The sequence below is a fragment of the Streptomyces sp. NPDC090445 genome, from assembly GCF_044769385.1.
GTDB lineage: Bacteria > Actinomycetota > Actinomycetes > Streptomycetales > Streptomycetaceae > Streptomyces.
Genome location: NZ_JBIVXV010000009.1, coordinates 41614 through 98264 on the forward strand (window position 1 = coordinate 41614; position 56651 = coordinate 98264).

Consider the following 56651-nt stretch of genomic DNA (forward strand, 5'->3'; position numbering starts at 1 on the left):
CCTGCGGGCCGGTGCGGGCTGATCGCGCAGTTCCCCGCGCCCCTGACCGCGGGCCGGTGCGGGCTGATCGCGCAGTTCCCCGCGCCCCTGACCGCGGGCCGGTGCGGGCTGATCGCGCAGTTCCCCGCGCCCCTGACCGCGGGGTGGTTCGTTCAGTGGGGTCTGCGGTGGTGGGCGGCTCGGGCCGTGAACTCCGCGTCGCGCAGCACCCGTTGGGCGTTGCCCCAGGTCAGCAGGGACAGGTCGGACTCCGGCCAGCCCCGGTCCAGGAGTTCCGCGACCAGCCGCGGGTAGCCGGAGGGGTCGGTCAGTCCGGTCGGGCGCGGGGTGCCGTGCTCGGTGCCGAAGGAGGCGCCGAGTCCCACGCAGTGCGGGCCGGCGACGGCCCGGAGGTGCTCCAGGTGGTCGGCGACCGCGTGCAGGGAGTCCCCGGTCTGCGCGGAGTCGAAGGTGACCATCGCGAGGCCGCCCGCCGCGCGGAGCGCGAGCAGCACCTCGTCGGTGACGTTGCCCGGGTGGTCGTTCAGGGCGGCCGCCGCGGTGTGGGAGACGATGACGGGGGCCTTGGAGGCGCCCGCGATCCGGCAGGCCACCATCGGCGGGCAGCCGGTCAGGTCCAGCAGCATCGCGAGCCGGTTCGCCTCCCTGACCACCTCGTGGCCGAAGGCGGTCAGGCCCTCCTGCGCCCAGGGCGCTCCCGCCGGTGCGAGCATCCGTACGCCCAGCGCGTGGAAGGCGTGCAGCACGCCGAGCGAGTCGGTGAGCGTGCGGCCCGGTACGGGCCCCAGGAACGAGGCGATGCGGCCGCGGTTGCGGGCGTCGGCCATGTCGTCGGCGGTCAGCGCCAGGCAGAGGCTGTCGGGGTAGCGGCCCACGAAGGCGCGGGCGGCGTCGATCTGTTCGAGGGTGTCGGACACCACCTGGTCGGGGACCGCGGCCTCGCTCGGCATCATCAGCGACCAGAACTGGGCGCCGACCCCGCCTGCGCGCAGCCGGGGGATGTCGGTGTCGACGCCCGGGTCGGTGGTGTCGATGTCGTGGTACGGGCTCTGGCGCAGGGTCCAGACGAGGGTGTTGTGCCCATCGGCCACGGGGTGGACGGACAGCAGCGCGGCGGCCCGTTCGAGGGAGGCGGCGGGCACCACGGCGGGCAGGTCCTCGGCCCCGACGGAGCCGGGGCCCGCGGGGGCCGTGTCGAGCGTGTACGCGGGATTCCCGGCGTGCGGTTCGTCCTGCAGGTCGGCCATGGATTCGCTCCGGTCTCGGCGGCGGCAGCAGGGAGAGCTGCTGCCACCGTGACACGCCGGGCGCCCCGGTCGCCCGGCGGATGTGGCGTTCGGGTGTATGCCGCGGGTCAACCCGCAGGTCACAGCCCCGCCGTCGCCCTGCCGAGCGGCCCGCCGCCGTGCTGCCGGGCGGGTCGGCGCCGTGCTGCCGGGCGAGTCGGCGGCCGCGGCCCGGCATTCTGTGGGCTCCGTCCCCGACCCTGCGTCGGCGAGGCTGGAGCTTTCGGGGCTCCGCCCGCGAACCCCGCGCCTCAAATGCCGGCGAGGCTGGATGGTGCCGGCGCGCCGGATTGTGGCAGCGCGCCGGATTGTGTCGGCAGGGCTGGATGGTGCCGGCGCGCTGGGTTGTGTCGGCGGGGCTGGGAATGCCGTGCAGCGGAAAAATCCAGCCGCGCTGGGGGCACCTCCCAGCGGTGGCCGGGGGAGTTTGAGCGCACCGGGCGCGAAGCGCCCGGAACAGGTTCGGGCGGAGCCCGGTCGGCGCCCGCAGCCCCGCGCCCCGCTCCCGCGGTCGGGCGGCGGGTGCCGCGGTTACGGGGCCGGGTGCAGCACCGCGTTGGAGGGGCCCCGGGACGCCGACAGCTCCCGCGACACCGCTTCCGCGTCGCGCAGCGCCCGTACCGCGTTGGACCAGGTCAGCTTGGCCAGGTCGGCCCGGGACCAGCCGCGGTGGAGGAGCTCGGCGATGAGGTTCGGGTAGCCGGCGACGTCGTCCAGCCCGGCCGGGGTGAAGGCCGTGCCGTCGTAGTCGCCGCCGATGCCGATGTGGTCGACGCCGGCGGCCTCGCGCATGTGGTCGAGGTGGTCGGCGACCGTGGCGGCGGTGGCCACCGGGCGGGGGTGCCCGGCCTCGAAGGCCCGGTGCAGGGCCATCGCCTCGGGGGTGGTGTCGAGGTGGTGGAAGCCGTGCGCGCGGAGGTTCTCGTCGGCGGCGAGGGTCCACTCGACCGCCGCGGGGAGGATGAACTTCGGCACGAACGTGGCCATCGCCACGCCGCCGTTGGCGGGCAGCCGCTCCAGGACGTCGTCGGGGACGTTGCGCGGGTGGTCGCAGACGGCCCGGGCCGAGGAGTGCGAGAAGATCACCGGCGCGGTGGAGGCCTCGATGGCGTCCCGCATCGTCGTCGTCGCGACGTGCGAGAGGTCGACGAGCATGCCGATGCGGTTCATCTCGCGGACGACCTCGCGGCCGAAGTCCGTCAGGCCGCCGTGGCGGGCCTCGTCGGTCGCCGAGTCGGCCCAGTCGATGGTGTCGTTGTGGGTGAGCGTCATGTACCGCACGCCCAGCAGGTGCAGGGCGCGCAGGGTGGCCAGCGAGTTGTTGATGGAGTGGCCGCCCTCGGCTCCCATCAGGGAGGCGATCCGGCCGTCGGCGCGGGCCGCCTCCATGTCGTCCGCCGTCAGCGCCCGCACCAGGTCGGCCGGGTAACGGTCGATCAGCTGGGCGACGGCGTCGATCTGCTCCAGGGTGGCGCTGACCGCCTGGTCGCCCGTGTAGTCCGAGCGGACGTAGACGGACCAGAACTGGGCGCCGACCCCGCCGGCGCGCAGCCGGGGGATGTCGGTGTGCAGGTGGTCGGACTGGTCGCCGGCGAGGTCGCGGCGCGCCAGGTCGTAGCGCACCTGCTGGCGCAGGGCCCAGGGCAGGTCGTTGTGGCCGTCGACGACGGGGTGCTCGGCGAGCAGGGCGCGGGCCTGGGCGAGCCGGTCCGCGGCCGCGGCGCTCACCTGGGCCGCGGCGCTCACTTGCCGAATCCGAAGGACTCCGCGCCGGCGACCTTGGCCCGCAGCCGCTTGCCCTTCTCGGTGGCCTGGTCGTTCAGCTCCTGCTGGAAGTCGCGCATCCGGCCGAGCAGCTCGGGGTCGTGGGCGGCGAGCATCCGTACGGCGAGGAGGCCGGCGTTGCGGGCCCCGGCGACGGAGACGGTGGCGACGGGAACCCCGGCGGGCATCTGGACGATCGACAGCAGGGAGTCCATGCCGTCGAGGTACTTCAGCGGGACGGGCACGCCGATGACGGGCAGCGGCGTGACGGAGGCGAGCATGCCGGGCAGGTGGGCGGCGCCGCCCGCGCCGGCGATGATCGCCTTCAGGCCGCGGTCGGCGGCCTGCTCGCCGTACTCGACCATCTCGCGGGGCATGCGGTGCGCGGAGACGACGTCGACCTCGTAGGGGATCTCGAACTCGTCGAGCGCCTGGGCGGCGGCCTCCATGACGGGCCAGTCGGAGTCCGAGCCCATGACGATGCCGATGACGGGGGTGGGGGCGGTGCCCTCGGTGCTGGGGGTGCTCATGCGGTGATCGTCCCTCGGAGGTAGCCGGCAGCGTGGCGTGCGCGCTCCAGCACATCGTCCAGGTCGTCGCCGTAGGTGTTGACGTGGCCGACCTTGCGGCCGTGTTTCACGTCCTTGCCGTACATGTGGATCTTGACCTGCGGGTCGTGGGCCATGCAGTGCAGGTATGCCGCGTACATGTCCGGGTAGTCGCCGCCGAGGACGTTGGCCATGACCGTCCAGCGGGCGCGGGGGCGCGGGTCGCCGAGGGGGAGGTCCAGGACCGCGCGGACGTGGTTGGCGAACTGGGAGGTGACGGCGCCGTCCTGGGTCCAGTGGCCGCTGTTGTGCGGGCGCATGGCCAGTTCGTTGACGAGGATGCGGCCGTCGGCGGTCTCGAAGAGCTCCACGGCCAGGTGGCCGGTCACGCCGAGCTCCTTGGCGATGCGCAGGGCCAGGGCCTGGGCCTCGCCGGCGAGCTCCTCGGAGAGGTTCGGGGCGGGGGCGATGACCGTGTCGCACACGCCGTTCACCTGGATGGACTCGACCACGGGGTAGGCCACGGCCTGGCCGTGCGGGGAGCGGACGATGTTCGCCGCGAGCTCGCGGACGTACTCGACCTTCTCCTCCGCCAGGACCGGCACGCCCGCCAGGAAGGGGGCCTCCGCCTCCTCCTCGCCGTGCACGAACCACACGCCCTTGCCGTCGTAGCCGCCGCGCACGGTCTTGAGGATGACCGGGAAACCGTCGCCCTCCGCCGCGAACGCCGCCACGTCCGCCGGATCGCGCACGATCCGGTGGCGGGGCATGGGCGCGCCGATCTCGTCGAGCTTGGCGCGCATCACCCCCTTGTCCTGGGCGTGCACCAGCGCATCGGGGCCCGGCCGGACGGGGATGCCGTCCGCTTCCAGGGCCCGCAGGTGCTCGGTGGGCACGTGCTCGTGGTCGAAGGTGATCACGTCGCAGCCGCGGGCGAAGGCGCGCAGCGTCTCCAGGTCGCGGTAGTCGCCGATGACGACGTCGCTCACGACCTGGGCCGCCGAGTCCTGCGGAGTGTCACTGAGGATCTTGAACTTGATGCCGAGGGGGATGCCCGCCTCGTGGGTCATACGGGCGAGCTGACCGCCGCCGACCATGCCGACTACCGGGAACGTCACCCCTCCAGACTATCGGCCGGTTTTCCGCGATCCGGACGCGGGGCCGCTCCGTACTCGTAGCAACATCCTGTGCGCCCTGCGTCGTGGGGCTGGAGGAACCCACAGTGCCGGAGGGCACAGACGACCCGATGGGGTGACACTTAGCATGGGTGGGCCGACCGAGAAGCGAGTGACGCTCCCGCGCGGGGGCGGCGACGGACAGGACCGACCATTAGATGAGCACGCCGGAGCAGGTATCCGCTCTCGAACGCGTACGCGGGCTCGCGCGCGAGATCGCCAAGTTCGGGGCCGTCGGAGGCCTGGGCGTGCTGGTCAACCTGGGTGTCTTCAACCTGATCCGGCACACGACGGACCTGCAGGTGGTGCGGGCCAGCGTGATAGCCACCGCCGTGGCGATCCTCACCAACTACATGGGCTTCCGGTATTTCACCTATCGGGACCGCGCCCATTCGAGGAACTCGCGCGAACTCCCGCTGTTCCTGGCGTTCAGCCTGATCGGGCTCGTGATCGAGAACGGCGTGCTCTACGCCGCGACGTACGGGCTCGGCTGGGACGGCCGGCTCGCGACGAACCTGTTCAAGTTCATCGGCATCGGCACCGCCACCGTCTTCCGGTTCTGGTCGTACCGGACCTGGGTCTTCAAGGCCCTCCCGGCGCACGCGCCCGAAGCCGCCCGCGGTGACGGCCGCGCCCGCCCCGCCGCCGCCGCGGCCGAACCGGCGCCGGAGCCCGCGGGCAAGTAACGGCGGGAGCGGGATTCCCTGCGGTGGCCCCTGCGGCAGCCCCGGCGGCCCGGCGGCAGCCCCGGCGGCCCGGGCCCGCCGGCACGCTCAGCGGACCGTCTTCTCCGGCTCCTTGCGCCCCGGCTCCGTCCGGCTCAGGAACAGCGCGAACACCGGCGGCTGCGCCTGGAGCAGCTCCAGCCGGCCCCCGTCGGCCTCCGCGAGGTCCCGCGCCACCGCCAGGCCGATGCCGGTGGAGTTGCGGCCGCTGATGGCCCGCTCGAAGATCCGGTTGCCGAGGTCGGGCGGGACGCCGGGCCCCTCGTCCGTGACCTCCAGCACCGCCTGGTTGCCGACGACCCGGGTCCGCAGGGCGACCGTGCCGCCGCCGTGCATGAGGGCGTTCTCCACGAGCGTCGCCAGGACCTGCGAGACCGCGCCGGGCGTGCCGACCGCCCGGACGCCCGTCTTCCCGGAGCGCACGATGGCCCGGCCGGCGCTGCGGTAGGCCGGCCGCCACTCCTCCACCTGCTGTTTGACGACCTCGTCCAGGTCGAAGGGGACGGCCGAGCCGGTCCGCGGGTCGCGCGAGTTCGTCAGCAGCCGCTGCACCACGTCCGTGAGCCGCTCCACCTGCGTGAGGGCGATGGTCGCCTCCTCGCGGACGGTCTCCAGGTCGTCGGTGACCGTGATCTCCTCCAGCCGCATCGACAGCGCGGTGAGAGGGGTGCGCAGCTGGTGGGAGGCGTCTGCAGCGAGCCGCCGCTCGGCGGTCAGCATCCGGCCGATCCGCTCGGCGCTGGAGTCCAGTACGTCGGCGACGCGGTCCAACTCGGGTACCCCGTACCGGCGGTGCCGGGGCCGGGGGTCGCCCGATCCCAGCCGTTCTGCGGTCTCGGCGAGGTCGGTGAGCGGGGAGGCCAGCCGGTTGGCCTGGCGTACGGCGAGCAGGACGGCGGCGACGACGGCCAGCAGGGCGACGGCGCCGACCACCGCCAGCGTCCGCACGACCTCCTGGGTGACCGTGGCCCGGGACTCCTCGACGACCACGACCTCGCCCTGCTCGCCCTTGGCGGTGCCGCGGATCACGTCGTCGGGGATGCGTTCGCCGACCTCGACGGCCGGCTGCCCGGGAACGGTGATCCGGGCGTACCGGCCGGGGTCGAGCTGCTCGGCGAGCGCGTCGGAGTCGACGGGGCGGCGCTCCAGGACGTTCGCCTCGACGATGCCCACCAGGCGAAGCGCCTCGGACTCGATGCGGTCCTGGGCGCTGCTGGTGATCGTGCGGGTCTCCACGATGACGAGGGAGACCCCGAAGACGGCGATCACGACGAGCACGACGGCGAGCGTGGAGTTGATCAGACGGCGGCGCATGGCTGGGGGAGGTCGCTCAGCTCTTCTCGAAGCGGAAGCCGACGCCGCGGACGGTGGCGATGTAGCGCGGGTTCGCGGCGTCGTCGCCCAGCTTCTTGCGGAGCCAGGAGATGTGCATGTCGAGGGTCTTGGTGGAGGACCACCAGGTGGTGTCCCAGACCTCGCGCATCAGCTGGTCGCGGGTGACGACGCGGCCGGCGTCGCGGACCAGGACCCGCAGCAGGTCGAACTCCTTGGCCGTGAGCTGGAGCTCCTCCTCCCCCATCCAGGCGCGGTGCGACTCGACGTCGATGCGCACGCCGTGCGTGGCGGGCGGCTGGGCCGTCTCGTTGGCGCCGCGCCGGAGCAGGGCCCGGACCCGGGCCAGCAGTTCGGCGAGGCGGAAGGGCTTGGTCACGTAGTCGTCGGCGCCGGCGTCCAGGCCGACCACGGTGTCGACCTCGTCCGCGCGGGCGGTGAGTACGAGGATGGGGAAGCCGTGGCCCTCGGCGCGCAGTCGGCGGGCGACCTCCAGGCCGTCCATTCCCGGCAGGCCCAGATCCAGGACGACGAGGTCCACGCCGCCCTGCAGTCCCGCGTCCAGGGCCGTGGGGCCGTCTTCCCGGACCTCGACCTCGTACCCCTCCCGGCGCAGGGCGCGGGCCAGCGGCTCGGAAATGGATGCGTCGTCCTCGGCGAGCAGTACACGCGTCATGTGGGTGATGGTAGTCCGCGGCGGCGATCCGCAGGGGCGGGCCCGCACACCCCTTTCCAACTGGACTTATGCGTGAAGGCTGTCTTCGAAAATGCCGAAACGGTTCCCGATCCTCCTGTGATCCATCTCTCAAGTCCTTTCATATGCTGCACGGTCGTGTCGTATGGTGGCGAGACGCCTGATGCACCACCTCCGGGACCTTTGCGCCGAAATCCGAGCCAAAGGTCTCAATTCTGTCCGGATTGGTCAGGGGGTCTTGACGACTTCCCCGATCGGCTTCGGTGACAGTGGACGACCTGTGGGCCGGGCCCCGTACGCGAACGATGCGAGCGAGGGCGTGGATCCCGGTTGCGGAAGTTCCCTCGCCCCCCCGCCCTCCGCGGCAGGTGCGAGACCCCGGGGCGTGGGGCCGGAACACCGCCGCCGGTTCCGGCCAACCCCCACCGGGCGCCGACCGGCTCACGAAGCCAGGCGTCCCGAGCAAGCAAGGATCGACATGGCTTCCAGCCTGACGCAGGCCTCGCCGAGCGCAGCTCACGAGAGGACCTTCCTCGGCCACCCCATCGGCCTGGCCACGCTGTTCATGACCGAGATGTGGGAGCGCTTCTCCTACTACGGCATGCGTGCGCTCCTCGTCCTGTACTTGGTCTCCGGCGGTGTGGACGCCGCGACCGGCAGCCAGGGCGGAGGCCTCGGCTTCACGGCGGCGACGGCCACGGCCATCTACTCCGTGTACGTGGCCATGGTCTACCTCATGGCCATGCCGGGCGGCTGGTTCGGCGACCGCGTCTGGGGCGCCCGCAAGACGGTCACCGTCGCCGGCGTCGTGATCATGGTGGGCCACGTGTCGCTGGCCCTGCCCGGCCAGATCGCGTTCTTCGTCGGCCTGCTGCTGGTCGCGGTCGGCTCGGGTCTGCTGAAGGCCAACATCTCCACGATGGTCGGCCACCTGTACAAGGGGGCGGACGACCCGCGCCGTGACAGTGGCTTCACGATCTTCTACATCGGCATCAACGCGGGTGCCCTCCTCGCGCCGCTCGGCATCGGCATGGTCGGCGAGCTCGTCAACTGGCACCTCGGCTTCCTGCTCGCCGCCATCGGCATGGGCCTGGGCCTGGGCATGTTCCTCGCGTTCGGCCGCACCCTGAACCCGAAGAGCAGCCTCGTCCCGAACCCGCTGACCCCGGCCGAGCGCACCGCCGTGCTCATCAAGGTCGCCGTCGTCGCGGCCGTCATCGCCGTCTTCTACGGCGCCGTGGTCGCAGCGGACATGTTCACGATCAAGTGGGCGCTGTACCCGATCACGATCGCCGGTCTGATCATCCCGGTCGCCGTCCTCGTGCGCATCAAGCGCGACAAGGACCTGTCCGCCGGCGAGCAGACCAAGATGAGCGCCTACATCTGGTTCTTCGTGGCCGCCGCCGTGTTCTGGATGATCTACGACCAGGGCGGTTCGACCCTCTCGCTGTTCGGTGACAAGAACTCCGAGCGCAGCCTGTTCGGCTGGGAAGTCCCGACCGTTCTGTTCCAGTCGCTGAACCCGCTCTTCGTGGTGGCCCTGGCCCCGATCTTCGCCGCCGCGTGGGTGGCCATGGCCCGCCGCAACCGCGAGCCCAGCACCATCGTGAAGTTCTCGGTGGCCCTGGTCATCGTCGGCGCCTCGTTCTTCGTGTTCGCCATTCCGCTGAGCCAGGTCGCCGGCAGCGACACCAAGGCCACCATGTGGTGGCTGGTGCTCATCTTCCTGATGCACACCCTCGCCGAGCTGTGCCTGTCCCCGGTCGGTCTGTCGGTCACGACCAAGATGGCGCCGCAGAAGTACGCCTCCCAGATGATGGGCGTGTGGTTCCTCGCCGTCACCGCCGGTGACTGCATCACCGGTCTGCTCGGCCTCGCCGAGGTGAAGCTGGACGGCGTCGGTGTGATCGTCTTCCAGGCGGCCGCCGCCGTGCTCGCCGGTCTGGCGATCTACATGTACCGCAAGAAGGTCAACGCGCTCATGGGCGACGTGAACTGACGCGTCCCCGCCCGTCGGGTGGAACGGCCCGGCACACCGGAAGGTGTGCCGGGCCGTTCGCGTTGCTGCGGGGCGCCGTCAGCGGGGGCTGCGGAGGCGGCGCCAGGGGGTGAAGGTGAAGACGGCGGCGCCGAGGAGGATGACCGTGCCGGCGACCAGGGCCAGGGCCCGGATGCCGCCCTCGTCCCCGGCGCCGGTGTCGGCGAGGCCGCCGGAGGTGCCGGAGCCCGCGGTGCCGGAGCCGCCGGTGGTCGGGGAGCCCGAGCCGCCGGGCTGGGCGCTGGTGTCCAGCTCCAGGGAGACGGCGCTGCTGACCGCCTTGCACGGCACGTTGATCGGCGTGGAGCCCGGAGTCATCGTGACGTCGATGGTCAGCTGGTCCGGGCTCAGCGTCACCTTGCCGGTCTTGCCCGGCTTGTAGGTGCCGGTCATGTCGCTCAGGCTGACCGGGGCCTTGTCCGGGATGGGCTCCGCGTTGGCCGGGCCGGTGACCTTGACCGTGCCGCTGTCGGCGCCGCCGAGCTTGATGTTCATGGACGGCTTGAGGGCGCCGGCCGGGAGGGCCATGGGGCTGGCCATGGCGCCCTTCGCGGTCTTGACCGTGAGGTCGAAGCTGCCGCCGTTCTTCTTGGCGTTGATGGTGACCGGGGTCTTGATGCCGCCGGGGACGACCGCGCCGCAGTCGAAGGCGACCTCGACGGGCTTGCCCGGGAAGTCGGTCTGGCCTCCTCCGCCGCCGCTGCCGCTGCCGCCGCCCCCGGTGCTGCTGCTGCCGCTGCCGCCGCTGGTCGAGCCGCCACTCGTGCTTCCACCGCTGGTGGAGCCGCCGCTGGTGGAGCCGCCGGTCGTGGAGCCGCCGGTCGTGCTGCTGCCGTCGGTGACCTTGATGGTGGCGGCGGTGCCGGCCGCCTCCTTGGGCGAGCAGTGCGTGACGAAGCCGCTGAAGTCGACGTCGTACTTGCCGGGGCTGATCGTCACGTCCCCCGCCTTCGTCAGCTTGACCTTCCCCTTCATGTCGGACATGACCATGGGCGCGTTCTTCGGGATGGGCGGGTTCTTCCGCTCTCCCTCCAGCTTCACCTCCGCGCCGAGCGCACCGGCGAGCTTCACCCAGCCGGTCGGCTTGACGGTGTCCTTGCCCAGGTCCATCAGGTCGGTGTTGTTCGAGGCGGGCTTGACGGTCTTCCACACCACCTCGACCTCGTCGCCGACCTTCGCCGTGGCCGGCGCGGTGATCGACACCGTGGTCGTGCCCTGGACCGGGCCGCCGCCTCCCGCCGGCGGGATGCACTCCACCTTGTACGAGACCTCGGCCGCCTGGGCGGGGCCGGCCGCCAGCAGGATGCCCGCGCCGCCGAACAGCAGCGCGACCGCGGCCGCACTCACCCTCCGTTGGGTCTTCACGTGTGTCCTTTCGTCGTCGGACTGTGCTCAGACGGTGCGGACGCCTGTGGTGCGGTGAACCACGGCAGGGCCGCCGTGGTGGTCGTGGTGGCCGTCCCGGCAGGGGTGGCCGGTGCCGGTGCCGGTGCCGGTGCCGGTCCGGCCGGTGGGCGGTACGGGCGGACCCGGCCCACGACGGCCATCCCCGCGCGGAACAGCCCGGCCGGGACCACCAGCAGGAGCAGGCCCCAGAACAGCAGCACCCCGTACGGCCGGGACACCCGCCACGGCTGCGTGGCCACGACCGTGTCGCCGTACTTGAGGGAGACCGTGTGGTCGCCGTGGGCGCCGGCGGCCAGGGTGACGGCGAGCCGGACCTCGGCCCTGCCGCCCGGCGGGATGGTGCCCTTCCAGCGGACCTCCTCCCACAGCGGTGCGAGCACGCCGTGCGCGGTGCCCAGTTGGAAGACGGGGTCCTTGACGGGGGCGGGCCCGAGGTTTCCGACGGTGACGGTGAACGTACGGGCGGGCGGGGCGCCGAACCAGGTCAGGATCCCGTCCTCGCCGGCCAGCCGGACCCCGCTCAGCATGGCCAGGCGCGGGGTGCCCGGCTCCGCGGGCAGCTCGGCCACCGGATGGCCGGTGATCTTCAGGGGGGCGGCGACGGTGGCCTGGTCCCCGCCCACCGAGGTGACGTTCACGACGCAGGGGCAGGGCTTGGGCGGTGCGACGACGGCGAGCCGGGCCGTGAACCGGCCGTCGTCGCCGGTCGAGACCGCGGCGCCGTCGGCGTTGGCGCAGCTGTTGGTGCCGCCGATCATGTTCTGTCCGCAGAGCAGCAGCATCACGAGGGTCTTGGCGCGCCAGCCGGTGCCGGTGACGGTGATCTCGGTGCCCTTCGCGGCCTCCTGGAGCGAGAGGGCGACGGCGGGCTTGTCCTCGGCGGCCGCCGCCGGGGTCGCGGTGGCGCCGGGGGCCAGTGCGAGGAGGCACAGCAGCAGCGCCGCCGCTGCCGCGAGCCGGGCCCCGATCGTGCCAATCACCTGGTTGCTCCCGTCAGCTCGTGGTCCGGGTCCGGGTCCGGGTCCGGGTCCGGTGTGCGGCCGGCCTCCCGTACGGGCTCCGCGGGCGCGGGCGGTCCGTGCCGGGCCCGCCGTCTGCGGACGAGGGGCAGCGCGGCCGGGGCCGCCGCGCCGAGGACGAGCAGCACGGCGCCCGCCCACCCGGCGGTCCCCCACGGCGCGAGCCGGGCGGAGGCGCGGGCGCTCGCCGGGGCGGCGCCGGGGGCGGTGACGGTCAGCGTGAGGTCGACGTCGTCGAGGCGGGGCGCGCCGGGCCACGGCTCGGACAGCCGGACCCGCTGCCCGGGCAGCAGTTCCAGCGGCAGGGCGCGGTGCGGGCGGCCGGGTACCGTGCCGAGGAGCCCCTCGGCCCGCAGGGACAGGCCGGGGGCGAGGGTCACGTTGCCGCGGTTGACCAGGGTGTAGCCGACCTCGGCGCGGGCGCCCCGGCCGCGTACGGAGACGTCTTCGACGGTCAGCGCGGCCAGGGCCGGGCCGCCGACGCGCAGGTGGACCCGTACGCCGGCCTCGCGGCCGCCGGCCTCGGCGGCGACGACGGCGGCCGGGTGGTCCCCGGGCAGGGCGGCGGGCGGCAGGGTGACGGTGAAGGGGACGACCGCGCGGGTGCGGGCCGGGATCCTCACGGTGGCCGCCGTGCCGAAGCTGATCCAGGAGCCGCCGCCGGCCGTGTCCGCGGCGGGACGCACGGCGAGGCCGCCGTCGGCCGTGTTGTGGGCGTCGGCCCCGCGCAGGGTGAGGGTGCGTTCCCGGTCGGAGGGGTTGTCGAGGGCGAGGCGGTCCTCCAGGACCGTGCCGGGCGCGCCCGCGAGGTAGAAGGCCGGGCGGGCGCTGCCGGTGCCGCCCGCGGCGGGGGCGGCCGTCCAGTCGGGCTCGTCGGCGGCGGCTGCCGGGACCGCCGGGGCGGCTGCGGCGGCGTACAGCACCGTGACCGCGAGGATCAGCGGCGCGAGCAGGCCGCGGCGGCGGGCGGGGAGCACGGGCATGGCCGGGGGTGCTCCGTTCAGGTGCGGGCCTGGCGGCGGCGCCGGGTCAGCCAGAGCAGGCCGGCGGCGCCGGACAGGAGCACGGTGCCGCCGAGGGTGCCGAGCGCGGTGACGGAGTCGGCGGGACCGGTCTGCGGGAGCGAGTCGACCCCGGCGCCCCCGGAACCTGCGCCCCCGGAACCGGACCCGGAGCCGGATCCCGTCCCCGGTCCGGCGGCGGCCGTCACGTCCAGTTCCAGGGAGGGCTTCGGGCTGTTGCCGGGGGTGCAGGTGGTGGTGGTCCCCATGGCCTTGATGGTGAGCACGCCCGCGGTGAAGGTGACCTTGCCGGCCTTCTTCGGGGTGTAGGTGCCCGAAAGGTCGGTGATCTTGATGGGGGTGTTCGGGGGAATCGCCTCGGCGTTGGCCGGGCCCGAGACCGGGACGGAGCCCTGGTCCGCGCCGCCGAGCACGATGACCGCGCTCGGGTTCATCGCCCCCGTGCCGAGCTCGATGGGGCTGGACGAGACGCCCTTCTGGAAGGACATCGTCAGCTTGTAGCCGTCGCCCTGCTTGACGGCCTTGATGTCGATGGGCGAGACGGCGGACTTGTCCCCGATGGGGGTCTTGCAGTCGTAGGCGACGTCGACGACGTCGGCGTGCGCCGCGGGAGCCGCGGTCAGCAGGGCCGCCGATCCGGCCAGCGCGGCGGCCAGCGCGAGCGCGGTGGAGCGTATCCGGTTGGGCACCTTCGTCTTCCCCTCGGGCCGCACGTTACTGACGACACATCAGATTGGGGCCACAAGGTACGCCCGGGACCCTGCAAGGGGAAGACAAAGGACGCGCGGATCGGGCGCGGCGGATCAGGCCGCGCGGACACCCCGCTGCCAGACCGCCGACACCAGCGGCACTCCGGGCCGGTAGGCCAGGTGCACATGGCTCGGGGCGTCCAGCAGGGCCAGGTCGGCGCGGGCACCTGCGGTGAGCACGCCGATGTCGGTGCGGCGCAGCGCGCGGGCGCCGCCGGCGGTGGCCGCCCAGACGGCCTCGTCGGGGGTCATCCGCATGTCCCGGACGGCGAGCGCGATGCAGAACGGCATGGAGCTCGTGTACGAGGACCCCGGGTTGCAGTCGGTGGACAGCGCCACCGTCGCACCCGCGTCCAGCAGCCGGCGGGCGTCGGGCCACTGGGCGCGGGTGGAGAACTCGGCGCCCGGCAGCAGGGTGGCGACGGTGGTGTCCGCGGCCTGGGCGAGGGCGTCGACGTCGGCGTCGGTGAGGTGGGTGCAGTGGTCGGCGGAGGCCGCGCCCAGCTCGACCGCCAGCTGCACGCCGGGACCGTAGGTGAGCTGGTTGGCGTGGACGCGCGGGATCAGGCCGGCGGCGGCGCCCGCGGTCAGGATCGCCCGGGCCTGGTCGCCGTCGAAGGCGCCCTTCTCGCAGAACACGTCGACCCAGCGGGCGTACGGGGCGCAGGCCTCCAGCATCTCGCCGGTGACGAGGTCGACGTACGCGGCCGGGTCCTCGGCGTAGTCCGGGGAGACGATGTGCGCGCCGAGGTAGGTGACCTCCTCGGTGTGCTCGGCCGCGATCCGCAGGGCGCGGGCCTCGTCGGCGACGGTGAGGCCGTAGCCGGACTTGGTCTCGAACGTGGTCGTGCCCTGGCGGCGGGCCTCGTCGAGGTGGCGCACCAGGTTGGCCTCCAGCTCCGCGTCGGAGGCGGCGCGGGTGGCGGCGACGGTGGTGCGGATGCCGCCGGCGGAGTAGCTGCGGCCGGACATGCGGGCGTTGAACTCGGCGGTGCGGTCGCCGGCGAAGACGAGGTGGGAGTGGGAGTCGACGAAGCCGGGGATGACGGCTCGGCCCTGCGCGTCGAAGGCGGTGTCGGCGGACGGGGCCTTGGCCGCCTCGCCGACCCAGGCGACGGTGTCGCCGTCGATGACGACGGCGGCGTCCTGGATGAGGCCGAGGGGGGTGTTGTCGCCTTGGGCGGGGTCGTTGGTGACCAGGCTGCCGATGTTCGTGACGAGGGTGGTGGTCATGGCTTCCTCTCAGAGGTGTCTCCCCCCACCCCGCCCCTTCCCGCTGTACCGGATATGCGGCTCCGCCGCGTGGCGGGGCTCCGCCGCGTGGCGGAGCCCCGCCCCGGACCCGGTTCCGGACGCTTCGCGCCCGGTGCGCTCAAACTCCCCCGGCTACCGCTGGGAGGTGCCCCCAGCGCGGGCTGGATCTTCCAGCCTCGCCGGCGTTTGAGGCGCGGGGTCCGGGGCGGAGCCCCGGCAGTCCAGCCCCGCCGGCGTTTGAGGCGCCGGGGTCCGGGGGCCGGGGTCCACGGTTTCGGGAAGGGGCGGGGTGGGGGGAAAGAAGGGCGTCAGCCGCGGACGGCCGCGATGGATTCGGCGAGGGCGGACGGGACGTCGGGGACGAGGGTGTGGGCGCCGTCCCGGACGATGTGGCGGCCGCCGACCACCGTGTGGCGGACATCCGCGGCCGAGGCCGCGAACACGGCCGTCTCGGCGCCCAGCCGCGGCAGCGGTCCGGCGGTGCGGACCGTGTCCAGCGCAATGGTGGTGAAATCGGCCGGCGCGCCCACTTCCAGGCGGCCCGCGTCCGGCAGGCCGAGCGCGGCGTGGCCGTCCGCCGTGGCCGCGGCGAGCAGGGCGGCCGCCGTCCAGTGGCCACGCGTCCGGCTGCGCAGCCGCTCGTTCAGCTCCATCGCGCGCGCCTCCTCCAGGAGGTCGATGACGGCGTGGCTGTCGCTGCCCAGCGACAGCGGGCTGCCGGCCTGCTGGAGCCGGCCGGCCGGGCCGATGCCGTCGGCGAGGTCGCGTTCGGTGGTGGGGCACATGCAGGTGCCGGTGGCGGTGCCGCCGAGGAGGGCGATGTCGCCGTCGGTGAGGTGCGTGTTGTGGACGCCGGTGGTGCGCGGGCCGAGGACGCCGTGGTCGGCGAGGAGCTGGGTGGGCGTCCGGCCGTGGGCGGCCTGGCAGGCGTCGTTCTCGGCGGTCTGCTCGGACAGGTGGACGTGCAGCGGGGCCTGCCGCTCGTCCGCCCAGCGGGCGACGGTGGCGAGCTGGTCGGCGGGGACGGCCCGCACGGAGTGGACGGCCGCGCCGATCAGGGCGTGCCCGCGCGGCTTGAGGGCCGAGACGCGTTCGGCCCAGGCTTCGGCAGTGCCGTCGGAGAACCGCCGCTGGTGCTCGTTGGGGGCCTCGCCGAAACCGGAGGAGAGGTAGGCGGTGTCGAGGAGGGTGATGCGGATGCCGGCGGCCGCGGCGGCCTCGATGAGGGCCTCGCCCATGGCGTTGGGGTCGGCGTACGGGGTGCCGCCGGGCGCGTGGTGGACGTAGTGGAACTCGCCGACGTTGGTAATGCCGGCCAGGGCCATTTCGGCGTACACCGCGCGGGCGAGGTCGAAGTAGCTGTCGGGGGTGAGGTTCTGGGCGACCTTGTACATGACGTCGCGCCAGGTCCAGAAGGTGCCCGAGCCGACCTGGACGACCGAGCGCAGGGCCCGGTGGAAGGCGTGGCTGTGGGCGTTGGCCAGGCCGGGGACGGTCAGGCCGCGCAGGACCTCCGCGCCGGGGGGCGGGGTGGCGGTGCCGGTCCGCAGGGCGGCGATCCGCCCGTCGTCGGACACGTCCAGGGCAACGCCCGGCTCGACACTGCTGCCGAGCCAGGCGTGCTCCAGCCAGTACGTCTTCAACGCGCGCATGTTCAACGACATGCCAGGCCTTCCAGTACGTCGGCGAGGGCGAGGACGCCGGCCACGCAGTCGTCCTCGGGGGCGAACTCCCGCGGGGAGTGGGAGACGCCGGTGGGGTTGCGCACGAACAGCATGGCGGTCGGGACGGAGGCGGAGAGGATTCCCGCGTCGTGTCCCGCGCCGGTGCCGAGGACGGGGACGGATCCGCCGAGGATCCGGTTGATCTCGTCGCGCAGGGCGTGCTCGAACTCGACGACCGGGGTGAAGGACTCCCGGACGACGGCGAGGTCGATGCCGTCCTTGTCGGCGCGCTCGCGGGCGGCCTTCTCGATGGCGGTGACCACGGTGTCGAGGGTGGCCTGGTCGGCGGCGCGGGAGTCGAGCCAGCCCCGCACCAGGGAGGGGATGGCGTTGACCCCGTTGGGCTCGACGGTGATCTTGCCGAAGGTGGCGACGGCCCCGGCGAGCACGGCCTCGGTACGGGCGGCCAGCACGGTCTCGGCGTAGGTGAGCATCGGGTCGCGCCGGTCGACGAGGCGGGTGGTGCCCGCGTGGTTGGCCTCGCCGTGGAAGTCGAACCGCCAGCGGCCGTGCGGCCAGATGGCGGAGGCGATGCCGACGGAGTCGCCGGACAGGTCGAGGGCGCGGCCCTGTTCGACGTGCAGCTCGACGAACGCGCCGATGCGGGCGAGGCGTTCGGGGTCGGCCCCGATGGTGTCGGGGTCGTAGCCGGCGGCCTCCATGGCCTGCGGGAGGCTGATGCCGTCGGCGTCGCGCAGCTCGAACGCCTTCTCCTTGGTCAGCTGCCCGGAGGTGAGGCGGGAGCCGACGCAGGCGAGCCCGAAGCGGGCGCCCTCCTCGTCGCCGAAGTTGACGATGGCGAGGGGGCGCTTGAACTGGACGCCGCGGGCGCGGAGTTCGTCGAGCGCTGCGAAGGCGGACACGACGCCGAGGGGGCCGTCGAAGGCGCCGCCGTCGGGGACGGAGTCCAGGTGGGAGCCGGTGACGACGGCGTCACCGGCGGTCGGGTCGCCGAGCCAGGCCCACTGGTTGCCGTTGCGGTCGGTCTCGACGTCGAGGCGGCGGGCCTCCGCCTGCATGCGGAACCAGAGCCGGCAGTCGGCGTCGGCGCCGGTCCAGGCGTAGCGGCGGTAGCCGCCGGAGGCGGGGGGGGGGGGGGGGGGGGGGGGGGGGGGGCCGGGGGGGGGGGGGGGGGGGGGGGGGGGGGGGGGGGGGGGGGGGGGCCCCCCCCCCACGCCCACATGGCGTGGAAGCTCTGGCTCACGCGGAGGCCTCGGCGTCGCCCTCGCGCATCGGGACGCGCACGCCCTTGGCGTCGGCCACCGACTCGGCGATGTCGTAGCCGGCGTCGACGTGCCGGATGACGCCCATGCCGGGGTCGTTGGTGAGGACGCGGCGGACCTTCTCGCCGGCGAGGGCCGTGCCGTCGGCGACGGTGACCTGTCCGGCGTGGATGGAGCGGCCCATGCCGACGCCGCCGCCGTGGTGGATGGAGACCCAGGAGGCGCCGGAGGCCACGTTGACCATGGCGTTGAGCAGCGGCCAGTCGGCGATGGCGTCGGAGCCGTCGAGCATGGCCTCGGTCTCGCGGTACGGGGAGGCGACGGAGCCGCAGTCGAGGTGGTCGCGGCCGATGGCCAGCGGGGCGGCCAGCTCGCCGGAGGCGACCATGTCGTTGAAGCGCTCGCCGGCCTTGTCGCGCTCGCCGTAGCCGAGCCAGCAGATGCGGGCGGGCAGGCCCTGGAAGTGGACGCGCTCGCCGGCCATCTTGATCCAGCGGTGCAGGGACTCGTTCTCCGGGAAGAGCTCCAGCATCGCCTTGTCGGTCTTGGCGATGTCGGAGGCCTCGCCGGACAGGGCGGCCCAGCGGAAGGGGCCCTTGCCCTCGCAGAACAGCGGGCGGATGTAGGCCGGGACGAAGCCGGGGAAGGCGAACGCGCGGTCGTAGCCGGCCAGCTGGGCCTCGCCGCGGATGGAGTTGCCGTAGTCGAAGACCTCGGCGCCGGCGTCCATGAAGCCGACCATGGCCTCGACGTGCTTGGCCATGGACTCGCGGGAGCGGGTGGTGAAGCCGGCCGGGTCCTTGGCGGCGGCGTCGGCCATGTCCTCGAAGGCGACGCCGACCGGCAGGTACGACAGCGGGTCGTGGGCCGAGGTCTGGTCGGTGACGATGTCGATCGGGGCGCCCTCGGCGAGCATCTGCGGGAGCAGTTCGGCGGCGTTGCCGAGGAGGCCGATGGACAGCGGCCTGCGCTGGTCGCGGGCCTCGGTGGCGAGCTGGAGGGCGTGGGCGAGGTTGTCGGCCTTGACGTCCAGGTAGCGGTGCTCGATGCGGCGCTCGATGGCGCGCGGGTCGCAGTCGATGCAGATCGCGACGCCGTCGTTCATGGTGACGGCGAGCGGCTGGGCGCCGCCCATGCCGCCGAGGCCGGCGGTGAGGGTGATGGTGCCCGCGAGGGTGCCGCCGAACTTCTTCGCGGCGACGGCGGCGAAGGTCTCGTAGGTGCCCTGGAGGATGCCCTGGGTGCCGATGTAGATCCAGGACCCGGCGGTCATCTGGCCGTACATGGTCAGGCCGAGGTGCTCCAGGCGGCGGAACTCCTCCCAGTTGGCCCAGTCGCCGACCAGGTTGGAGTTGGCGAGGAGGACGCGGGGGGCCCACTCGTGGGTCTGCATGACGCCGACCGGGCGGCCGGACTGGACGAGCATGGTCTCGTCCTGCTTGAGGGTGCGCAGGGTGCGGACCATGGCGTCGAAGGAGCGCCAGTCGCGGGCCGCCTTGCCCGTGCCGCCGTAGACGACGAGCTTGTCGGGGTGCTCGGCGACCTCGGGGTCGAGGTTGTTCTGCAGCATCCGGAGGGCGGCTTCCTGCTGCCATCCCAGGGCGCTGAGCTCGGTGCCGCGCGCGGCTCGTACCGGTCGGGGTCCTGACATGGCATTGCCTCCTGGCTGGCGAAGTGGCGTGCTGTAGGTAATTCCATTCACATCTTCTCCGGCTGAATAGATCCAGTCAACAGCTGCGGGTCGGCGCGCCGGATGATGGGATGGCGGACATGGCTGCCGACATGCACGCGCAGGGCGCCGCCGAGCGCCGCGACCTGGCCGTACGGGCCGCCGTCGAGCAGGGTCTCGTCGGCGGGTCGGATCCGGCTCCGCCGCTGGTCTGCCTGCTGGACACGGCCGGGATCCGGGAGTCCGCCGCCGCCCTGGCGGGCGCGTTCGCGGCCGCGCTGCCGCCCGGGACCCCCGTCCTGCACGCCTTCGCGGTCAAGGCCGCGCCGCTGGTGCCGGTGCTGCGGCTGCTCGCCGACGCGGGCCTCGGCTGCGAGGCGGCCAGCCCCGGCGAGCTGGCCCTGGCCCGGGCCGCGGGCCTGCCGGCGGAGCGGACGGTGCTGGACTCCCCCGCCAAGACCGCGGCCGAGCTGCGGGAGGCCCTCGCCCTCGGGATCGCCGTCAACGCCGACAACCGGCAGGAGCTGGAGCGGCTCGACGCCCTGGTCGCGGAGCGGCCGGCCGGCGCCGTGCCCCCGATCGGCGTACGGATCAACCCCCAGACGGGCGCGGGCGCCATCGACGCGCTGTCCACGGCCACCGCCACCTCGAAGTTCGGCATCGCGCTGCGCGACCCGGGCGCGCGGGAATGGCTCGTACGGGCGTACCTGGACCGCCCGTGGCTGACCCGGCTGCACACCCACTCGGGCTCGCAGGGGGTGCCGCTGCCGCTGATCGCGCAGGGCGTGCGGGAGCTGCACGCACTGGCCGAGGAGATCAACGCGGCGGCCGGGCGCCGCCAGGTCGACACCCTCGACATCGGCGGCGGCCTGCCGGTGAACTTCGCCTCGGACGCGCACACCCCGACCTTCGCCGAGTACGTCGGGGTGCTGCGGGAGGCGGTGCCGGCGCTGTTCGACGGGTCGTACGGCCTGGTCACCGAGTTCGGCCGGGCGCTGCTGGCCAAGCACGGGCTGGTCCTCACCCGGGTGGAGTACACGAAGACGACGGGCGCCCGGGCGATCGCCCTCACCCACGCGGGCGTACAGCTGGCCACCCGGACCGTGTACGCGCCGGCGGCGTGGCCGGTGCGGATCCTGCCGTACGACGCGAAGGGCGCCCCGAAGACGGGCCCGCCCGTCGCCCAGGACGTCGCCGGCCCGGCCTGCTTCGCCGGCGACCTGCTGGCCACGGCCCGGGAGCTGCCGGAGCTGGCCCCGGGGGACCTGGTCGCCGTACCGGACACCGGCGCGTACTTCTTCACCGCCCACTACGGCTACAACAGCCTGCCGCGGCCGGCGGTGCACGGCTTCACGGTGCGCCCGTCCGGCGGGGTCCGCTTCGCCCTGGCCCGCCCGCCCCAGACCCCGGCGGACATCGTGGCGGAGGCGGGCGGCGACCTCCGCGACACCCTGCTGTGACGGGGCGCGACGCGGACCGGGCAGGGCCGGGCGCCGACCGGGCCCCGTGAGGGGCGCTGGGAACTGCGCGACCAGCCCCCACCGGCCCGCGGTGTCATGACCGGACTCCCGGCGGACCGCTCAGGCCAGGACCGCCCGCAGGGCCGGGGCGTAGGCCGCGACCAGGGCGGTGCGGTCGAGGGCGGTGACCGCCGGGACGCGCAGCAGGTAGCGGGTCAGCGCCAGCCCCAGCAGCTGCGAGACGACCAGGCCCGCGCACGCCGCCGCCCGCTCCGGCCCGAGGGCGGCGGCCAGGGCGGGGAAGGCCTGCCCGGCGAAGACGGCGCGGACCCGGGCGGCGGCCTGCTCGTTGGTCACCGCCGACCGCAGCAGGACCAGCAGGGCGTCGTCGGCCGGGTCGCCCTCCCAGCGGTCGAGGAAGTGCCCCAGCACGGTCTCGGCCAGGCGGTCGGCGGGCACCGCGGAGAGGTCGGGGATCCGCAGGTCGGGCTCGTCCTCGCCACCACCCTCGCCGCCGCCGCCCTCGCCGCCGCCGCCCTCGCTGCCGCCGGCTGCCGCCGCCAGCGCCGCGTCGAAGAGCCCTTGCTTGCTGCCGAAGTACCGCATGACCATCGACGGGTCGATGCCCGCGTCCGCCGCGACGGCCCGGATGGTCGTGCGTTCGTAGCCCTGTGCGGCGAAGCGCTCCCGCGCGGCGCGCAGGATCGCGGCCTTGGTGCGCGCCCCTTGTGTCATGCCAACAAGCGTAGGCCAACAACCGTTGACATACCAGCAGTGCAGGCGCATGCTGATGCCAACAGTTGTTGGCCAACACTTGTTGGCACACCTGAGGAGGTCGCCATGACCAGCACCCCCGCACTCTCCCTCCCCGCCCGGACCGACGTCGCGATCGTCGGCGCCGGCCCCACCGGGCTGGCCCTCGCCGTGACCCTCGCCGAGGCCGGCGTCGACTTCGTCCTCCTCGACCGCCAGGCCGAGGGCGCCAACACCTCCCGCGCCGGGGTCGTCCACGCCCGCACCCTGGAGGTGTTCGACGAGCTCGACCCGTCCGGCGCCCTGTCCGCGGAGCTGATCGGCCGCGGCATCCCCGTCTCCCGGTTCCGGATCCGCGACGGGGCCCGCCCGGTCGCCACCCTCTCCTTCGACGGCCTGCGCCGGCGTACCGCGCACCCGTACGCGCTGATGGTCCCCCAGTACGAGACCGAGGCCGTGCTCCTGGCCCGCCTGCGGGCCCTCGGCGGCGACGTGCACCGCCCGTACGAGGTCACCGGCGTCACCCAGGACGCCGACGGGGTGACCCTCACCACCGCCGACGGCCAGACCCTGCGGGCCGGCCGTGCCGTCGGCGCCGACGGCATGCACAGCACGGTCCGCGAGGCCTCCGGCATCCCGTTCACCGGCGCCTCCTACGCGGAGTCGTTCGTCCTCGCCGACGTGGTCATGGACTGGGCGCCCGGCCCGCGCGAGGTCTCGCTGACCTTCGGCCCCGTCGGACCGACCATCGTGGCCCCGCTGCCCGGCGGCCGCTACCGGGTCGTCGCCACCGTCGCCGAGGCCGCCCCCGCCGCGCCGGACCTCGCCTACATGCAGCGGCTGCTGGACGGGCTCGCCCCCGGCCAGGCCACCGTCCGCGACCTCGCCTGGTCGTCCCGGTTCCGGATCCACCACCGGGTCGCCGACCGCTACCGGGCGGGCCGCCTGCTGCTGGCCGGGGACGCCGCCCACGTCCACAGCCCGGCCGGCGGCCAGGGCATGAACACCGGCATCCAGGACGGGTACGCACTCGGCCGCGCCCTCGCCGCCGGAAACGTCGACGGGTACGAGGCCGCCCGCCGGCCCGTCGCCCTGCGCGTGGTGGCCCTCACCGACCGCATGACCCGCTTCTCCACCACCCGCAACCCGGCCCTGCGCCTGGCCCGCAACACCGGGCTGCGCCTCGTCGCCGGAGTCCCGGCCCTGAACAACCGCGCCGCGGCCGAACTGGCGGAACTCAACTACCGCTGACGACGGGCCCGTGCGGGCGGCGTCACTCCGCCCGTACGGGCCCGAGCGGCGGCGGCCCTACTCGACGAACAGCCCGCGGGCCGCGGCCCGGGCGTCGAAGGCCTCCAGCCGGGCCTGGGCGTCCGGCAGGGCGTCGGCCATCGCCTCCAGCAGCACCCGCCCCAGCAGCATCGGCGCGCACGCCGTGTCGAAGGCCAGCCCGGTGCCGACGGGCGCCGGGATCAGCAGGTCCGAGTACCGTGCGACCGGCGCGAAGGCCGATTCGGCGACCGTCACCACCGTCAGCCCCGCCGTCCGCGCGTGCTCCAGCGCCTCGGCCACCTCCCGCGGGTACCGGGGCAGTGCGAAGCAGAGCAGGGCCGAGGCGCCGGCCCCGGCGGCCGCGTCGATCCGGTCGGCCAGCATCGAGCCGCCCTCGTCGAGGAGCCGTACGTCCGGGTGCACCTTGGCCGCGAAGTACGCGAAACCGCGCGCCTGCGAGGACGCCGCCCGCAGCCCCAGCACAGGCAGCGGGGACGATCCGGCGAGCAGCCGGCCCGCCTCCTCCACCGGCGCGGGGTCGGCGAGCATGGCCGAGAGCCGCCGGAGGTTCTCGATCTCCCCCTGCACGGCCTGCTGGTACTCGTTGTAGGCCGCCGGCTGCGGTTCCTCGGCCCGCTCGGCGGGCGGGGCCACCTCCCGCAGGTGCCGGCGCAGCGCCGGGTACCCGTCGAAACCGAGCGCGACCGCGAACCGGGTCACCGACGGCTGGCTCACGCCGGCCAGCTCGGCGAGCTCCACGCTCGACAGGAACGGCACCTCCGTCGCGCCCCGGACCATGCAGTGGGCGATCCGCCGCTGGGTTGGCGTCAGCCGGTGCCCCTCGAACAGCTTCTGCAGCCGCGCCGCCGGGCTGTCGCTCATCCCGACCCCTCCGTCCCCGTACCCATTCAGTCACCGAGCACTCTGCATGCGCTTATGCAGGACGGCAAGCGGCTGCCCGCTTCCCGAGACGCGGCGACCGGCATGTGGCGACGGGCGCACAACGAAGGGCTCCCCCGTACGGTATGCACGGGGGAGCCCTCGGAGTGACGGGTTCCGGAACGGGCTAGGCGGCGAGGAGCTTCTGCTTCGCCTGCTGGAACTCGGCCTCGGTGATCGCGCCCCGCTCCTTCAGGTCGGCCAGCGCGGCCAGCTCCGATGCGCTGCCGCCCGTGCCGGACGTCGTGGCGGCGTCGCGGACGTACGCCTTGAAGGCCGCGTCCGCATCTGCCGCGCTCTTCATGTCGCGCTCGGCCATCCCCTTCCCGCGGGCGATGAGGTACACGAGGATGCCGAGGAACGGCAGGATCACCACGAAGATCGTCCAGCCGGCCTTGCCCCAGCCACCCATGTCCTGGCTCCGGAAGATGTCAGTGAGGATCTTGAAGAGCAGGAAGAACCACAGGACCCACAGGAATATCAGGAGCATGGTCCAGAAGAGGTTGAGGAGCGGGTAATCGTCCATCTGAGCCTCCCGGAGGCTTGGTTGCCCCCCGATCATTCACCGTTCAGGTATAGCCCGAACGCCCGGGCGCCGCACCCGCAGGACGGCCTTCCGGGCGACGGGGCCCGTTTGCGGGGCCGAGGCGGCTGTGCCAGCTTGAGTGGGCGGGGGCTCGGGGACTCGGGGGCCGAATCGGGGGACCGTTCCGAAAGATCCCGAAGAGGGGCAACCCATGAAGCGACGCTTTCCGAGGACGGCTGTCGTCACCGCGACGGCACTGGTTCTGGCCGGCGGCGGCATGTCCGCCGCGTACGCCGGCGACCCGACCGCCAACCCGAGCCAGGCGGCGGCGGACCTGTGCGCGAACATCAACCAACTCAGCTCCGACACCGCGGCATTGCAGGCCCTGAACCCGGCGACCACGACCAAGGACCAGGTCAAGGACGCGACCGAGAAGGTCCAGGAGGACTGGAAGGAGGTCGCGGAGTCCACGGCGACCTGGAACCAGGCGAAGAAGAACGCGGTGAAGACCGCCACGGAGAACCTCAAGAAGGCGTACGCGAACCTGCCCGGCGACACCACCGGCAGCCAGGCCGCCACCAAACTCGCACCGCAGGTACAGGCGTTGAACACGGCCATCCGGGACGCCCGGCGCGACCTCAACTGCCCCTGACCTGACCTGACCTGACCTGGCCCGACCCGCTCTGGCCCGACCGGCGGCCGGAGAGCCGGAGAGCCGGACGCGGAAGTGGATGCGGAACGCGGGGACCGCCACACCCTCGGCTGCCCGAGGGGCGGGACGACGGCGGTCCCCGCGGGGGACACGGGCCGGGTCAGGGCCGTCCGCGTCCATGGCGTTCGCGTGGTCCGGGAGCCGCTCCGGAGGTGCGCCAACGCCGTTCCGTGGCGCCGGCCGGGGCCCTCGCCCCTGCCGACACCCACCACTGTGCCCGAGGCGTGTTAAGCCGGTGCTGCCGCAACGTGACGCGCCCGTACCGATTGCCCGACGCGCGGGCGCCACGGCAGCCGACGAACCGCGAACGCGCCGTCCCGGCCCGGATCCCCGGGCCGGGACGGCGCGTTGGGCGTGCGCCTGCCTGGCCGCCTACTTGGCGTTCTTGGCGAGGAAGGCCAGCAGGTCCTGGCGGCTCACCACACCGGTCGGCTTGCCCTCGACCAGCACGATCGCCGCGTCGGCCTCACCGAGCGCGGCCATCAGGTCGGAGACCGGCTCGCCGGAGCCGACCTGCGGCAGCGGCGCGCTCATGTGCTTCTCCAGCGGGTCGGACAGCGCTGCCTGCTGCGCGAACAGCGCCGCCAGCAGCTCCTTCTCCACGACCGAGCCGACGACCTCGGCGGCCATCACGTCCGGGTGGCCGGCACCGGGCTTGACGACCGGCATCTGCGAGACGCCGTACTCGCGCAGCACCTCGATGGCCTCGCCGACGGTCTCCTCCGGGTGCATGTGCACCAGCGAGGGCATGTCGCCCTCCTTGTCGGCGAGGACGTCGCCGATGCGGGCGGCGGGGCCCGCCTCCTCCAGGAAGCCGTGCCCGGCCATCCACTCGTCCGAGAAGATCTTGCTCATGTAGCCGCGGCCGCTGTCGGGGAGGAGGACGACGACCACGTCGTCCGGGCCCAGGCCCTCGGCAGCGCGCAGCGCGGCGACGACCGCCATGCCGCAGGAGCCGCCGACGAGGAGGCCCTCCTCCTTCGCGAGGCGGCGGGTCATCTGGAAGGAGTCCTTGTCGGACACCGCGATGATCCCGTCGGCCACGTTCTGGTCGTAGGCGGTCGGCCAGAAGTCCTCGCCGACGCCCTCGACGAGGTACGGGCGGCCCGAGCCGCCCGAGTAGACGGAGCCCTCCGGGTCGGCGCCGATGACCTTGACCTTGCCCCCGGACACCTCCTTCAGGTAGTTGCCGGTACCCGAGATCGTGCCGCCCGTGCCGACGCCGGCCACGAAGTGCGTGATCTTCCCCTCAGTCTGTTCCCACAGTTCGGGACCGGTCGTCTCGTAGTGCGAGCGGGGGTTGTTCGGGTTGCTGTACTGGTCCGGCTTCCAGGCGCCCGGCGTCTCGCGGACGAGGCGGTCGGACACGTTGTAGTACGAATCAGGGTGCTCCGGGTCGACCGCGGTCGGGCAGACCACAACCTCGGCGCCGTACGCCCGCAGCACGTTGATCTTGTCCAGGGAAACCTTGTCGGGGCACACGAAGATGCACTTGTAGCCCTTCTGCTGGGCCACGATGGCGAGTCCTACACCCGTGTTGCCGCTGGTCGGCTCCACGATGGTGCCACCGGGCTTGAGGGCACCGCTCTCCTCTGCGGCCTCGATCATCCGGAGGGCGATCCGGTCCTTCACGGAGCCGCCGGGGTTGAAGTACTCGACCTTGGCGAGGACGGTGGCCTGCAGGCCTTCGGTCACACGGTTGAGCTTCACCAGCGGGGTGTTGCCGACGAGGCTGATCATCGAGTCGTGGAATTGCACCATGTTCTCCAGTGACGACACTCCACGGGTTCTCCGGGAGACATGGCCAGAGTATGCGGAAAGGGATTGGCCGACAGGGAGTACGGGGCAGGAAGGTCATCAAGACCAGGAGGTGGCTTGCAGGGTGTCCAGAGCAAGGACGGCCCGCCGGATCGCGGCGGGAGCGGCGTACGGCGGAGGCGGGCTCGGACTGGTCGGGGTCGCCGCCGTCGGGCTGGTGCTGGCGGAGGTCCAGTTCGCCAAGAAGACGGTCGGGACCGGGCAGGGAAACCCCCCGCGCGCCGACGGGCTGTACGGGAGCGACTTCGGCGGGCCGACCGCCGGCCCGGGCTGCCCGGGGCCGGGCCCGCTGCGACTGGCCATGCTGGGCGACTCCACGGCAGCCGGGCTCGGCGTGCACCGGGCCCGCCAAACCCCCGCCGCCCTGCTGGCCTCCGGCCTGGCGGCGGTGGCCGAGCGGCCCGTGGAACTGCGGAACGTGGCCCTGTCCGGGGCCATGTCCGACGACCTCGACCGCCAGGTCGGACTCCTGCTGGACGGCGACGGCGACGGCGACGGGTACGGGTACGGGGTCGGGGCCGCCCCCGACGTGTGCGTGATCATGATCGGCGCGAACGACGTGACCCGGCGGATGCCGCCGACACAGTCCGTCCGCCACCTCACCTCGGCGGTACGCAGGCTGCGGCTGGCCGGCTGCGAGGTCGTGGTCGGCACCTGCCCCGACCTCGGCACGATCGAGCCCGTGTACCAGCCGCTGCGATGGCTGGCCCGGCGGGTCTCGCGGCAGCTCGCCGCCGCCCAGACGATAGGGGTCGTCGCGCTGGGCGCCCGCACGATCTCGATGGGCGACCTGCTGGGCCCGGAATTCGCCGCCAACCCGCGCGAGATGTTCGGCCCGGACTCCTACCACCCCTCCGCCGAGGGGTACGCCACCGCGGCCATGGCCATCCTGCCGACGGTGTGCGCGGCACTGGCCCTGTGGCCGGAGTCCGACCGGCTGGACGTCGCCCGGAACGAGGACATGCTGCCGGTGGCCAAGGCCGCGTCGGCCGCCGCCGGGCAGGCCGGCACCGAGGTCACCGCCGCCCGCGGCCCCTGGGCCCTGCTCAAGCACCGCCGGCGCCGCCGGGTCCCCGAGGAGTCCCCCGCCCCGACCCCCGCCGAAGCGTGACGCCCCCGACCGCCGCCCCTTCGCCCCCGCCGGACCCTGGCCGCGGACCGCGGGTCCCCGCTCACGCAGTTCCCCGCGCCCCTGGAGGCATGCACCTCCGCGGCTGCGGCCCTGCCGGCCCGGCACACGCCACGGCTGGGCCGTCCAGCGCGGGCTGCGGGCGCCTGATCGCGCAGTTCCCCGCGCCCCTGAGGTGTGCACCCCGCAACTGCCGCCTTGCACGTACGGGCACACCCCCTGGGCGAGGTCCGAGCCCGGCACCCCCAGGGGCGCGGGGAACTGCGCGCCCAACCACCCACAGCCCGGCGGCCGACCGCCTACCCGGGCAACCCAGGGGCGCGAGGAACTGCGCGCCCAACCACCCACGGCCCGGCGGCCGAACAACTACCCGGCACCCCCAGGGGCGCGGGGAACTGCGCGGGTAGGCGGCGGGGCGTGAGGCCGGGGCCACAGGGGGCATGCTGGGGGCGGGCGGCAGCCCGGGAGCAGCCCGCACCACACCCCGCCCACCCGCGGAGCGACCGGCATCACACCTGCCACCCGGTGACCTCACCCGTACGGGCCGGTAACTTCGCATCCGGTCCGCAATGAGCCGCAACTCACCCTTGGAGCCCCGATGCCCGAAGCAGTCATCGTTTCCGCCGCCCGGTCCCCGATCGGGCGCGCCTTCAAGGGGTCCCTCAAGGATGTCCGCCCGGACGACCTGACTGCGACGATCATCCAGGCCGCCCTCGCCAAGATCCCCGAGCTGGACCCGCGGGAGATCGACGACCTGATGCTCGGCTGTGGTCTGCCCGGCGGCGAGCAGGGCCACAACCTGGCCCGCATCGTGGCGGTGCAGATGGGCATGGACTACCTGCCGGGTACGACCATCACCCGCTACTGCTCGTCTTCGCTGCAGACTTCCCGCATGGCCCTGCACGCCATCAAGGCGGGCGAGGGCGACGTGTTCATCTCCGCGGGTGTGGAGACGGTCTCCCGTTCGGTCAAGGGCAGCTCGGACGGCCTGCCCGAGACGCACAACCCGCTGTTCGCGGAGGCGGAGGCCCGTACGGCCGAGGTCGCCCAGTCCGAGGGCTCGACCTGGCACGACCCGCGTGAGAACGGCCTGGTTCCGGACGCGTACATCGCGATGGGGCAGACCGCGGAGAACCTGGCGCGCCTGAAGGGCGTGACCCGCCGGGACATGGACGAGTTCGGCGTGCGTTCGCAGAACCTGGCCGAGGACGCCATCAAGAAGGGCTTCTGGGAGCGGGAGATCACCCCGATCACCACTCCGGACGGCACCGTGGTCAGCAAGGACGACGGCCCGCGCGCCGGCGTGACGCTGGAGGGCGTGGAGGGCCTGAAGCCGGTCTTCCGCCCGGACGGCCTGGTCACGGCCGGCAACTGCTGCCCGCTCAACGACGGCGCCGCGGCGCTGGTCATCATGAGCGACACGAAGGCGCGGGAGCTGGGCCTGACCCCGCTGGCCCGGATCGTCTCGACCGGTGTCACCGCGCTCTCCCCCGAGATCATGGGCCTGGGCCCGGTCGAGGCGTCGAAGCAGGCTCTGAAGCGGGCCGGTCTGACGGTGGGCGACATCGACCTGTTCGAGATCAACGAGGCTTTCGCGGCCCAGGTCATCCCGTCCTACCGGGACCTGGGGATCCCGCTGGAGAAGCTGAACGTCAACGGCGGTGCCATCGCCGTCGGCCACCCGTTCGGCATGACCGGCGCCCGCATCACCGGCACCCTGATCAACGGCCTCCAGTTCCACGACAAGCAGTTCGGCCTGGAGACCATGTGCGTGGGCGGCGGCCAGGGCATGGCCATGGTCATCGAGCGGCTGAGCTAAGCGTCGGCCATGTGCCGCAAGGGGTTTGCTTGATCCCTTGCGGCCTGCTGACGCCGGTTCTAATCCCCTCGCGGCCGACCCGTGACCGAAATTCCCCCAGGATGTGACCTTCGTCCTGGGGGTTTGGCATTTCCCCAGGTCAGGGTAGGGGGGTCTAGGTCTGGTGTGACGAATACCCTGTCCATTTCGTGACGTAATGCACTGCACGCCATTCCCATGTCAGGACACTCTGATGTAGGAAGTCGGGGGATCGAGTCACATCAGGAGTTAGTCAGTGAGCGCCATGTCTCTTGCCCTGCTGCTGACCACGGCCGTCGCTGCGGCCGTGGGCGCTGCTGCCTTGCACGCTGTCCACGGCCTGCGCAAGCAGGTCACGGCCCTGCGCGGCGAGCTGGTCGTTCCGGCCCGGTCGCGCGTGGCGAGCGTCCCGCACGCCCGCCACGCCGAGGCCGTGCAGTCCCCCGCCGCCGAGATACGGGCCGCCGTGGCCGAGGCCCTGGCCGAGGAGCGCGAGCGCGAGCTTGCCGAGGCGCGGGCCTTCTGGGCCGCGCAGGAGGCCCGCGACGCCGCCGACGCGCCCTCGCTGCTGGGCGGGCTGCCCGGGCTCGGGGACGACGCCCCGGCCGTGTTCCTGCCCCGCCAGGCGGATCTGGTGGGCCTGGATCCCGTACTCGGCGAGGAGGTCGTCGGGGGCGCCGCCCTGCCGGAGGCCGGGGGCGAGTATCCCGAGGACTCCGCCGAGCTGGCCGCCGCCCGCCGGCGCCACCCCTCGCACCCGGACTTCGTCCCGGTGCAGGCTCCGGCCGTCGGCGCCGACCACGAGCGCACGGTGAGCCGCCTGGAGGAGCTCGCGGAGGCCCGTACGGCTCTCGCGGACGTCCGTCCGGGCCCGCTGGGCACGCTCGACGTGTACGTGTTCACGGACGGGACGACGCTGTGCATGACCCCGGGCCACCGGGAGACGGCGGAGCGTCTCGCCGAGGCGCTGCGCTCCGGCACGGCGCCGGTCCTGCTGGGCGGTTCGGGCATCTCCGGCGCCTACGCGCTGACCTTCTCCTGCGGCGGTGACGCGCAGGATCCGGACAACAACGTCTACATCCTCGCGGACCGCGTCATCGCGTCGCTCTGACGTCCGCCTGCTCCACCAGCCGCACGGCCTCGTCCAGGATTCCGGACGGGGCCGTCGCCGTTTCCCGGTCCTCGCCGGCTCCGGCGGCGCCGGCCGCCTCGGCCGCCTCGGCGTCCGCGGCGCGCAGTGCCTCCGCCAGGTCCAGTCCGGCGACCGCGACCTGGTCCCCGACGACGAAGAGGCCCGCATCGGGGATCTCGCGTGCCGGGGCGGTACGGTGGGGCTCCTCCAGCCGCTGGGCCCGCGCGGAGAGCTCCCGGGCCAGGTGGAGGGCCTCGGCGGCGGCTCCCTGCTGCAGGCGGCTCTGGGGCATGGCCCGCAGCCGGTCGGCGAAGCGTTCCACGGCGGCGGTCAGGGGCGAGGTATCCAGCACCCGGCCGACCTTACGCGGCGCCCCGGCACCATTGCCAACGGGCGAACTCTCCGGCACGGTGACGTGAAGAGAACAGCACGGCACACCTTCCGGAGGCGCCCATGTCCGTAGAGTTCTCCGAGCAGACCCACCGCAACATGATCGACAGAATCCCCCGGACCACCGGCCGCGAACTCGCCGAATGGCTGCGGACCGTGGAGGACGGCCCCTCCCTCGTCCGGTTCGAGGAGAAGGTCAGCTGGCTGCGCGGCGCGCACGAGCTGTCGTACGGCCAGGCCAAGGCGATCATCCACGAGTACGACCTGCGCAGGGCGGCCCGCAGGTTCGGCTGAGCCCGTTCCGTGCGGCACCCCCTGATCCCCCGTCCGGTGTCCGGCCCCCCGCCGATCCACGCCGATCCCGCCGATCCCCTCTCCCTCCACGACGCGGGAAGGCCCCGCGAGCGGTGTGCTCGCGGGGCCTTCCCCTGTCGTGCCACGGCGTGCGCGCCGTGCCGTGCGGGCCCGGCGGGGCCCCGGTCCGGTCAGTCGTCGCCGGAGATGAGCTGGAACAGGCGCAGCAGCTCCAGGTAGATCCACACCAGGGTCATCGTCAGACCGAAGGCGGCCATCCAGGCCTCTTCGCGCGGCGCACCGTAGGTGATGCCGTCCTCGACCTGCTTGAAGTCCAGGGCGAGGAAGCAGGCGCCGAGGATGACGCCGACGATGCCGAAGAGGATGCCGAGGCCGCCGCTGCGGAAGCCGAGGCCGTCGCCGCCCGCGAACAGCGAGAACAGCAGGTTGGTGACCATGAGCAGCATGAAGCCCATGGCGGCGGCCATCACGAAGCCGTAGAAGCGGCGGGTGACGCGGATCCAGCGCATCTTGTACGCGAACAGCACGGCGGCGAAGACGCACATCGTGCCGAGCACGGCCTGGATGACCACGCCGGCGCCGATGTAGGTGCTGGTGGCCGCGCTGATGACGCCGAGGAAGACACCCTCGAAGGCCGCGTAGCCGATGATGATCGCCGGGGAGGCCTTGCTCTTGAAGGTCTGGACGAGCGCCAGGACCATCGCGACGAGCGCGGCGCCGACGGCGATGCCGTACGACTTGCCCAGGTTCATCGGGTCGACGGGCAGGGCGAGCCAGGCCAGGGTCGCCGTCAGGATGACCGTGCCGAGCGTCATGGCCGTACGGCTCACGACGTCGTCCATCGTCATCGCGTTGGCGCGGGCCGGGGCCTGCGGCATCCCGGTGGTCAGGTCGGTGGCGTAAGGATTCGTCGCGTACGGGTTGGTCCCGGCCTGCTGGTACTGCGCGTCAAAGCCCGCGTTTGCACCGTTGTCGCGGCTGAACCCCCGTCGCGAGAAGACCGGGTTACTGCTCCTCATCTCACTCCTCCATGGCCACCGTGCGCGGCCTTGCGTCAAGAGTAATGCGTTAGCAAAGAAATGACTCTACTGCTGGAGGAGGATCTTAGGAGAAGGCGCGGCCCGCCGCAGGGGGTAATTGCGGGGGCGCGCATCAGTGGTGCCGGGCCTGCCCGCCGGTGTTGCGGATGAACCGCTGGAGCGCCTTCAGGGTGATCAGGTACTCCTCGTCGGACACGCCCTCGTGGCGCTCCGCCCACAGCTCGCGCTGGAGCGCGGCGGCCTTCGTGTGGAAGGCCCTGCCGTCCTCGGTGAGGCGCAGCACGCCGGCGGCGTCCTCGGTGATCCACCCCCGGGCGACGGTGGCGTCGATCTCCGCCTCCAGGGCCTCCCGGCCGGTGTCGAGGTAGTCCCGCAGGATGCGGGAGACCTCCTCGCGGGGCTTGCCCCCGTCGGCGTCCGCGCCGGCGGCCTGGGCGAGGACCCACCACTGCGGCTGGGTGGTGCCGATGCCGGCGAGGGCCGCCCGGGTGCGGGTGACGACGGCCCGGTAGGCCGCCCAGCCCCAGTAGCCGATGGGCTGCTCGATCAGTTCGGCGTCGCTGTGGGAGTACTCCATGGCCGTGCCTTTCGTCCGTTCGGGGCGGCTTCGACGGCTCCGACCGTAGGAACTGAACCGCGCTTGAGGTCAAGGCCGTTCGGCGGGGGGCGGGCGGGGGCGCACACCGGTGCGGAGGGGCGCGTACGGGGCCTGCCGGGCCGGACGGGGTGCACGGCCCGCGCGCGGGCGCGCGCCCGCCGGGATCCGGGGCATGAAGAAGGCCGAACTCCCGGTGTCCACCGGCAGATCGGCCGTGGTGCGTAGTGCCCGGAGCCGGACTTGAACCGGCACGACCTCAAGGCCAGCGAGGTTTAAGCTCGCCGTGTCTGCATTCCACCATCCGGGCAGGATGCTGCGGGTCCGCGCGAAGAACTGGACGCTGTGCCGAGCCTATCGGGAACGCCCTGGTCGGGAACGGGCTCTTCAGCCGATGTTGTCTGATTTTATTGGCGCTTGAGTGGGCGTCAGGGCCGAGAAGACACGGTCGGCCGGTTGCCGGGGGCGATCATCTCCAATACGGGAATGACGGGATTTCGATGGCCTGCCCGGACCTTTGCGCCACCCCGGGCCACCCCGCCCCCGAAGGCCCCGATCCGGCCGGTCCGCGACGCGGCGGGCGGTCGGCGGGCGAGCGGCGGGCGAGCGGCCGGCGGCCCCGGCACCCCTCCCCGCCTCGGGGATGCCGTCATACCAAAGGAGGAGGCGGGCCGCCCCGCGGTCAGACTCCAGTGGGCCGTCGAACGGGCACCGCGGCTGATCCCCCGCCAGGTTCGCGCGGTGACGATGGAAGAGTCCCGCCGTTCCCCGCGGACCGCCGTCCGGTCCGCCGCCCGAGGAGTCTCTTGCCGTGACCGCCATGAACTACGCCGTCCCGCACACCGCCCACGCCGTGGCGGCCCGGGCCACCGGCCTCTCCAAGGTCTACGGCCAGGGAGAAACCCAGGTGGTCGCCCTCGACAACGTGTCCGTGGACTTCGGCCAGGGCCAGTTCACCGCGATCATGGGCCCCTCCGGCTCCGGCAAGTCGACCCTGATGCACTGCGTCGCCGGACTCGACACCTTCTCCTCCGGCTCCGTCCGCATCGGCGACACCGAGCTCGGCAGCCTCAAGGACAAGCAGCTGACGCAGCTGCGCCGGGACAAGATCGGCTTCATCTTCCAGGCGTTCAACCTGCTGCCGACCCTGACGGCGCTGGAGAACATCACCCTCCCGATGGACATCGCCGGCCGCAAGCCCGACCGGCAGTGGCTCGACAGCGTCATCGACATGGTCGGCCTCTCCGGCCGCCTCGGCCACCGCCCCACCCAGCTCTCCGGCGGCCAGCAGCAGCGCGTCGCGGTCGCCCGCGCCCTGGCCTCCCGCCCCGAGATCATCTTCGGCGACGAGCCGACCGGAAACCTCGACTCCCGCTCCGGCGCCGAAGTCCTCGGCTTCCTGCGCAACTCCGTGCGCGAACTGGGCCAGACCGTCGTCATGGTCACCCACGACCCCGTCGCCGCCTCCTACGCGGACCGCGTCATCTTCCTCGCCGACGGCTCCATCGTCGACGAGATGATCAGCCCCACCGCCGACGGGGTCCTCGACCGCATGAAGGCCTTCGACGCCAAGGGCCGCACCAGCTGACGGCCCGGCCGACCGGCCCCCGGCCCTCCCGGCCCCCGGCCCTCGGCCCCGGCCCACCGCCCTCCCGCACGCGCACGTTCCGCACGCGCGCACGCCCCGCGCCGCCCGGCCGCGTCTCCTGCCCGCCCTCCCGGCGGACCACCACGACTCCTGGATTCCCCATGTTCCGTACCGCCCTGCGCAACGTGCTCGCGCACAAGGCCCGCCTGCTGATGACGGTGCTCGCCGTCATGCTCGGCGTCGCCTTCGTCTCCGGCACGTTCGTGTTCACCGACACCGTCAGCAAGGCGATGTCCGACCAGTCCCGCAAGAGCTACGACGGGGTCGCCGTCTCCGTCACCCACCACGGCGTCGGCCGCGCCGAGGACGGGACCAAGGAGGAGGGCGAGCCCGGCATCAGCCAGCAGACCCTCGACAAGATCGCCAAGCTGGGCGGCGTCGACTCCGTCTCCGGCCGGGTCTCCGGCTTCGCCGGCGTCGCCGACCCGAACGGCAAGCTGATCGGCACCGGCTGGGCCAACCAGGGCTCCAACTTCGCCCCCGTGAAGGACGGCAAGGACCCCCGCTACGCCTTCACCGGGGGCCACGGCCCGGCCAAGGCCGACGAGGTCGCGCTGGACCGCGCCTCCGCGCAGGCCGGCCGCTACTCCGTCGGCGACAAGGTCCGCGTCGCCACCAACGGCCCGGTCAAGGAGTACACCCTCTCCGGCATCTTCACCACCGAGGACGGCGCGGTCAACGCCGGCGGCTCGCTCGTGCTCTTCGAGGCCAAGGTCGCCCAGGAGCTCTACCTGGCCCCCGGCTACTACTCCGAGCTCGCCGTCGCCGCCAAGCCCGGCGCCGACGCCGGCAAGCTGCTCTCCGAGGTCACCCCGATCGTCGGCAAGGACGCCAAGGCCGAGACGGGCACCGCCCTGGCCGAGCGCAACGCCAAGGACATCGAGCAGGGCATGAGCGGCATGAAGACGGGCCTGCTCGCCTTCGGCTTCATCGCCCTCTTCGTCAGCATCTTCCTGATCTACAACACCTTCAGCATGCTGGTCGCCCAGCGCACCAAGGAGCTGGCCCTGCTGCGCGCCGTCGGCGCCACCCGCAGCCAGGTCCGCCGGTCCGTGCTGAGCGAGGCCCTGCTGGTCGGCGTCCTCGCCTCCGCCCTCGGCCTCGGCCTCGGCGTGCTCCTGGCCGTCGGCCTGCGCTCCGGCATGGACAGCTTCGGCGCCAAGATCCCGGCCGGCCCGCTGGTCATCTCCTCGACCGCCGTGATCACCGCGATCCTCGTCGGCGTCAAGGTCACCGTGCTCGCCGCCTGGCTGCCCGCCCGCCGCACCTCCAAGATCCCGCCGGTCGCGGCCATGGGCAGCGCCCACCTGCCGCAGAGCGCCAAGGGCCTGGTGGTCCTGAACAGCATCGGCGGCGTCCTGACCGGTATCGGCTTCGCGCTGATCCTGTGGGGCTCCTCGAAGGGAGGCGAGACCGGCCGCTGGATCATCGGCGGCGGCGCCTTCTTCACCCTCATCGGTATCGCGGTGCTGATCCCGATGCTGTCGCGGCCGCTGATCGCCGTCGTCCGCCCGCTGCTGAACCGGGTCTTCGGCGTCGCCGGCAACCTGGCCGCCCGCAACGCGGTCCGCAACCCGCGCCGCACCGGTGTCACCGCCGGCATGCTGACCATCGGCCTGACCCTGGTCACCGGCCTGACCGTGCTCGGCGTCACCGTCGGCAAGGCGATCGACACCTCCACCACGGACCAGATCCGCGCCGACTACATGCTCACCATGGCCAGCGGCGACAGCCTGGACGCCTCGGTCCTGACCGCGCTGGAGAAGACGCAGGGCGTCGCGGCCGTCTCCGGCCAGCAGGCCGCGTTCTTCAGGAGCTCCGACGGCCGCTTCCACGCCGCCTCCGCCGTCAACCCGGCCGCCATCGACAAGCTGATCAACTTCAAGGTGGTCAGCGGCTCGGTGGCCGGCCTGGCCCAGGGCCAGGTCGCCGTCGCCGACAAGACCGCCAAGAAGGCCGGACTCACGGTCGGCAGCACCTTCGAGGCCGCTTTCGACGGCGCCCCGGCCAAGAAGACCCTGAAGGTCGCCGCGATCTACGAGGAGAGCGAGCTCGTCTCCCCGTACGTCCTGGACGTCAAGCAGGTCCCCGTCGTGGAGGGCGAGAAGGCGCAGATCCGCCAGGTCTTCGTGAAGATGGCGGGCGGCGCGTCCCAGGCCAACGAGCAGAAGGTCATCGACGCCCTCGGCGACAACCCCGCCATCAAGATCGCGGACAAGCAGGACATCCGCAACGAGATGGGCGGCGTGATCAACATGATGCTGAACCTGATGTACGGCCTGCTCGGCATGGCCCTGATCATCTCGGTCCTCGGCGTCGTCAACACCCTGGCGATGTCGGTGTTCGAGCGGACCCAGGAGATCGGCATGCTGCGGGCGGTGGGCCTCAACCAGGGCCGGGTCAAGAACATGATCCGTCTGGAGGCCGTGGTCATCTCCCTCTTCGGCGCGGTGCTCGGCATCGGCCTCGGCACCTTCCTCGCCTGGGCGCTGGGCCGCACCTTCAAGTCCACGATCCCGAACTACGAGCTGGTCATCCCGTTCGACCGGATCGGCGTCTTCCTGCTGCTGGCCGCCGTGGTCGGCGTCCTGGCCGCCATGTGGCCGGCGCGCAGCGCGGCGAAGCTGAACATGCTGACGGCGATCAAGACCGAGTAGTGGCCCGCGGCGGCCGACGGGCCGCCGGCGCGACCGCACGAGGGACCCGCACGGGCCCCGGGGCACCCGCCCCGGGGCCCGTCCGCATACCCGGGGCCGGTGGCCGGACGGGGGCCCGGGCCCTACGCGTTCCAGGTGCGCAGCCGCAGCGGCAGCCCCGACGCCCCGCCCTTCCCCGGGCGTACGGCCAGCACCTGGTTGACGCCCAGGCGGCCCCGCTCGAAGCCCAGCGCCGAGGCCGCCATGTACAGCAGCCACACGCGGGCCCGGCCGGGCGAGGTCAGCCGTACGACGTCCTCCCAGTGCTCCTGCAGGCGGTCCACCCAGGCCCGCAGGGTGAGCCCGTAGTGCTCGCGCAGGGCCTCCACGTCCCGGACCTCGAAGCCGGCCCGCTCCAGTTCGCCGACGGTCGTGCCGAGCGGCGAGAGCTCCCCGTCGGGGAAGACGTACGCGTCGATGAACTCGTCGACGCGGTAGGCGGCTTCGTTCGGCTCGGGCCGGCGCGCGATCTGGTGGTTGAGCAGCCGGCCGCCGGGGGCGAGCAGGGCGTGCAGGGCGTGGGCGTACTCGCGGTAGCGGTCGGCGCCCACGTGCTCGGCCATGCCGATGGACGAAATCGCGTCGTACGGGCCGTCCTTGACGTCCCGGTAGTCCTGCACGCGGATCTCGACCCGGTCCGCCAGCCCCTCCTCCGCGATCCGCTTGCGGGCGTACAGGGCCTGTTCGCGGGAGAGCGTGATGCCGGTGACGCGGGCGTCGTACGCGCGGGCCGCGTGCAGGGCCATGGAGCCCCAGCCGCAGCCGACGTCGAGGAGCCGGTCGCCGGGGCGCAGGCCCAGCTTGCGGCAGACGAGGTCGAGCTTGTCCCGCTGGGCCTGCTCCAGGGTGGAGCCCTCGCTCCAGTAGGCGCAGGAGTACACCATGGACGGGCCGAGGACCCGCTCGTAGAACGCGTTGCCCACGTCGTAGTGGTGGCTGACCGCGTGCCGGTCGCGGTCCTTGCTGTGCGCCGCCCCGCCGCGGCGGACGGCCTCCTCGGGCGGCGGCGCCGGCGCCGGCCAGGGCCGGGCCAGGGCCACCAGGTCGCGTACGGCGGCCCGGGCGGCGGGGTCGCGGAGCATCGCCGCGGTGCCGGCGGGCCCGTGGGACGCGGCGCCCGGGGGCAGCTTCGGCAGGGCCGGGCGCAGGGCGGTGAGCTTGGCCAGGCCCGTGCGGCGGGCCGGCGGCCGCATCCCGGGGACCGCGCCCGCGACCGGGACCGCCGCGGCCGGGGCTCCGACGGGGGTTCCGGCCGGAGTCCCGGCCGGGGTCCCGTCCGGGGGTCCGGCGGGGGCGGCGGCCGGGGTGGCGGACCCGCGCTCCCAGAGCAGGCCGGACACCCGGTCCAGCAGCTCGTACAGGTCCCCGTCAACGGTCATGTCCCCGGCCACCCAGGCGCGGGCCAGTCCCAGTTCGCCGGGCCGCCACAGGATCCGGCGCAGGGCTCGGCGGCGGGTCAGGACCAGGACCGGACCGGCCGGCGGTCCGGCCTCGCTCCCGTCCCAGGCCCGGATCCGGACGGGCAGCGGGGCACCCAGCAGGGTCTCGGCCACAACGGCCAGCCGCGGCGCGGCGTCGATCATCGGCGGCACCTCCAAACCATCCGACGAAACGGCCTACCCATTTCCGTCGGCGGCATGCGGTACCGGCCGCCAAGGCCCCCCGGAGGCCGTAACGCCGACACCGGAACGCCTGCCAGGCGGCGACCCGGGGGCTGTCCGGCGCGGGGATGCGCGGGGGTGCCGGCCGGTCGCCGGGAACGCCGAAGGGGCCGCCCGCACCACGGATGGCGGGCGGCCCCTTCGGGGACGTGCAGTACGTACGGGACGTACGGCCGGTCAGGTCAGGACCCGGTCAGGAGGCCTTGGCCTTCTCGGCGGGCGCGGCAGCCGCGGCGGCCGGGGCCGGAGCGGGCTTGGCGGCCTCGTAGAACTCCTCGCGCGGGGTCTCCAGAGCACCGAGGGAGACGACCTCGCGCTTGAGGAACATGCCGAGGGTCCAGTCCGCGAAGACGCGGATCTTGCGGTTCCAGGTCGGCATGGCCATGCCGTGGTAGCCACGGTGCATGTACCAGGCGAGACGGCCCTTGAGCTTGATCTTCATCTTGCCCATGACGATCATCGCAACGCCCTTGTGGACGCCGAGACCGGCCACCGCACCCTTGTTGGAGTGCGAGTAGTCCTTCTGCGGGAAGCCGCGCATGCCGGCCACCACGTTGTCGCCGAGGACCTTGGCCTGGCGCAGCGCGTGCTGGGCGTTCGGCGGGCACCAGGCGTTCTCGACACCGGCCTTGCGGGCGGCGACGTCCGGGACCTGGGCGTTGTCGCCCGCGGCCCAGATGTAGTCGGTGCCCTGGACCTGGAGGGTCGGGGCGGTGTCGACGTGGCCGCGCGGGCCGAGCGGCAGGCCGAAGCGGGCCAGCGCCGGGTTGGGCTTGACGCCCGCGGTCCACACGATCGTGTTGGAGTCGACCTCGAGGCCGTTCTTCAGCACGACGTGGCCGTCGACGCAGGAGTCCATCGAGGTGCCGAGGTAGATCTCGATGCCGCGGGACTCGAGGTGCTCCTTGCCCCAGGTGCCGAGCTTGGGCCCGACCTCGGGGAGGATCTTGTCGGCCGCGTCCACCAGGACGAAGCGCATGTCCTCGCGCTTGATCGTGGAGTAGTACTTGGCGGCGTCGCGGGCCATGTCCTCGACCTCGCCGATCGTCTCGGCGCCGGCGAAGCCGCCGCCGATGAAGACGAAGGTGAGGGCCTTGCGGCGGACGTTCTCGTCCGTCGTGGACTCGGCCTTGTCGAGCTGTTCGAGGACGTGGTTGCGCAGGCCGATGCCCTCCTCGACGCCCTTCATGCCGATGCCCTGCTCGGCGAGGCCGGGGATCGGGAAGGTGCGGGAGATGGCGCCGAGCGCGATCACCAGGTAGTCGAAGGGCAGCTCGTACGCCTCGCCGACGAGCGGCGTGACGACGGCGACCTTGCGGTCCTGGTCGATGGTGGTGACGCGCCCGGTGAGGACCTCAGCCTTGGGCAGCACGCGTCGCAGCGGGACGACGACGTGCCGCGGCGAGATGCTGCCGGCGGCCACTTCGGGGAGGAAGGGCTGGTAGGTCATGTAGGACCGGGGGTCGACGACCGTGACGGTCGCCTCGCCGTAGCGCATCTTCTTCATGATGCGCTTGGCCGCGTACAGGCCTACGTACCCACCTCCTACAACGAGGATCCTGGGACGCTCCGTGGTGCTCATGGAACGAGTATCCAGCACCCCAAGGGGTGATGCTCGTGAGCCCCTTCACAAGAACCGACAGGGCCTCTGCTACACTGCGCCGCCCACGTGACCCAGGTCATGGTGCGGAACGGGAACCAAGGTGTAACGGGATTCGTTGTTCACCCGCCCTGAACTGCACTCCGAGCACGTCAGCGGGGTGGACCACCGGGTTCGCGGATACGCACCGGCCACGCGTGGCGCGTTCCCCGGTTCACGCGAACGCGCGCGCAAAAAGGACCCGGGGCACCCGCAAACCTCCCGAACGGCCCTCCACTTGACCCGGGCGGGGCTTTTTCCTTGTGAAGAACTTCACGAACTTTCTTCGGGGAGAGGGGCCCAAGACCCCCATAAAGACCCCCCAGACCCCTTGCACCCCTTACATTCCTCTGCCCGGCCCGGCCGGACTGCCTCGCGGGAGAGCGCCCCCGGCGGTGGGGGCGCTCTCGCGGGGTCAGGCGATGGACCAGGCGATGCCGTCCAGGATGTCGTGTTCCGAGACGACGACCTCCGCGGCGCCGATCCGCTCCATGACCGCCTGGAGGACCAGCGCGCCGGCGCCGATCACGTCGACCCGGCCCGGGTGCAGGACCGGGATGGCGGCCCGCTCGGCGTGGGTCGTGGTCAGCATCCGCTCGGTGATCTCCCGGACCGTCGCGTACGGGACGCGGGCGTGGTGGATCTCCGAGGAGATGTAGTCGGGCAGGCCGAGGGCGATCCCGGCGACCGTGGTCACCGAGCCGGCCAGGCCGACCAGGGTGCGGGCCTCGCGCAGCGGGACCGTCTGCTCGGCCAGGTCCAGGGCCGCCTCGATGTCGGCCCGTATGGCGGCGATCTGCTCCGCGGTCGGCGGGTCGGTGACCGCGCCGTCGACCACCAGGTGCCGCTCGGTCATCCGGACGCAGCCCACGTCGACGGAGCGGGCCGCCCGGACGTGGTCCTCGCCGACGACGAACTCGGTCGAGCCGCCGCCGATGTCCACGACCAGGAACGGCTTGTCCATGGGGGTCCCCCCGGACGGAGCCTGGGGGAGATCCGCGCCGGTCAGCTCCTTCGTGGCGCCGATGAAGGAGAACTCCGCCTCCTCGTCGCCCGAGATCACCTCGGGCTCGACGCCCAGGATCTCCACGACCCCGCGGACGAAGTCGTCGCGGTTCTCGGCGTCGCGGGAGGCCGAGGTCGCCACGAAGCGCAGCCGTTCGGCGCCGAGCTCCTTGATCACCTCGGCGTACACGCGGCAGGCCGCGAAGGTGCGCTCCAGGGCCTCCGGGGCCAGCCGGCCCGTTTTGTCAACGCCCTGGCCGAGGCGGACGATCGTCATCCGCCGGTCCAGCTCGACCAGCTCGCCGGTGGCGGGGTCGAGGTCCGCCACCAGCAGGCGGATGGAGTTCGTCCCGCAGTCGACGGCCGCGACCCGGGTCACGCCTCCGACTCCTTCTGCCCGGTCGGCTCCGCAGACGCGTCCCCGGCCTGGTCGCCGCCGCCGCACGGGGTGACGCACGGGCCCTTCGCCCACCACTCCGGCAGCATGGCGAGGGCCTCGTCGCCGAACGGGTTCACGCCGGGGCCGGCGGCCAGCGAGTGGCCGACGAGCACGTGCAGACACTTCACCCGGTCCGGCATCCCGCCGGCGCTCGGGAAGCCCTGGAGCACCTCGATGGCGTCGCGGCGCCGGATGTAGTCCTCGTGCGCGGCCTGGTAGGCGGCGGCGAGCTCGGGGTCCTCGGCGAGCCGGGCCTGCATCTCCTTCATCACGCCGTTGGCCTCCAGCGTGCCGATCGCGGAGGCGGCGCGCGGGCAGGTCAGGTAGTAGAGGGTGGGGAAGGGCGTGCCGTCGGGGAGGCGGGGGGCCGTCTCGACCACGTCCGGCCGGCCGCAGGGGCAGCGGTGGGCGATGGCGCGCAGCCCGCGCGGCGGGCGTCCGAGCTGCTGCTCGAACGCCTCGATGTCCGCGTCGGTCGGCTCGGTCCGGTCGGTCTGGGGCGGGGGCGTCTGCATGCCTGGAGGAAGTCTCTTCGTTCTTGTCGTGTGGGTGGGGTGGTGCTGCTGGTGCTCTGGTGGTGCTGCCGGTGGTGTCGTCAGTCGCCGGGGCGGTCGGCCTTGTCGACGCCGTCCCAGACGTTCGAGTACCAGGGGCGGTCGGCCCCGGCCTGTCCGGTGCGCCGGTGCTCCGCCGCCTCGGCCCCGGGGTCGTTCATGATGTAGCTGATCTCGCCCGGGCGTACGAAGTGCAGGTGTTTGCGGGCCTGCTGCTCCGCATACGCGTCGTCCTGCCAGCGGGCCTTCTCGTCGCGCAGCCGTTCGAGCCGCTTGCCGGCCGCCGCGGCCGCCCGCTGCTGCTCGGCGATCTCCGAGCGCTGCGAGACGTACTGGCGCATCGGGTACGCCAGGGCGACGACCAGCGTACAGAGGACCAGCACCAGGAGGGCGGCCCGCCCGGTCAGCCGGCTGCGGCGGACCTGACGGCGGCTCTGGGAGCGGTAGACATGGGCGGCGGTCCGCTCACCGAGCTGCTTGAGCCTGGTCGCGGTGGAGAAGGTGGAGAACCGATCCCGGTTCCCGGCCATTGTTCCGCCTCCCCTGGTGTCCGGTGTCCGCGTGCCGGCACGCGCTCTCGACCACTGCACAACACGCGCTGCGCACTGCGCAGTACGCACTACGTCCCCGCACACGGTACGGGACCGGGTGCGGGGACGTACGGAGGCTCAGGGGCCGTCAGCCCTTGAAGCGGGGGAACGCGCTGCGGCCCGCGTACACCGCGGCGTCGTCGAGGATCTCCTCGATGCGCAGCAGCTGGTTGTACTTGGCGACGCGGTCCGAGCGGGCCGGGGCGCCGGTCTTGATCTGACCGCAGTTCACGGCGACGGCGAGGTCGGCGATGGTGACGTCCTCGGTCTCGCCGGAGCGGTGCGACATCATGCACTTGAAGCCGTTGCGCTGGGCCATCTCGACGGCGTCGAGGGTCTCGGTCAGCGAACCGATCTGGTTCACCTTCACGAGCAGGGCGTTGGCGGAGCCCTCCTCGATACCGCGGGCCAGACGCTCGGGGTTGGTGACGAAGAGGTCGTCGCCGACGATCTGGACCTTGGAGCCCAGCTTGTCGGTGATGGTCTTCCAGCCGGCCCAGTCGTCCTCGAACAGCGGGTCCTCGATGGAGACCAGCGGGTACGCGTCGACGAGCTCCGCGTAGTACTCGGTCATCTCGGCGGCCGAGCGGGACTGGCCCTCGAACTCGTACTTGCCGTCCTTGTAGAACTCGGACGCGGCGACGTCGAGCGCGAGCGCGATGTCCTTGCCCGGGGTGTAGCCGGCCTGCTTGATGGCCTCGACGATGAGGTCGAGCGCGGCGCGGTTGGACTCCAGGTTCGGGGCGAAGCCGCCCTCGTCGCCCAGGCCGGTGGACAGGCCCTTGGTGTGCAGGACCTTCTTGAGGGTGTGGTAGACCTCGGCGCCCCAGCGCAGGGCCTCGGAGAAGGACTCCGCGCCGATCGGCGCGATCATGAACTCCTGGATGTCCACGTTGGAGTCGGCGTGCGAGCCGCCGTTCAGGATGTTCATCATCGGAACGGGCAGCAGGTGCGCGTTCGGGCCGCCGAGGTAGCGGAACAGCGGGAGGTCGGAGGCCTCGGACGCGGCGTGCGCGACGGCGAGGGAGACGCCCAGGATGGCGTTGGCGCCGAGCGAGCCCTTGTTGTCGGTGGCGTCCAGGTCGAACATGGCCTGGTCGATCAGGCGCTGCTCGGTGGCGTCGTAGCCGACGAGCTCCGGGCCGATCTGCTCGATGACCGCGAGGACGGCCTTCTCCACGCCCTTGCCCATGTAGCGGTTGGGGTCGCCGTCGCGAAGCTCAATGGCCTCGAAGGCACCGGTGGAGGCACCGGACGGAACGGCAGCACGGCCGGTGCTGCCGTCGTCGAGGCCCACCTCGACCTCGACCGTGGGGTTGCCTCGGGAGTCCAGGATTTCCCGGGCTACGACGACGTCGATGGACGGCACGAGCATCTCCTTCTGGGGATGTGACGCTGGGTGTGCGGTGGCGGGTCAGGCCGTGGCCGGCCTTGCCGCCTAGAGCCTAACCGGCTCCGGGCTGTCGGCCAGCCGACCGCCCGGGTCCTGGGACGAAAAAGGGCCCGAATACCCCGCTTCCGGGACATACGGACCCTCATTCAGGCTGCCACCGACCGCCGTCGGGGGCGCACGCACCACCGCCCGGCGCGTGGGGGGGATACGCGCCGGGCGGTGGGCTCACACGTGCGGTGACCTTCGCGTCAGTCCGCGCGGCCTACGCACGCGGGGCTTCGCGGGATGTTCAGCCGAGCTTCAGCTTCTGGCCGGGGAAGATCAGGTCGGCGTCGGAGACGATGTCCTTGTTGAGCTCGAAGAGCTTCTCCCAGCCGCCCTTGATGTTGCGGGCCTCGGCGATGGTGCCGAGGGTGTCGCCGGACTTGACCTCGTAGGAGCCGTTGCCGGTCTTCGGGGCCGGGGCCTCGGAGCGCTCGGACCGGGTCGTGGGGGCCTCGGTGCGCGAGGGCGCCTTCTTCGTCTCGGTCTTCTGCGGCTGGGTCTTCTTGGTCTCGGTCTTCGGGGTCGAGGACTTCGGGGTCGACTTGGTGGTCGTGTTGTTGTTGGTGGCGGTCGAACCGCCGCCGGTGTAGGCCGAGTTGGTCAGGCCCTTGCCGCAGTGCGGCCAGGCGCCCTTGCCCTGGCCCTTGAGGACCTTCTCCGCGACGGCTATCTGCTGCGCCTTGGAGGCCTGGTTGGCCTGCGCGGCGTACGCCTTGCCGCCGTACTCGGCCCAGGTGGAGCCCGAGAACTGCAGGCCGCCGTAGTAGCCGTTGCCGGTGTTGATGGACCAGTTGCCGCCGGACTCGCACGCGGCGACGCGGTCCCACTCCGAGCCCGTGGCGGCGGAGGCGGTGCCCGCGGTCATCAGGGGCGCGGCGACGGCGACACCGGCGACGCCGGCGAGCGTCACGATGCGGGTGGTCCGCTCGATGGCGGTGGCGCGGCGGTGCTTGCCCTTGCCCGAAAGCAGCATGGATTTCTCCTCACCGACGCCTGCGAGGTGAGCTGTCGGGTTCGGGCGGATGAGTTGCCCGGTCGCGCGGTGTGACGCGCGGCTTCACCCCAAGCCGGTGCGTGCCGTCTTTCAACGGCCCTTCCCGGCACCTACGTTGGTTCCCCCGCTCCTGCCTTCGGCGCTTGACGCGACGAGTGTTCCCTCCGTCCGCCGGCAGGATTCGGCAGTGCGGTCGAAGGGGCCCGCGGTGGCGAGCGGTTCAGACCGTAGGCATGTCTCTCCCCGATGTTCAACGAGGAACACCGGGGAGAGAGAGCCCCTACTTGCGCTGCTTTTCGGGGTGTTTGCGCAGGTGGGGGCCTGGTTTGCGCAAGCCTCCAGGCGGGACACGCCAGTTGACCGGAAGAGATGCATGTCTCATTTGAACGAACCGGACATTCGACGCTTTACGGGTGTCCGAACTGCCCTTATTTCTGGCTTAGATCCAGGTTCTGCCCCGGCTTGATCAGGTTGGCGTCACCGCCGATGACCTGCTCGTTGGCCTTGTACAGGGCCCCCCAGCCGCCCTTCACGCCCGTGGAGCTCGCGATGGTCGCCAGGCTGTCGCCCTCCTTGACCGTGTACGAGGCCGGCGACACCTCGACGGCAGGCGTGCCGCGGTGCTTGCCGCCGCCCATGACGTCCGGGATGGCACCCGGGTCGGTGGAGGCGCCCGGTGCACCGGGTGCGCCCGGTGCGCCCGGTGCACCCTGCGCCGACGGGGCGGAGAGGTTCGCCGGGTCGGCCGGGACGCCGCCCTGGTTCGGGGCTCCCGGGGTGCCGGGCGCGGAGGCGTTCGGAGTGCCCGGGGTGACGCCCGGGGTGCCCGGGGCGCCCGGCGTGACGCCCGGGGTGACGCCCGGGGTGCCGGGGGTGCCCGGCGCGGTCGGGGTCGGCGTCACCGGGTTCGCGGTCGGGTCGCCGGGGAACACGGGCGGGACCGTCGGGTTCGCGGTCGTACCGTCCGGGGCGGGCATGACGGGCAGTCCGCTGGACGGCCCCGTCGGCGCGGGCGGGATCGTGTAGTCCGGCGCGGGGGTCGGGGCACCGAAGTCCGTGGGTCGGCTGCCGTTGCCGTTGCCGTTCGAGGGCACCTTGTCGTCGGGGCGGCTCGGGGTCTGGCCGATGGCCCGGTGCTGGCCCTTCGCGCCGGGGTCCACGTCCGCGGCGGGGGCGTCCTTGGCCAGCCCGGCCTGGGCGGCGCAGTTCTGCCAGGCCTCGGGGCCCTGGGAGCCGAGCATGCGCTCGGCGACGGCGATCTGCTGGGACCGGCTCGCGAGGTCGGCGCGCTCGGCGAACTCCTCGCCGCCCGCGTTCTTCCACTCCTCCTGGGTGAACTGCAGCCCGCCGTAGGCGCCGCTCCCGGTGTTGGCGCTCCAGGTGCCCCCGCTCTCGCACTCGGCGACCTTGTCCCAGGTGGCGGCTTCCGCCGCGTTCGCACCGGTGGCGGCCAGCAGCGGCATGGCCAGTGCGGAGCCAGTGACTCCGGCGGTGACGACAATCGCGGGGACCTGGCGGGGGCGTCTGTGGCGGCCGTTCCCGGAAAGCATGGGCAGCACCTTTCGCATAACGACTGAGTAACGGCAGAACCTAGCCTCCTTCGAACGATTGTCACAAGTTGAGCAAGAACCTGACTTTCCTTCAGGAAGTGTTCAGATGTTTCGGGGTGTGAATCGAACGGGAAGAGTGCGCAGGCCACGCATGATCAGACCTCCCCGCCATCGAAGGTCAGTTGACGGAACGGCGAGTTCCAGATCCGGCAGACGCGTCAGCAAAGTCGCAAGTGCCGTCTGCCCCTCAAGTCGCGCGAGCGGGGCGCCGAGGCAGTAGTGGATCCCGTGCCCGTACCCCAGGTGCTGGTTGTCGGCCCGGGAGAGGTCCAGGGTGTCCGGATCGGCGAACCGCGCCGGGTCCCGGTCGGCGGCGGCGAGCACGACCAGCACCGGGTCGCCGACGGCGATGTCCTGGCCCCCGAGGGTCAGCGGCCGCGTGGCGAACCGCCAGGTGGCGAGCTCCACGGGGCCGTCGTAGCGGAGCAGTTCCTCGACGCCGGTCTGCAGCAGGCCGCGCTCCCCGGCCGCGAGGGACTCCTGCAGGCGGACGCGCTGGCCGGGGTTCACGAAGAGGGAGTGCACGCCGTTGCCGATGAGGTTCACGGTGGTCTCGAAACCGGCGAACAGCAGGATGAAGGCCATGGCGGTGGCCTCGGCCTCCGTCAGGTGGTCCCCGTGGTCACTTGCCCGGATCAGGTCGGAGATGAGGTCATCGCCCAGATCATCCCTTTTCCGGTGGATGAGTTCCCCGAGATAGGTCCGCATCTGCTTCACGGAACGGGCCACTCCGCCCCGCGGGCCGCCGCCGTGCCGGATCATCATCCCGGCCCAGTCGCGGAAGTCGTCCTGGTCCTCGCGCGGTACGCCGAGCATCTCGCAGATGGCGTAGATCGGCAGCGGGAACGCGAACTCGTGGATGAGATCCGCCTCACCCCGACCGGCGAACGCGTCGATGAGCTGGTCGGTCAGCTCCTGCACCCTCGGTGTGAACTCCGCCACCCTGCGCGGGGTGAACGCCTTCGACACCAGGCGCCGCAGCCGGGTGTGGTCCGGCGGGTCGATGTTCAGCAGATGCGTCATCAGCTCCGCCTTGCGCTCCCCCGGGATCCCGGTCTTGCCCTTGGCATGCGCCGGCTCCGCATGGTGCGCCGGGTTCTTGCTGAGCCGCTGGTCGGCGAGGGCCTGGCGGGCGTCGGCATACCGGGTCACCAGCCAGGCCTCGACCCCGCTGGGCAGCCTGGTGCGGTGCACCGGCGCATGCTCGCGCAGCCAGGCGTACGCGGGGTAGGGGTCGGTCGCGAACTCCCAGTCGAACAGGGTCGGGCCCTGGGCGGGAGCGGGGTCTTCGGCGGCTGCGGGGGTCGGCTCGTGCACCCGTCGACCGTATCCCGGCCGCCGGAGCGGCATCCGATATGGGGGCGTTCGCCGCGGCTGTCCGTAGATCCGCCATCGCTTGACGCCGCCCCGTCGGCCGTTCCTACTTCGGTCCTGTGGATGTGAGGATCTTGAAAAGCAGCTTCGCGGTGGTGGAGAGGCGGGCCGAGCATGCCGTGAAGTACTTCTACTCCCACCTCTTCTGGCACAACCCCGCGATCCGCGCGCTCTTCCCGTCCGCCTCCCACGACATGCAGCGCCAGCGCGACCGGCTCTTCGCCGCCCTCACCCACGTCATCGCCCACCTGGAACACGACAGCCTGCTCCCCTACCTCCAGGACCTCGGCCGCGACCACCGCAAGTTCCTCGCCCGCCCCGAGCACTACGCGGCCGTCGGCGCCAGCCTGCTCGCCGCGCTCGCCGAGACCTCCGGCGCAGCCTGGACCCCGGTCGTGGAGAAGGCCTGGTCCGAGGCGTACCAGGTGGTCGCCGACGCGATGACCGCAGGCGCCGCCACCGGCGAGGGCCCGCCCTGGTGGGACGCGGAGATCGTGCGCCACCTCGCCTACGGCGAGGACGTGGGCGTCCTCACCCTGCGCCCCGAGGCCCCCTTCCCCTACCGGCCCGGCCAGTACACGAGCGTGAGCAGCGCACGCGTCCCGCGGACCTGGCGCACCTACTCCATCGGCAACGCCCCGCGCCCCGACGGCACCCTCGACCTGCACGTCAGCCGTATCGAACGCGGCCGGCTCAGCACCGCCCTGGTCCGCGAGGCCCGGCCCGGCGAGATGCTGCGGCTCGGCGCGCCCGGCGGGGCGCTGACCTTCCGCCGCGCCGACCGTCCGGTCAGCCTGATCGCCGCCGGAACCGGCTGGGCACCCGTCCGGGCCCTCCTGGAGGAGCTCGCCGGGCATCCGCCCGCCCAGGGCGTACGGCTCTTCGTCGTCGCCCGGGACACCGCGCACCTCTACGACCGCCCGCTGATCGACGCGTACGCCGCCGCCTTCCGCTGGCTCGCCGTCACCTACATCACGCCCGCCCCCGGACGGCACCGCGACGAGGCCACCGCCCGGCTGGCGACCGCGCTCGGCAACCGCGGGCTCTGGCCCGACCACGACGTCTACCTCAGCGGCCCGCCGGGGTTCGTCGACGAGACCGCGGACCTGCTGCGGGGGCTCGGTGCCGACCCCGGCCGGATCTTCCACGACACCCTGCCCGCCGCGGGCACCGGCCACGGCCCCGGCGGACGGCCGCTGGGCTTCGGCGAGTGGTTCCTGCACCGCCCGGCCCCGCACTGGCTGGACCCGTCACAACGCACACCCCGCCACGGCTGACCCGCCACGGCCGGCCCCGCTGCCGGCCCGGGGCGCGGACGACGCGAGGCACGGACGACGCGAGGCACGGACGACGCGGTGCGCGGACGACGCGGTGCCGGCGACGCGGTGCCGGACGACCCCCGGCTGCTACGCGCCGACGCCCTCCGCGGCGCGGATCGCGTCCCGGTAGGCGCGGGCCGCCGCGCGCAGCGCGGTCTCGGGGTCGATGCCCGCCGCCTCGGCGCGCGCCGCCATCCGCAGCAGCTCGTACCCGATGCCCTCGCCGTCCGGCAGCTCCACGGCCACGCCGCCCGCCCGGACCCGGCCGGCCAGCTTGGCCGCGAGGGCCAGGCCCGGCTGGCCCAGCGGGATCCCGTCGGTGACCGACTCCCGCTGCTTCTCCACCGCCTTGGTGCGCTGCCAGTGCACGGCCACGTCCTCCGCGGTCCGCGCCTCGGCGTCCCCGAAGACGTGCGGGTGCCGGTGGATCAGCTTCTCGACGAGGCTGCCGGCCACGTCGTCCACGGAGAACGGCTCGTCCGGGTGCTCCTCGGCGATCCGCGCGTGGAAGACCACCTGGAGCAGGACGTCGCCGAGCTCCTCGCGCAGCTCCTCCCGGTCCCCTTCCTCGATGGCCTCGACCAGCTCGTACGCCTCCTCCATCGCGTACTTGACCAGCCCCTCGTGGGTCTGGCGCGAGGTCCACGGGCACTCGCGGCGGACCCGGTCCATCACCTGCACCAGGTCGAGCAGCCGCGCGCCGGGCAGGTCGTACGAGCCGGGCAGCAGCTCCAGGTCGGGCATCGCGAACCGGCCGGAGCCGGCCATCCGGGCCAGGCCGTCGGTGAGCCGCCGGTCGCCCTCGCCGGCCGGGATCAGCACGAGCGTGCGCCCGCCGGCGCAGGCCTCGACCAGGCCCTGCGCGTCCGGGCTGTCGATGGCGACGTCGACGCCCGCCTCGCGCAGGTACGGCAGCTGCGGGTGCTCCGGGTCGGTGCACAGCACCCGGTCCGCGGCGTGCAGGGCCTGCCAGGCCGGCCAGGACAGCAGGCCGGGGGCGACCCGGTGGCTGGCGGTGAGCAGGACGATCCGGCCGGCGGCGGTCTCGTCGCCCGGCTCGGGAGCGGCTTCGGGGGCGGGTCCGGCGGCGGCTTCGGGGGCGGGTTCGGCGGCGTGGGAGTTCACCCTCCGAACCTACCTCCCTCCCCGGGCCCCCGGCCGGGGGCCCGGGGGCCCCGAGGCCCTCGGGGCTCAGGCTCCGGCGGGGGCCGGCCCGGGCCGGGTCCGCTGGGTGATCCAGGGGGTGGTCTGGTCCCCGATGGCGATCTGCTGCGCGTCCCAGGCCCCGTAGCGCGGGTTCACCTCGATGCGCAGGGCCTGCGCGACCGCGCCGAGCTGCTCCACGGCCTTCTCCGGGCTGCCGTAGTGGGCGAAGAGCCTGTCGCGCAGCAGTTTGAAGCGCAGGTCCGCCTCCACCTGGCCGGGCGCCAGCTGGGCCTGTTCGAGGGCGGAGGCCTCCAGCCGCTCGGCGCCGCCCGCCTTCTGGAGCTGCTCGTTCCGGAAATCCTCGATCTCCCGACGGCTGAGGGTGATGCCCGCGTCCTTCGCGGCGCGCTCCAGGACGGCCGTCTGGAGCATCCTGTTGAGCTTGGACCGGTCCAGGCCCGGCGTGGACTGGATCAGCCCGGCCGCGGCCTCGCCGGCCTCGTTCTGTGCGGCGCGGACATCGTTCACCTGGGCCTGGAGCGCGGAGGTGGTGATCCGTTCGCCGCCGACGACGGCTGCCGTTCCGGGGCGTGCCTCGCCCGAGCAGGCGGACAGCAGGGGGGCCGCCGCGAGCAGGGCGGCGGAGACGGAGAGCGCAGTGCGACGGTGCAAAGGAGCCTCCAGGGCCGGGAGATTGTGCGTCAGTGCACAAAGGCCGTGCGGTGATCGATGGTATGCAGTCCGGGTGGCCCGAGCCACTGGTTCGACCAACGATTCCCGGGGTGTCGCGGTACGCATGCGGTCTCCGGGGCCGGTGTCCAGGGTTGGCGTCCAGGCCATCCTGCGGCCATCCCCGGGTCCCCCGGGAATGGCAGGGTCGGCCCACCATGTCGACACCGCTCCGCTTGCCGCACCGCCCGCCGCTCCGGCCGCCGGCCCGGTCCCGGCCGGGACCCGCGCGCCGCTCCCCGCGCCGACCGAGCCTGGCGGGCGCGGCGCTCGCCGCCCTGCTGACGACGGCGGCCGTCTGCGCGGGGGACGCGGCCGCGCGCGTCTTCCCGTACGGGCACCGCCACCGCAGCGTCAACGACCTCGGCAACCAGTTCGTGCCCTTCCACGCCCACCTGTGGGACCTGCTGCACGGGCGGGCCCGCGGCGGGCTGCTGCTCAACTGGCAGTCCGGGTACGGCACGAGCTTCCTGCCCGACTTCGGCACCTACCTGGCCAGCCCGTTCGCGCCGCTCGTCGCCCTGTTCCCGCGGCAGGACATCGACCTCGCGGTGTACGTGGTCACCGTCTCGAAGACGGCGGCCGCGGCGGCGGCCATGGCCTGGCTGCTGCGCACGCAGGCCCGCGGCCCGTGGTGGGCGGCGGGGCTGCTGGGGGCCTCGTACGCGCTGTGCGGCTGGTCGGTGATCGAGGCCGCGTACAACCCGATGTGGCTGGACGGGCTGATCGCGTTCCCGCTGCTGTGCCTGACCGGCGAATGGGCGCTGCGCGGGCGCCGGTTCACGGCGGCGGTGCTCGTCGCGGCGGTGTGCTGGACGGCGAACTTCTACACCGCCTACATGGCCACGCTGGGCGCCGCGCTGGTGCTCCTGGTCCGGGTGGTGCTCACGCGTCAGGGTGTGCGGGAGCGGCTGTCGGCGGTGGCCCGGGCGGCGGCCGGCACCCTGCTGGGCATCGCCGTGTCCGCGCCGGTGCTGGTGCCGCTGTTCCTGAGCTCGCGGCAGGCCTACCCCGGCTGGAGCCGGCAGTTCCGGCCGGTGCCGTGGGCGGACCTGTTCGCCCGCCTCCTGCCCGGCACCTACTCCTTCTCCTCCCCCGCCCTGTTCGTCGGCACGGGCACGCTGCTGCTGGTGGCCGCCCTGCCGTTCCACCGGAGGGTGCCGCTGCGCTCGCGGCTGTGGTGGACGGGGCTGGCCGCGGCGGTGCTGCTGTCCTTCCAGTGGACGCCGGCCCACCTGGCCTGGCACGTGTTCGCCACCCCGAACGGCAGCCCGTACCGGCAGACCTTCGTGCTCGCCGGGATCGCCGTCATCGCGGCCTGGGCAGCCCTCGCGGGCGGCCTGCCGGGGCCGCGGGCGCTCACTGCGGGGGCGGGGGTGCTGGGGGCGGCGGCCCTCGCCGCGAGCGGCAGCCCGCTCGCCACGGGCCGGGGGCTCGCCCTGTTCTGCGGCGGGCTGGCCCTGGCCGCGGCGGCCTGGTGCCTCCTGCGCCCTGCACTCGCCGCCGCGAACCCGCCCGGCCGGGCGTCCTCCCCCGGCCGGGCGCCCTCGCCCGCGCGCCGCCGGCTCGCGGGGCCGGCGGTGGCCGTGCTGGCCGCCGTCCTGGCCGGGCAGGCCGCGGCGACCACGGCGTTCGGGCACCGCGGCAAGCTGGGCGGCCTGGACGACTACCCCTCCTGGGGCCGCACCCACACCGCGCGGGCCGCCGCCCTGGCGGGGGCCGAGGGCTGGCCCGCGTACCGCACCGACCCGAGCCGGCCCGCGCTGTCGGGCAACGACCCGCTGCTGCTGGGCGGGGAGGGCGGCGCCTACTACAGCAGCCACACCCCCGACGTGTTCACCCGCACCATGGCGGCCCTCGGCGCCGGCTGGACCTCGCGCGGGCGCAACGTGCAGAGCATCGACAACCCGGTGACCGACGCACTCCTCGCGGTCGGCGCCCGGCTCCGGCCGGACGGCACGGTCGCCCGCACCGACACGCTCCCGCTGGTCACGCTCCGCCCGCCCGCCCCCGCCCCCGCCTTCGGGGAGTCGCCCTTCGCCAACCAGGAACTCCTGCTGGGCGCCCGGGTGTACGAGGACCCGGTCGCGCCGGGGGTGTGCCGCGCGGGCACCGAGGCCTTCCTGTGGGCCCCCGAGTACCACGCGAACGCCCGCCTCGCCGACGGGCCGGCCTTCCGCCTGAACGGCAGCCCGCCGCGCAACCGGGCGGCCCTGCAGCCCCTCGGCCCCTCGCACGGCGCGTCCTCCGCGCTGGTCTTCGAGGCCCCGGCGCCGCCCCGCTGGGCGCTGTCCTGCCTGGACCGCGGCCGGCTCGACGCGGCGGTGGCCGGGCTGCGGGCGCGGGCCGCCGCGTCGGTGCGGGTCGGTGCGGCGGGCGTCCGCGCCACCCTGCCCCCGGGCTCCGAGGGCACGGCGGTGCTGGCCGCGCCCGCCATCGCGGGCTGGACCTGCAACGGCCGCCCGGCGCAGGCGCACCTGGGCCTGGTCGCCGTGCCCGTGGCCGCCGGCACCACGGAGGTGGGCTGCACGTTCCGGCCGCCGGGACTCCTACCCGGCGCCGCGGCCGCCGCGGCCGCCCTCCTTCTGGTGGCCGGCCTGGCGGTGCGGCGGCGGCTGCGTCAGCGGACCCGGCCCAGCCACTGAAGGGTGCGGCGGACCTCGGTGGAGAAGGGGTGTCCCGGGCCGTGCAGCCGCTCCGCGTCGAACAGCAGCCGGGCCAGGGTGTCGTGGGCGGACGCCCGGTCGCCCAGCGACAGCAGCAGGTGCGCTATCCGGCGGCGGACCTCCAGCGGCAGCCCCGGGTCCGGGTTCGCGTAGTGGTTCTCGAACATCGGCAGCAGCGAGCGGTACTCCGCCAGCGCCGCCGCCGGCTCCCCGAGCTGCTCCAGGCACTGGGCCGCGTCGTAGCGGAACCGCAGGGCCTGCGCGTCGCCGGCCGGGAACTCCTCGGCGAGGCGGCGCAGTTCGGGCAGGGCCCGGCGGTACTGGCCGTCGTCCATGAGCGTGGCCGCGTACTGCTTGCGCAGGCTGCGGACCACCGGCGAGTGCTCGCCGTGCTCCGCGGCGGCCGCCGGCAGGATCCCGCCGAGGATGTCCACGGCCTGGGTGAGGCGGCCCTGGTCGAGGAGGCTGCGGGCCTCGTCGACGGCGGCCGGGATGTCCGGCCGGGCGGGCGGCGCGGTCGGCTGCGGCGGGATCGCGGCGGCCCGGTCCGGCCAGGGGGCGTGCGGGCGCAGGAAGGGCCGGGTGGGGTCGAGGGTCGCGGCCGGGGTGCCCTGCTGGGGCAGCAGCGGCGCGAGGGCCTCGTACACCTGCTGCGCGGACGCGGGCCGGTCCTGCGGGTCCTTGGCCAGCAGGTGCAGCAGGACCGCCTCCAGCTGGTGCGGGATCTCCGGGCGGGCCCGGCGCACCGGGACCGGCGGCTCGTACAGGTGGCGGTGCAGCACGCCGAGCGCGGTGGACCCGGCGAACGGGACGTTGCCGCTGAGGAGTTCGTACAGCAGGACGCCCAGGGCGTACAGGTCGGTGTACGGGCCCACGGCGCCGCCCATCGCCTGCTCGGGCGCCATGTACGCCGGGCTGCCGATCGGCGTGCCGGTGCTGGTGAGGCGGGTGGTGTCGGTGTCCATCACCGAGGCGACACCGAGGTCGAGGACCAGGACGGTGCCGTCGGGGCGGACCATCACGTTCCGCGGCTTGAGGTCGCGGTGCACGATCGGCACCGCGTGCACGGCGGACAGCACCCCGCACAGCTGCGCGACCACCGCCACGGCCCACTGCCACGGGTAGGTCTCGCGGGCGGCGAGGTGGTCGGCCAGGTTGTCGCCCTCGACGTACCCCATGACGAGGAACAGCTCGTCGCCGTCGCTGCCCGCGTCGTGCACCGTGACCAGGCCCGGGTGGTCCACCTGCGCGGTGACCCGGCACTCGCGCACGAAGCGGCGGCGCAGCTCGTCGGCGACCGAGCCGGGCCCGGCCACCTTGTCCGGGCGCAGCAGCTTGACGGCGACGCGCCGGTCGAGGCGCTGGTCGTACGCCGTCCACACCTGGCCCATGCCGCCCTGGCCGAGCAGCGAGGCCAGCCGGTAGCGCTCGCCGATGATCCGGTTGTCGTCCGTCACCGGGCCGGGCCCTCACCCTCGGTGCGGGGCGTCGTCGGCGGCGGGGTCTGCTTGCGCAGCAGCTCGCTCAGCTCGTCGAGTTCGGCCCGCACCTGGCCGATGCGCGGCGGCGTCACGGGGCCCGGCGCCTGCGGCTGCG

47 protein-coding genes, 1 tRNA gene and 1 riboswitch (1 of these 49 running past the window's edge) are annotated in these 56651 nt (G+C 73.3%); of the genes, 13 read left to right on the plus strand and 35 right to left on the minus strand.

All coding sequences use genetic code 11. The features are described from left to right. Positions 1–152: 152 nt before the first annotated feature. The 4 genes from ACIQUT_RS19940 to ACIQUT_RS19955 all read right to left on the minus strand — a co-directional run bounded on the left by ACIQUT_RS19940 (position 153) and on the right by ACIQUT_RS19955 (position 4695). Positions 153–1247 (minus strand): membrane dipeptidase, encoded by a 1095-nt coding sequence (locus ACIQUT_RS19940; protein WP_403564241.1) that lies wholly within the window; start codon positions 1245–1247, stop codon positions 153–155. Between the two features lie 570 nt (positions 1248–1817). Further along, complete coding sequence (locus tag ACIQUT_RS19945) at positions 1818–3032, minus strand: dipeptidase (protein ID WP_403564242.1); 1215 nt, start codon at positions 3030–3032, stop codon at positions 1818–1820. After that, positions 3029–3580 (minus strand): 5-(carboxyamino)imidazole ribonucleotide mutase, encoded by a 552-nt coding sequence (purE, locus tag ACIQUT_RS19950; RefSeq protein WP_403564243.1) that lies wholly within the window; start codon positions 3578–3580, stop codon positions 3029–3031. Before purE ends, ACIQUT_RS19945 begins: the two co-directional genes overlap by 4 nt. Next, positions 3577–4695: a 5-(carboxyamino)imidazole ribonucleotide synthase gene (locus ACIQUT_RS19955; protein WP_403564436.1), complete on the minus strand. Its 1119-nt coding sequence runs from the start codon at positions 4693–4695 to the stop codon at positions 3577–3579. The genes purE and ACIQUT_RS19955 overlap by 4 nt, the downstream gene beginning before the upstream one ends. Positions 4696–4931: 236 nt before the next feature. Between ACIQUT_RS19955 and ACIQUT_RS19960 the strand changes: the two genes are divergently transcribed. Beyond that, complete coding sequence (locus ACIQUT_RS19960) at positions 4932–5459, plus strand: GtrA family protein (protein ID WP_403564244.1); 528 nt, start codon at positions 4932–4934, stop codon at positions 5457–5459. 87 nt (positions 5460–5546) lie between these two features. Here ACIQUT_RS19960 and ACIQUT_RS19965 read toward each other — a convergent pair whose 3' ends face one another. Then, positions 5547–6812, minus strand: a complete 1266-nt coding sequence (locus ACIQUT_RS19965) for an ATP-binding protein (protein ID WP_403564245.1) — start codon at positions 6810–6812, stop codon at positions 5547–5549. A 16-nt stretch (positions 6813–6828) separates the two neighbouring features. Next, entirely contained in the window at positions 6829–7506 is a 678-nt protein-coding gene (locus ACIQUT_RS19970) for a response regulator transcription factor (protein WP_215139424.1), read from the minus strand. A 496-nt stretch (positions 7507–8002) separates the two neighbouring features. Here ACIQUT_RS19970 and ACIQUT_RS19975 point away from each other — a divergent pair, with 496 nt between their 5' ends. Beyond that, positions 8003–9523 carry a peptide MFS transporter gene (locus ACIQUT_RS19975; protein ID WP_403564246.1) on the plus strand — a complete coding sequence of 507 codons (1521 nt, stop codon included), beginning with the start codon at positions 8003–8005 and terminating at the stop codon, positions 9521–9523. A 78-nt stretch (positions 9524–9601) separates the two neighbouring features. Here ACIQUT_RS19975 and ACIQUT_RS19980 read toward each other — a convergent pair whose 3' ends face one another. The 8 genes from ACIQUT_RS19980 to hutU all read right to left on the minus strand — a co-directional run bounded on the left by ACIQUT_RS19980 (position 9602) and on the right by hutU (position 19611). After that, positions 9602–10909 carry a hypothetical protein gene (locus tag ACIQUT_RS19980; protein WP_403564247.1) on the minus strand — a complete coding sequence of 436 codons (1308 nt, stop codon included), beginning with the start codon at positions 10907–10909 and terminating at the stop codon, positions 9602–9604. Between the two features lie 14 nt (positions 10910–10923). After that, on the minus strand, positions 10924–11949 hold the full coding sequence (locus tag ACIQUT_RS19985) for a neocarzinostatin apoprotein domain-containing protein (RefSeq protein WP_403564248.1): 1026 nt from the start codon (positions 11947–11949) through the stop codon (positions 10924–10926). Continuing rightward, positions 11946–12971: a hypothetical protein gene (locus ACIQUT_RS19990; RefSeq protein ID WP_403564249.1), complete on the minus strand. Its 1026-nt coding sequence runs from the start codon at positions 12969–12971 to the stop codon at positions 11946–11948. The genes ACIQUT_RS19985 and ACIQUT_RS19990 overlap by 4 nt, the downstream gene beginning before the upstream one ends. A gap of 17 nt (positions 12972–12988) precedes the next feature. Next, positions 12989–13699, minus strand: a complete 711-nt coding sequence (locus ACIQUT_RS19995; protein ID WP_403564250.1) for an LPXTG cell wall anchor domain-containing protein — start codon at positions 13697–13699, stop codon at positions 12989–12991. A gap of 114 nt (positions 13700–13813) precedes the next feature. Then, entirely contained in the window at positions 13814–14992 is a 1179-nt protein-coding gene (gene hutI / locus ACIQUT_RS20000; RefSeq protein WP_403564251.1) for an imidazolonepropionase, read from the minus strand. Positions 14993–15321: 329 nt separating this feature from the next. Continuing rightward, positions 15322–16677: a formimidoylglutamate deiminase gene (locus ACIQUT_RS20005; protein WP_403564252.1), complete on the minus strand. Its 1356-nt coding sequence runs from the start codon at positions 16675–16677 to the stop codon at positions 15322–15324. Further along, positions 16668–17918 (minus strand): allantoate amidohydrolase, encoded by a 1251-nt coding sequence (locus tag ACIQUT_RS20010; protein ID WP_403564253.1) that lies wholly within the window; start codon positions 17916–17918, stop codon positions 16668–16670. Before ACIQUT_RS20010 ends, ACIQUT_RS20005 begins: the two co-directional genes overlap by 10 nt. Positions 17919–17937: 19 nt before the next feature. Continuing rightward, positions 17938–19611 (minus strand): urocanate hydratase, encoded by a 1674-nt coding sequence (gene hutU, locus ACIQUT_RS20015; protein WP_403564254.1) that lies wholly within the window; start codon positions 19609–19611, stop codon positions 17938–17940. Between the two features lie 119 nt (positions 19612–19730). On the opposite strand from hutU, the gene ACIQUT_RS20020 reads away from it, so the two are divergent. Then, positions 19731–21089 (plus strand): diaminopimelate decarboxylase, encoded by a 1359-nt coding sequence (locus ACIQUT_RS20020; RefSeq protein ID WP_403564255.1) that lies wholly within the window; start codon positions 19731–19733, stop codon positions 21087–21089. 120 nt (positions 21090–21209) lie between these two features. On the opposite strand, the gene ACIQUT_RS20025 is transcribed toward ACIQUT_RS20020, so the two are convergent. Then, entirely contained in the window at positions 21210–21824 is a 615-nt protein-coding gene (locus ACIQUT_RS20025; RefSeq protein ID WP_403564256.1) for a TetR family transcriptional regulator, read from the minus strand. Positions 21825–21929: 105 nt separating this feature from the next. Between ACIQUT_RS20025 and ACIQUT_RS20030 the strand changes: the two genes are divergently transcribed. Beyond that, positions 21930–23093 carry an FAD-dependent oxidoreductase gene (locus ACIQUT_RS20030; protein WP_403564257.1) on the plus strand — a complete coding sequence of 388 codons (1164 nt, stop codon included), beginning with the start codon at positions 21930–21932 and terminating at the stop codon, positions 23091–23093. 57 nt (positions 23094–23150) lie between these two features. Here ACIQUT_RS20030 and ACIQUT_RS20035 read toward each other — a convergent pair whose 3' ends face one another. Together ACIQUT_RS20035 and ACIQUT_RS20040 are read right to left on the minus strand one after the other, a co-directional pair. Further along, positions 23151–23996 carry a MurR/RpiR family transcriptional regulator gene (locus ACIQUT_RS20035; RefSeq protein WP_403564258.1) on the minus strand — a complete coding sequence of 282 codons (846 nt, stop codon included), beginning with the start codon at positions 23994–23996 and terminating at the stop codon, positions 23151–23153. A 184-nt stretch (positions 23997–24180) separates the two neighbouring features. Further along, positions 24181–24579 (minus strand): SHOCT domain-containing protein, encoded by a 399-nt coding sequence (locus ACIQUT_RS20040; protein ID WP_403564259.1) that lies wholly within the window; start codon positions 24577–24579, stop codon positions 24181–24183. Between the two features lie 211 nt (positions 24580–24790). Between ACIQUT_RS20040 and ACIQUT_RS20045 the strand changes: the two genes are divergently transcribed. Beyond that, positions 24791–25231 (plus strand): hypothetical protein, encoded by a 441-nt coding sequence (locus ACIQUT_RS20045; protein WP_403564260.1) that lies wholly within the window; start codon positions 24791–24793, stop codon positions 25229–25231. 432 nt (positions 25232–25663) lie between these two features. On the opposite strand, the gene ACIQUT_RS20050 is transcribed toward ACIQUT_RS20045, so the two are convergent. Continuing rightward, positions 25664–27049, minus strand: a complete 1386-nt coding sequence (locus tag ACIQUT_RS20050; RefSeq protein WP_403564438.1) for a cystathionine beta-synthase — start codon at positions 27047–27049, stop codon at positions 25664–25666. 124 nt (positions 27050–27173) lie between these two features. Between ACIQUT_RS20050 and ACIQUT_RS20055 the strand changes: the two genes are divergently transcribed. From ACIQUT_RS20055 to ACIQUT_RS20065, 3 genes are all read left to right on the plus strand, one after another. Then, positions 27174–28220, plus strand: a complete 1047-nt coding sequence (locus ACIQUT_RS20055) for an SGNH/GDSL hydrolase family protein (protein WP_403564262.1) — start codon at positions 27174–27176, stop codon at positions 28218–28220. A gap of 616 nt (positions 28221–28836) precedes the next feature. Then, positions 28837–30057: an acetyl-CoA C-acetyltransferase gene (locus ACIQUT_RS20060; RefSeq protein ID WP_403564263.1), complete on the plus strand. Its 1221-nt coding sequence runs from the start codon at positions 28837–28839 to the stop codon at positions 30055–30057. Positions 30058–30340: 283 nt separating this feature from the next. Then, positions 30341–31186, plus strand: coding sequence for a hypothetical protein (locus tag ACIQUT_RS20065; RefSeq protein WP_403564440.1), 846 nt, complete (start codon positions 30341–30343; stop codon positions 31184–31186). On the opposite strand, the gene ACIQUT_RS20070 is transcribed toward ACIQUT_RS20065, so the two are convergent. Beyond that, on the minus strand, positions 31170–31559 hold the full coding sequence (locus ACIQUT_RS20070) for a hypothetical protein (protein ID WP_403564264.1): 390 nt from the start codon (positions 31557–31559) through the stop codon (positions 31170–31172). The genes ACIQUT_RS20065 and ACIQUT_RS20070 overlap by 17 nt on opposite strands. A gap of 101 nt (positions 31560–31660) precedes the next feature. On the opposite strand from ACIQUT_RS20070, the gene ACIQUT_RS20075 reads away from it, so the two are divergent. Beyond that, entirely contained in the window at positions 31661–31891 is a 231-nt protein-coding gene (locus ACIQUT_RS20075; protein ID WP_403564265.1) for a DUF4287 domain-containing protein, read from the plus strand. Between the two features lie 191 nt (positions 31892–32082). Here the strand turns inward: ACIQUT_RS20075 and ACIQUT_RS20080 are convergent, their stop codons facing one another. From ACIQUT_RS20080 to ACIQUT_RS20090, 3 genes are all read right to left on the minus strand, one after another. After that, positions 32083–32931: a Bax inhibitor-1/YccA family protein gene (locus ACIQUT_RS20080; RefSeq protein ID WP_403564266.1), complete on the minus strand. Its 849-nt coding sequence runs from the start codon at positions 32929–32931 to the stop codon at positions 32083–32085. Between the two features lie 133 nt (positions 32932–33064). Next, entirely contained in the window at positions 33065–33529 is a 465-nt protein-coding gene (locus ACIQUT_RS20085) for a MarR family transcriptional regulator (protein WP_403564267.1), read from the minus strand. Positions 33530–33775: 246 nt separating this feature from the next. Then, positions 33776–33857: transfer RNA gene (locus ACIQUT_RS20090), tRNA-Leu, on the minus strand. Between the two features lie 510 nt (positions 33858–34367). Here ACIQUT_RS20090 and ACIQUT_RS20095 point away from each other — a divergent pair. After that, positions 34368–35135 (plus strand): ABC transporter ATP-binding protein, encoded by a 768-nt coding sequence (locus ACIQUT_RS20095; RefSeq protein ID WP_403564441.1) that lies wholly within the window; start codon positions 34368–34370, stop codon positions 35133–35135. Positions 35136–35296: 161 nt separating this feature from the next. Beyond that, positions 35297–37852: an ABC transporter permease gene (locus tag ACIQUT_RS20100; RefSeq protein ID WP_403564268.1), complete on the plus strand. Its 2556-nt coding sequence runs from the start codon at positions 35297–35299 to the stop codon at positions 37850–37852. A gap of 122 nt (positions 37853–37974) precedes the next feature. On the opposite strand, the gene ACIQUT_RS20105 is transcribed toward ACIQUT_RS20100, so the two are convergent. The 9 genes from ACIQUT_RS20105 to ACIQUT_RS20145 all read right to left on the minus strand — a co-directional run bounded on the left by ACIQUT_RS20105 (position 37975) and on the right by ACIQUT_RS20145 (position 49138). Next, on the minus strand, positions 37975–39474 hold the full coding sequence (locus tag ACIQUT_RS20105; protein WP_403564269.1) for a class I SAM-dependent methyltransferase: 1500 nt from the start codon (positions 39472–39474) through the stop codon (positions 37975–37977). A 271-nt stretch (positions 39475–39745) separates the two neighbouring features. Further along, positions 39746–41134, minus strand: coding sequence for an NAD(P)/FAD-dependent oxidoreductase (locus tag ACIQUT_RS20110; RefSeq protein ID WP_403564270.1), 1389 nt, complete (start codon positions 41132–41134; stop codon positions 39746–39748). A 472-nt stretch (positions 41135–41606) separates the two neighbouring features. After that, the gene (locus ACIQUT_RS20115; RefSeq protein ID WP_403564271.1) at positions 41607–42575 is read right to left on the minus strand and encodes an exopolyphosphatase; all 969 of its coding nucleotides are present in this window, start codon (positions 42573–42575) and stop codon (positions 41607–41609) included. After that, positions 42572–43150, minus strand: a complete 579-nt coding sequence (locus tag ACIQUT_RS20120) for a DUF501 domain-containing protein (protein WP_403564272.1) — start codon at positions 43148–43150, stop codon at positions 42572–42574. The genes ACIQUT_RS20115 and ACIQUT_RS20120 overlap by 4 nt, the downstream gene beginning before the upstream one ends. Before the next feature lie 80 nt (positions 43151–43230). Continuing rightward, entirely contained in the window at positions 43231–43719 is a 489-nt protein-coding gene (locus ACIQUT_RS20125) for a septum formation initiator family protein (protein ID WP_403564273.1), read from the minus strand. 148 nt (positions 43720–43867) lie between these two features. Beyond that, the gene (gene eno, locus ACIQUT_RS20130; protein ID WP_403564274.1) at positions 43868–45154 is read right to left on the minus strand and encodes a phosphopyruvate hydratase; all 1287 of its coding nucleotides are present in this window, start codon (positions 45152–45154) and stop codon (positions 43868–43870) included. A 307-nt stretch (positions 45155–45461) separates the two neighbouring features. Next, complete coding sequence (locus tag ACIQUT_RS20135; RefSeq protein WP_403564275.1) at positions 45462–46190, minus strand: transglycosylase family protein; 729 nt, start codon at positions 46188–46190, stop codon at positions 45462–45464. 2 nt (positions 46191–46192) lie between these two features. Further along, positions 46193–46363: riboswitch (cyclic di-AMP (ydaO/yuaA leader) on the minus strand. 276 nt (positions 46364–46639) lie between these two features. Then, positions 46640–47761, minus strand: a complete 1122-nt coding sequence (locus tag ACIQUT_RS20140; protein ID WP_403564276.1) for a transglycosylase family protein — start codon at positions 47759–47761, stop codon at positions 46640–46642. A 102-nt stretch (positions 47762–47863) separates the two neighbouring features. Beyond that, the gene (locus tag ACIQUT_RS20145; RefSeq protein WP_403564277.1) at positions 47864–49138 is read right to left on the minus strand and encodes a cytochrome P450; all 1275 of its coding nucleotides are present in this window, start codon (positions 49136–49138) and stop codon (positions 47864–47866) included. A 122-nt stretch (positions 49139–49260) separates the two neighbouring features. Between ACIQUT_RS20145 and ACIQUT_RS20150 the strand changes: the two genes are divergently transcribed. Then, the gene (locus tag ACIQUT_RS20150; RefSeq protein WP_403564278.1) at positions 49261–50472 is read left to right on the plus strand and encodes a globin domain-containing protein; all 1212 of its coding nucleotides are present in this window, start codon (positions 49261–49263) and stop codon (positions 50470–50472) included. Positions 50473–50601: 129 nt separating this feature from the next. On the opposite strand, the gene ACIQUT_RS20155 is transcribed toward ACIQUT_RS20150, so the two are convergent. Together ACIQUT_RS20155 and ACIQUT_RS20160 are read right to left on the minus strand one after the other, a co-directional pair. Next, positions 50602–51639, minus strand: a complete 1038-nt coding sequence (locus ACIQUT_RS20155; protein WP_403564279.1) for a nucleoside triphosphate pyrophosphohydrolase — start codon at positions 51637–51639, stop codon at positions 50602–50604. 66 nt (positions 51640–51705) lie between these two features. Continuing rightward, entirely contained in the window at positions 51706–52332 is a 627-nt protein-coding gene (locus ACIQUT_RS20160) for a SurA N-terminal domain-containing protein (RefSeq protein WP_403564280.1), read from the minus strand. Between the two features lie 215 nt (positions 52333–52547). On the opposite strand from ACIQUT_RS20160, the gene ACIQUT_RS20165 reads away from it, so the two are divergent. Beyond that, the gene (locus ACIQUT_RS20165) at positions 52548–55034 is read left to right on the plus strand and encodes a YfhO family protein (protein WP_403564281.1); all 2487 of its coding nucleotides are present in this window, start codon (positions 52548–52550) and stop codon (positions 55032–55034) included. On the opposite strand, the gene ACIQUT_RS20170 is transcribed toward ACIQUT_RS20165, so the two are convergent. Further along, positions 55010–56512: a protein kinase gene (locus tag ACIQUT_RS20170; RefSeq protein ID WP_403564282.1), complete on the minus strand. Its 1503-nt coding sequence runs from the start codon at positions 56510–56512 to the stop codon at positions 55010–55012. The genes ACIQUT_RS20165 and ACIQUT_RS20170 overlap by 25 nt on opposite strands. Next, on the minus strand, positions 56509–56651 hold the end of the coding sequence (locus ACIQUT_RS20175; RefSeq protein ID WP_403564283.1) for a hypothetical protein. The gene runs 514 nt beyond the window's last position; 143 of the gene's 657 nt are visible here — the last part of the coding sequence; its start codon lies beyond the right edge, outside the window; its stop codon occupies positions 56509–56511. The genes ACIQUT_RS20170 and ACIQUT_RS20175 overlap by 4 nt, the downstream gene beginning before the upstream one ends.

Excerpts from the sequence above, each read along its gene's own strand:
- ACIQUT_RS20105 (WP_403564269.1), bottom strand. The coding sequence starts at position 39,474 with ATGATCGACGCCGCGCCGCGGCTGGCCGTTGTGGCCGAGACCCTGCTG.
- ACIQUT_RS19965 (WP_403564245.1), bottom strand. The coding sequence starts at position 6,812 with ATGCGCCGCCGTCTGATCAACTCCACGCTCGCCGTCGTGCTCGTCGTG.
- ACIQUT_RS20035 (WP_403564258.1), bottom strand. The coding sequence starts at position 23,996 with ATGAGCGACAGCCCGGCGGCGCGGCTGCAGAAGCTGTTCGAGGGGCAC.
- ACIQUT_RS20135 (WP_403564275.1), bottom strand. The coding sequence starts at position 46,190 with ATGCTGCTTTCGGGCAAGGGCAAGCACCGCCGCGCCACCGCCATCGAG.
- ACIQUT_RS19970 (WP_215139424.1), bottom strand. The coding sequence starts at position 7,506 with ATGACGCGTGTACTGCTCGCCGAGGACGACGCATCCATTTCCGAGCCG.
- ACIQUT_RS20025 (WP_403564256.1), bottom strand. The coding sequence starts at position 21,824 with ATGACACAAGGGGCGCGCACCAAGGCCGCGATCCTGCGCGCCGCGCGG.
- ACIQUT_RS20045 (WP_403564260.1), top strand. The coding sequence starts at position 24,791 with ATGAAGCGACGCTTTCCGAGGACGGCTGTCGTCACCGCGACGGCACTG.
- ACIQUT_RS20095 (WP_403564441.1), top strand. The coding sequence starts at position 34,368 with ATGAACTACGCCGTCCCGCACACCGCCCACGCCGTGGCGGCCCGGGCC.
- ACIQUT_RS20080 (WP_403564266.1), bottom strand. The coding sequence starts at position 32,931 with ATGAGGAGCAGTAACCCGGTCTTCTCGCGACGGGGGTTCAGCCGCGAC.
- ACIQUT_RS20075 (WP_403564265.1), top strand. The coding sequence starts at position 31,661 with ATGTCCGTAGAGTTCTCCGAGCAGACCCACCGCAACATGATCGACAGA.
- ACIQUT_RS20005 (WP_403564252.1), bottom strand. The coding sequence starts at position 16,677 with ATGTCGTTGAACATGCGCGCGTTGAAGACGTACTGGCTGGAGCACGCC.
- ACIQUT_RS19955 (WP_403564436.1), bottom strand. The coding sequence starts at position 4,695 with ATGGTCGGCGGCGGTCAGCTCGCCCGTATGACCCACGAGGCGGGCATC.
- ACIQUT_RS20020 (WP_403564255.1), top strand. The coding sequence starts at position 19,731 with ATGGCTGCCGACATGCACGCGCAGGGCGCCGCCGAGCGCCGCGACCTG.
- ACIQUT_RS20030 (WP_403564257.1), top strand. The coding sequence starts at position 21,930 with ATGACCAGCACCCCCGCACTCTCCCTCCCCGCCCGGACCGACGTCGCG.
- ACIQUT_RS20165 (WP_403564281.1), top strand. The coding sequence starts at position 52,548 with ATGTCGACACCGCTCCGCTTGCCGCACCGCCCGCCGCTCCGGCCGCCG.
- hutU (WP_403564254.1), bottom strand. The coding sequence starts at position 19,611 with ATGTCAGGACCCCGACCGGTACGAGCCGCGCGCGGCACCGAGCTCAGC.
- purE (WP_403564243.1), bottom strand. The coding sequence starts at position 3,580 with ATGAGCACCCCCAGCACCGAGGGCACCGCCCCCACCCCCGTCATCGGC.
- ACIQUT_RS19960 (WP_403564244.1), top strand. The coding sequence starts at position 4,932 with ATGAGCACGCCGGAGCAGGTATCCGCTCTCGAACGCGTACGCGGGCTC.
- ACIQUT_RS19940 (WP_403564241.1), bottom strand. The coding sequence starts at position 1,247 with ATGGCCGACCTGCAGGACGAACCGCACGCCGGGAATCCCGCGTACACG.
- ACIQUT_RS20060 (WP_403564263.1), top strand. The coding sequence starts at position 28,837 with ATGCCCGAAGCAGTCATCGTTTCCGCCGCCCGGTCCCCGATCGGGCGC.
- ACIQUT_RS20040 (WP_403564259.1), bottom strand. The coding sequence starts at position 24,579 with ATGGACGATTACCCGCTCCTCAACCTCTTCTGGACCATGCTCCTGATA.
- ACIQUT_RS20100 (WP_403564268.1), top strand. The coding sequence starts at position 35,297 with ATGTTCCGTACCGCCCTGCGCAACGTGCTCGCGCACAAGGCCCGCCTG.
- ACIQUT_RS19975 (WP_403564246.1), top strand. The coding sequence starts at position 8,003 with ATGGCTTCCAGCCTGACGCAGGCCTCGCCGAGCGCAGCTCACGAGAGG.
- ACIQUT_RS20065 (WP_403564440.1), top strand. The coding sequence starts at position 30,341 with ATGTCTCTTGCCCTGCTGCTGACCACGGCCGTCGCTGCGGCCGTGGGC.
- ACIQUT_RS20085 (WP_403564267.1), bottom strand. The coding sequence starts at position 33,529 with ATGGAGTACTCCCACAGCGACGCCGAACTGATCGAGCAGCCCATCGGC.
- ACIQUT_RS20125 (WP_403564273.1), bottom strand. The coding sequence starts at position 43,719 with ATGGCCGGGAACCGGGATCGGTTCTCCACCTTCTCCACCGCGACCAGG.
- ACIQUT_RS19990 (WP_403564249.1), bottom strand. The coding sequence starts at position 12,971 with ATGCCCGTGCTCCCCGCCCGCCGCCGCGGCCTGCTCGCGCCGCTGATC.
- eno (WP_403564274.1), bottom strand. The coding sequence starts at position 45,154 with ATGCTCGTGCCGTCCATCGACGTCGTCGTAGCCCGGGAAATCCTGGAC.
- ACIQUT_RS20110 (WP_403564270.1), bottom strand. The coding sequence starts at position 41,134 with ATGAGCACCACGGAGCGTCCCAGGATCCTCGTTGTAGGAGGTGGGTAC.
- ACIQUT_RS20140 (WP_403564276.1), bottom strand. The coding sequence starts at position 47,761 with ATGCTTTCCGGGAACGGCCGCCACAGACGCCCCCGCCAGGTCCCCGCG.
- ACIQUT_RS20120 (WP_403564272.1), bottom strand. The coding sequence starts at position 43,150 with ATGCAGACGCCCCCGCCCCAGACCGACCGGACCGAGCCGACCGACGCG.
- hutI (WP_403564251.1), bottom strand. The coding sequence starts at position 14,992 with ATGACCACCACCCTCGTCACGAACATCGGCAGCCTGGTCACCAACGAC.